We start from the raw sequence: 57,671 nt of genomic DNA, 5'->3' as shown, positions 1-57,671 counted from the left end.
CTTACAAGCAGAGCTTTTCAGAGCAGTACGCTTAGTAGTCGATACCGGTATTCACCATAAACGTTGGACACGTGAAGAAGCTATTGACTATATGCTTAAGAATACCGGCATGGCAGAGTCAGATGTTACCTCTGAAATAGAGCGTTATATTGTGATGCCAGGCCAAGCAACCGCCTATAAAGTCGGTATGATGAAAATCTTAGAAATTCGTGAAAACGCCAAACAAACGCTAGGTGATAAGTTCGATTTGGCTGAGTTTCATGATGTGGTGCTTAAAAATGGTGCCGTACCTCTGGATATTTTGGCGCGGATTGTTGATGACTATGTGAAAAGCAAACAATAATTTATAAAAAACGTCACACAAAAAGAGCAGCTTAAGCTGCTCTTTTTATACAAGTGTACTTTCTTTAACGATTCGATTGCGCATTAAAATAATCAGTTGTGCCATGCGCTTCTATTGCTTCGGTTAATGCCACCAGCGCCACATTGTAAACACTGTCCCTTAGTGAAATGCCTTTCTCAGTATAAATCTGCCATGCATTTTCAAAGGCCTTTTCAAGCTTTTGGTGCAGTTTTTCTTCTACTTTATCAAGTGTCCATTGTTCACCTTGGCGGTTTTGCAGCCATTCAAAATAACTCACAATAACACCACCTGAGTTAGCCAAAATATCGGGCACAATTGTGACATTATTGGCTTGAAGTAAGCTGTCAGCATCACTCTCAACAGGGCCATTTGCTATTTCAACAATGTATTTTGCCTTAACCTCGTTTGCATTATTTTGTGTTATCACCCCATCCAGTGCCGCTGGGATCAAAATATCCACATCCATTGTGATCAGCTCTTCATTACTAATGTGTTTAAATTCAAGCGTCTCACGCACGGATTGATTACAGTAAACCGCTGTTAACTTTTTACTGCGCTGTTTTTCTTGATAAATACTATCAACATCAAGCCCTTCAGCGCGGTAGATGCCGCCTTGCGAATCACTAATGGCAACAATATTAAATCCCGCTTGCTGAAGTAATTTTGCACAGTGATAACCACCATTACCAAAACCTTGAATCGCAACGGTCAGTTCGCTTGGTTTTAACCCTAATTTTTTCACTAGCATTTGCGTACAAATAAAGGCGCCGCGGCCAGTTGCGCTTTCACGCCCTAAACTACCACCTAAAGAGATAGGCTTACCTGTGATCACCGCAGGCGCTTTACTGCGCGTGATTTTTTCATATTCATCCATCATCCAGCCCATAATGCGGGCATTGGTATATACATCAGGTGCCGGAATATCGGTATCTGGGCCAATAAAATCAGCCATTGCACGCACATAAGCACGAGACAAACGCTCTAGTTCCATTGGTGAAAGCGTTTTTGGATTTACCGTTACACCCCCTTTACCACCGCCAAGCGGTAAACCCACAACAGCGCACTTTAATGTCATCCAAAATGCCAATGCTTCTACTTCATCTTGATTAACCGCTTGATGAAAACGAATACCCCCTTTGCATGGGCCCAAAATATCATTATAGCGACAGCGATAACCTTTAAAATAGGCCAACCTGCCATTATCTAATCGGACAGGTAAATTACACGCAAGGGTTGCATGAGGGTGACTTAATGCTTCAATCACTTGGCTTGATGTATTGGCTTGCTCGCCAATGCGATGCAAACGCTCTATCGCGCTTGCCAGTACCGAATTACTCATACCGACTCCTTAGTATTTTCTTATAATTAAAGGTAATTTTTTTAGAAATTCAAATTCTTACTAACCATAACCAATACTCACCTCCATGGGGTTTGGTTTAAATAAATTGAATTTGTTATTAAGAGATTTAAGCATTCTTGTTTAAACGCATGCGCCAGCGAGAGTCACTTTGTTACAGTGCAAGCCTTAATAGCGAAAGTTAGAAAAGAAATGTCTATTAATGCGGGGTTCTAATATGTTTAATGAATAGCGCTTTGCCCTTTTAATCACAATGCAAAACTAAAAGGGCATTTTTAAAATGGTGAAAATTAGTTACTTTCAGGTGTTACTTGCTCTTTTCGTGATTTAGTCACGACCCTTTCAACACTTTTGCCAGTCACCGCCCAAAGAAATAAACCTGACCAAGCAATCAGTGAAAAACCCGCTGGTACACATGCAACGGTAATCACTTTTGCATGTTTACGGTTTAAGAAGAATGCAAGAATGGCAGGTAAAAACCAAAGCACCAACGTCACTAAGGCTACACCTAAAACAAATACAGGGTTTGCATTGGCAAAAAATTCTTCAAAAAAAGTAAGCGTTTCCATAAGTTAAATTCCGAGTAAGTAAGCAATAGGGCTAGACTAATCGAACGCACGGTATGAAAGAGCGCTAAGTGTTAAGCGGTTAAACCAAGTGATTTACGGTAAAAAACTCAGTGTAGTAATGGGTTACTACCCTTTTTGAACGGCTTTCAGTTACTATTTAATGCAAAGGTTAAGCAGGTTACACGCAGCATAGAGGCAAGGTTTTTAACACTACCATGACGCTCAACAACCTCTTGATACAAGGTGGCAATAAATTCTGGCAAAGTAACATTTTCGGCTTCACAAATTTGTTCCAAGATTTGCCACATTTTATTTTCTAACGAAATGCTCGTAACGACCCCATGTAAACGTATCGACCGCTTTGTGCTGTCGTAAGATGTTTGCGGTTCTTGAGCATATAATTCACACATAAGGTTTTCCAATACATGGCTAAAATGATTCACAGCATGATCCGCGTAGTAGACGAATCAAAGTCACTGCAATTTTATCAAACTATTCTCAACTTAACAGAAAAACGCCGTATCACTTTTGATAGTTTTTGCTTAATTTATCTTGGTAATGATGAATCTGATTTTGAACTTGAATTAACCGTTAACTTTGACACTAAAACGCCCTACACACATGGCAATGGCTATGGTCACCTTGCAGTAAGCGCAGAGAATATTGAAGCAATCCATCAAACAGCCTCTGAACTTGGCTATCAACCCAAAGAAGTAAAATCGTTCTACAATGGCGATGCGCTGGTTGCCAAGTTCTTTTTTATAAACGACCCAGATGGCTATGCCATTGAAGTGATTGAGCGCTCAGATACCTTTAAGTAAAGCCACTAATGTGACTTTATTTCACTTTCGTCCGCTAATTGTTCTTCTTTAGAAAGAACAAGGTAACCGCGCGTTACGGGAATAGCAATTTGCGAAATTAACGCTGTGCCCCACAATAAGTTGCCTACTAAAGCAGGTACATATGGCACAATAAAAAATGTACCAATAGCCAAAGCTATACCAAACAGCCTAATGTTTGGCGTTGCAAAGCGATGGGCTATTCGCGTTTCAATGGTGCACTGTATCCATAATAAACTCGCTAAATATAAAGCAAGCCCGGCACAACCAACTGCGGCATATTTCAATGGGTAGGGCTGCCAAAACCCTACTTTAACTTCGCCAGCCAACGCCACACCCACCATCACGGCGGCTAACATTAAAAATAAATGGGCTATCCACCAGCTTACGAGTGTCCACTTTTTGGTATTTTTCGGCTTACCATTCCCTACAAAGTCAAAGTAAATCCAACATAAAACAAATACAGCAAACCCACCAAAAATAAAATTGGCGAATATCTCAGGGTTTACTTTATATACCCCTTTTTCTGAAAGGGTGATAACTAATTTAAAAAAGCCTTCACCCACCACAATCAAGAGTAATAGCGCAAAACGTTCAGCCATATGCCCTAAGCGCGGCACAAAACGGCTGCATTCGAGTATCCCTACCTTTGGCAGCATGTAAAGTAACTGAATACTAATAATACCCAAAGCAAATAACCCAAAGTTAAACGGCTTTGGTAAAAACGCACTAATCGCAAATACTATCGCCAATAAAAAGAAATTGCGGCTCACTTTGCTGGCAAGCACCGTTTCTTCAACACCTAAACGATTGGTTCGATAAAATAAATAGCCCGTTATAAAACGGTTAACTGCGTAGGCAAGTGCAAAATAGAGCCAACCTTTATCTAAGATATGAGGAATAGAGGCCGCCATCACCATTGCGGTGACAATTTGGCTCGACATAAGCAAGCGATGTTTAACATCAGTGCTTACGTAAAGTGAATTAAATACACTCGAATCGGCCCAAGCAAACCACACAGCAATAAATATCCCTGCAAAAACAGTAAAACCCGCAAGGTTAAGGTGATCACTTAAGAAATTACCAAGCAAGAATATAATTACAACATGAATAAGATCATAAAAAAGCTCTATCCAATGAACATGATCGTGTGCGTTTTCAACGTCCATATGATGTTGTGGTGCTCGCCACATCGGGTGTCGTTCTAAGGGCATAGTCTGACCTTGCAATTAATTATGTGAGTAACAGTTTCTTTAGCATAATGTAATTAAAAACGCTGATAAACGCTTAATTAAACGCGCTTTAATGTGTTTGTTGTATTCAATAATATCTTTTAAACAGATTTATCAACTTCATTTTTGATTAAATAAACAGCAAAAAATTAATTTTCACCATCAACAGGTGTTTATTAATAACTATTTGAATGACAATTTACTTAAATACATTTTATTAAAACAATAAAATGCAAAAGGCACAGATGCTCTGATATATATCTGCTATTCAAGCTAAGTTACTAACAATATTATATTTTCAAAACACCCTTCCCATTAAATTTCTTAAGTTTAACTCACTAAAAACCAAACAACGGTATATTGCCTAATTGATTACATTTTAAACTTAACGATAATTATTATCATTTGCTATTTCAATTTTAATTATCTTTCTATAAAATGCCCGCACTTTTTCAGGGATATTTAGGTTTAGTATGAAGTTAAATCACATTACCAAAGCAATTACACTGTCACTTTTATCACTTTCAGCAACCGCTGTAGCCGATGAAAAAAAACTAGAAGTTATTGAAGTGAAAGGCACTTACTTTAACGATTACAAAGTAGATGATGCCTCTGGCGCAATGCGCGGTAATACATCACTACTTGAAACGGCGCAGTCTGTTACCGTTATTCCAGAAACCATTATTGATGAACAACTTGCTACAACATTAGGTGAAGTATTAATTAATGACGCCAGCCTCTCACCTGGCTCAAAACAGCGTAACCGTGAAGTTTTTAACGCCCGAGGCTTTGCTCTTAGCTCATCAAATGGCTATTTACGCGATGGTCACCAACATTGGTCACACTACCAGCAACCTATCGAAACGCTATCACGTGTAGAAGTAATTAAAGGCCCATCAAGTGTGCTTTATGGCCAATCTGCACCGGGTGGTTTAGTTAATATGGTAACTAAAAAACCAACCTCATCGTCGCTTTTGGATATCAGTGCAGACGCAGACCAAAATGGCTCTACACGTTTTATGTTAGATGCTGGCGGTAACTTAATTGAAGACCTAAATTACCGCGGTGTATTAGTAAAACAAGATGTGGTATTTGACCGTGAATACGCCAATGGCGAAAACCGAGAGCGCGACCGCTTTTTAGGTTACCTTGCGGTTGATTACGCAATTACTGACGACTTGATTGTGAATGTGTACTACGACCAAACAGATGACAAAACTGGCCTTGATACAGGCGCTTGGTTAAACAGCAACGGTGATGTAATTGGTGATAAAGACTATATCTATGACTTTTCATGGGCATTTACTGATATTCGCGTAAACAACCTAGGTACCAAAATCGATTATCACCTAAACAATGACTGGCAAATGACGTTTGGTTACAACGAGCAAACCTTTGAGCGTCAACGTTTTGAGTCTGCGCCGCGTAAGCCATCGGATTATGTAGCTGGTGATAGTTATCAGTCGCGCCCATACGACCGCTTTGATGATTGGCAATTTAAAACCATGTATTTCGATGTAAAAGGTGAATTTAATACGGGTAGCATTCGTCATAACTTACTTGTTGGCGCAAATAGCCTAGATTATTACTATGGTCAGCTACGCGTTAAAGCTGCAAGTGTTGATTACACACCTGGCAGCCAAGAACCAACGCGCCCAGATATTTCATATAAAACGGACGACACCCTTTACACCAGCGAGTACGACTTTTACGGTATTTATCTACAAGACTTAATTACCTTTAACGATACATGGCAAGTATCGCTTGGTGGCCGTTTTGACAAACAAAACAAAGAAGGTGCTGACAGCGAATCATTTGTGCCAAAATTTGGTGTGCTTTTCCACCCTATTTCAGATGCAACAGTTTACCTAAGCTATGCCGAAGGGTTTGAGCCACATTCAAGCGAAACATTAAATGACGAAACCGATAAAAACCACGGCATGAAGCTAGATGCAGTGACATCGGAGCAATTAGAGCTTGGTTTAAAATGGCAAGTGTCTGAGCGCTTAATGATTGATACTGCCGTGTTTGATATTGAAAAAAGCGGCGTATTAGTGCGTGAAACGCTGATTGACGACCCTAATTTTGAAACCATCACAACCCAAGCTGGCCTGCAGCGCCATAAAGGCTTTGAAGCATCAGCACAAGGTGCTGTTACAGATACGCTTTTCGTAATGGCATCAACCATGTACCTAGATGCACAGTACGAGCGTGACAGTAACTACGAAGGCAAAACACCTGTGGATGCACCTAAATGGTCAGCATCACTTTGGTCGCGTTACGAAATGACCGAAAAGTTAGCCCTTAATGCGGGTTTAATTTACCAAGGTGAGCGTTTTGCTGACGCCGACAATACGATTACTAAAGATGCGTACTACCGCCTTGATCTAGGTGCAACTTTCAGCACACAAATTGGTGGACAAGACACCGACTTCCGCTTCAATATAGAAAATGCATTAGATGAAGATTATCTTGCTGGCGGCGGTGTAAACAATGTCACCATTGGTGATGCACGTACTGCCCGTTTTGAAGTTCGCGTGTCACTTTAATACAAAATAAGACGCATTAACCGTCAATTAATGCATTAAATAAAGCGAGCAACCTCAAGGTTGGCTCGCTTTTATCGTTACAATGAGCAATAAACTATGAGTATAAGAAAAGCGTTTTTTTGGCTACACCTGATCTTTGGCTGTATAGCTGCCCTATTTATCTTTTTAATGTCGGCAACGGGTGCACTATTAACTTATGAGCGTCAAATTATTCACTTCGCTGAAAAAAGCGACTACCCACAAGCAAATCACCACACAAATACACTGTCGTTAACAGCACTAAGCGAGATTGCCAAGACCTTGGCCCATGAAAAACCGCTGACAATTTCCCTGAGAAAAGAAGAAAACGCCTTTGTACAAGTAAAAGAAGGCCGCAAAACCCTTGCCTACTTAAACCCTTATACAGGTGAAAAAATAGACGAGCCTGGGCTTGCCACCAAAACCTTTATGCGCAAGTTACGCGCCTTTCACCGCTGGCTCACACTCGATGGCAACTTTAGTGAAACTGGCCGTTGGGTAAACGGCATCGCCAATCTTATGTTTTTTGTATTAGTGCTTTCGGGCCTTTATTTATGGTTGCCAAAACGCTTTAACAAACGCGCATTTAAACAAAAGCTTACGTTTGGCAAGTCTTACCCAAACATTAATGCCCGCGACTACCAATGGCATAATGTGTACGGTATTTACCTTGCGCCAGTACTGGCGGTAGTGATTGCAACAGCGTTCTTTTTCTCATTTAAATGGCCGGGTAATACCTTAAAAGAGGTGATTTCAAATGAAGCAAAAGTAGAGAAGCTTACAGCAATGCCTTTAAACCAAGGCACAGCTCAATCGCTTGATGTGTTATTTAAAAACGCCATAGGCCACACACCAGATTGGCAGCAGGCACAATTTAGCTTACCAAAAACGCCAATGGATAAACTGGCATTTAGCCTTGATACTGGCACAGGTGGCGAGCCACAAAAACGCTTAACGGTAACGGTAGATACACAAACAGGCGCTGTATTACAAATACTCACCTTTGATGATTTATCAACCTATCGCAAAGCCCGTAGTTACATTCGCTTTTTACACACGGGCGAAGCATACGGTATCTTCGGCCAAACCATCGCAGGCCTTGCCTCTCTACTTGCGTGCTTACTCGTTTATACAGGCGTCATGCTTTCATGGCGTCGCTGGCAAAACTACCGTTTACGAAAAGCAAAATTAGCATTAGAAGCGGCTTAATATCATCAAACTAATAAAGGCTAACGCGTGTTAGCCTTTATTTATTATTCACTTATTAAATCCTTTCACAAAACAAATAAACATGCGGTTTCATTTTAATGTTCAACGATCAATAGGACTTCTTGTATTACCAAAACGCGTACCCACAACATGCGTGTAAATTTCTGTGGTTTTTAAGTCAGTATGACCAAGTAATTCTTGTACAGTTCTAATATCAGTGCCTTGCAGTAACAGCTCAGTGGCAAACGAATGCCTGAATGTATGCGCCTTCACACGTTTGGGAATTGCTGCTAACTGTACGGCCTCTCTAAGTTTTTTCCTAAAAGCGGAACCATGAATATGATGGCGACAAATATAACCATCATATGGATGAACACATCGTGTAGTGGAAGGGAATAAATATTGCCAAGAAAAGTCTTTAATCGCATTACCATATTTACGCATTAACCCAGGTGGTAATGACGTTAATCCATAACCTTGACTTAAATCCAACTGGTGTAACGTTTTTACTTTGTCGATTTGACAGGATATTGCATTGTTTAATGATTTTGGTAACAACGAATACCTGTCTTTGCGCCCTTTCCCTCTAAATACAAAAACCATATTATTTTCAAGATCTAGATCTTTTATTCTTAGGCTCAACGCTTCATTAATTCTAAGCCCACTACCGTATAAAATAGAAGCAATTAACCAATGAACACCCTTCATTTTGTCAATAATACAGGTCGCCTCTTGATGCGTAAGTACGGTAGGCATCACTTGCTCTTTTTTTGTAAATGAATAATTGAGCCCACGTATTTCTTTTTTTACAACATAACGATATAAGAATATCAGCGCACATAGCGCTTGATTTTGCGATGCAGGGCTTACCTGACGATTTAAGGCTAAATGATTTAAAAATCGTTCTATCTCATGATTTCCCATTTCATTTGGATGCCTCTTGTCATTAAATAAAATAAACGATCTTATCCAAAAGAGATAAACCTTTTCAGTTTTAATACTATAACGCCTTGTTCTTAGCTCAACCCTTACAGATTCAATAAATGGAGAATATCCCATAGCGCACCACACATATAACTGTACATATATACAGTTGTATGTGGTATTTCAGTTTTTATCAATCAAACGGCTCGTTATGTAAAATTTTTCTTGGCTCGATTATCTAAATTAAAATTGTAATTTACTGATATTATTAACTAAATGTTTTGAAGTGAAAATATATAACGCGCCAATAGATACTCGATTAAGTAATGGCTCGTTTTTACTACAGTACTTTTACATTGCTCGCATCAAAAACTATTGGTAACCTACGGAAATCATTAAATAAAAAACTTATTAGTCGGGATTTTTCTGGATGTGGATAACTTCCTTAAATCGAAATGCGCACTAATAAGCTGTTATGTTGCAAAAGGAGTATTGAGTAAATGGCTGCGTTCGCGTTTCTATATCTAATTTTAATCATTTACTCAGTAGTACTCAGGCTAAGCGTTCGAACTCAAATTAAAGAAAGCGGCAGGGTCGGTTTGCTATATAAAATTCAAACTGCCACCGTAATCGTAATCTCGTTCGCGGCAGGTACAACTCTAAATTATCTATTTGCTCAAACAGTTGTCGAGTGGTCAATTCAATATGTACCAACATTAGTTTGTGTTGCTATTTTGGTTGTATGGCAAAAGGTTAAAGTGCACAATGCAACATAACAAGCTAATAAATAAGGACAAAAAACAGTTGGCTGTTTTCGTTCCTCAACATTTTAGCCAACAATTTTTTGCCCATTATTAGGGCTACATGGACTCCCCTTTGTCAAGCAATAGACGTCTTCGACAACAAGAAGATCTGACAGCAGCTCTACATTCGGCGTTTATTAGCTTTGCTACGCTATCGCCCTGATGATTTGCGCTTGAGCAATGACCTCATTCGTTAGACAGTATTTCCTACTTCCCGACTAAACAGGTTTTATCGCTCTCGGTCTGACCGTGTTATCGTCAATTGCTATTGCTGAGACTCGGTGGGGTTAACCGTTTTGGTGAACCGCGCTTAGCTAATTAAATCACACATAATCAACCTGATATTCTTTGCCTGATTGCAGTAGCGCCCAGAATAAACGGGCATTTTTTGCAGCCAATGCTACAACCGCGCGTTTAAAGCCCCGTCTTTCAATCAAGCCTTGCACCCATAAACTGGTTTTGTCTGTTTTCGATTTACAGTTGGCAATCACAGCACGAGCACCATGGATGAGTGACGTTCGTATGTGCTTTTCACCGCGTTTACTAATTCGGCCTAAGTGAACATTACCACCCGTTGTGTATTGTCGGGGCACTAAGCCAACCCATGCTGCGAATTGACGGCTAGAACTAAAGTGCTTTGCATCATTAACAGTCGCAACAACAGCGGTTGCAGTGACTTCACCAATGCCTGGAATGCTCATTAGCAATTTAGCAGCAGGCATTTGTTTGGATAGTGCATAGAGTTTTCGGTCGTATTTTAATATTTCTTGATTAAGCCCTTGTATGCTGAGCCAAACATCGGTTAATAGTTGACGAGCAAGTTGGGGTAAACCATTTTCAGCGTCCTCTAAAATACTGGAAATGGTATTTTGTGCTGGATAGCGGCCTTGGGGCATCACGATACCAAACTCAGCAAGTAAACCGCGTAAGCGATTTATACTGGCGGTGCGGTCTTTTATTAAGCCTTGGCGAATACGATGCAAACACAACACCGCTTGTTGCTCTTCATTTTTGATGGAAACAAAACGTGTTTTTGGACGAGCAACAGCTTCACAAATGGCTTCAGCATCATTGGCGTCATTCTTCTCACTTTGGCGATAAGGAATAACAAACTTAGATGCCATAATGCGTACAGTATGACCGAGTTTGGTAAACTCTCTTGCCCAATAATGTGCACTTTAGCATGCTTCCATGCCAATTAAGCAAGGTGGTAATTTAGTAATTTCAGCTAAGAGATTGTTTCGTTTAATAGTTTTACGCAATTTGCACTTGCCATGCTCATCAACCCCATGGATACTAAAAACATATTTGGCTAAATCGATGCCAACAACTTTAATTAAAGACATATGGACTCTCCTCGTTTTGGTTTAACTACCACTATGGCACATTGTGGCTAAGTGGTTGGGGAGTCCATATCATTCGTTATGTGCTTTAAAAGGATTCAGCATTGAATTTACATCATTACACAACCTTAGAAACTCTCGCTTTAATATTAGAGTCAAAAAAAATCCGCTTTAACAGGCTAACTAATGTGGATGATGTCCAAGAGTCAGAAAACTTTGGTCGCTATGATTTATCTCCATTTATATACATTTCCTGTTGGACATTAAGTCCAGAGGAAAGTATTCCGCTTTGGAAGATGTATACCTCAAACATGAAAGGTGTTCGTATTACATTTGATGGGGATCCTTTTCATTACAGAAAACCTGAAGTGTCAGACTTACCAGAGTTAAATATCGAATTAGATGAAAACCTTTTGTCCCCTTTGACATTTAAACAAATGATGTCGCCTTCCTATTTCATACTCCCAAGTTTTTTGAGTAAAGATCAATTTGGTAAAAAGGTAGAATATGTTGATGATGTAACCGGAATTTACGAAAATTCAGTTGCAATCCAAGTAGAGCCTGATGGAAAAGCTCACATGACTATGCCAGGGGCAGGTAACGTTGCTATACATAAAAACAAAATTTGGAAGTTTCAAGAAGAGTTCCGATATTCTTTGATAGCTTTCCCACCTCCAACGGGAGGTTATAGCAATGAAAATATCCCTGAAATATCAAATGTCGCAATAAATTCTATCTATCATGGTAAAAAAACAGAAGTTGATTATATTGATTTAGATATGTGCCCCGAGAAATTGGAAAATATGACAATTACACTTGGACCACTTGCGACATATGCAGATGAAATAATTCTAAAAGCTCTAGTTTCAAAGTATTGTCCTAATGCAAATATTAAGAACAGCAACCTTCAAGGTAAAATAAGGTAACAGCACATAACAAAGCCATGAAGAACGGAACCGTAATAGTTGGCTCTGTTTCGCTCCGCTTCACATTGTAGCCAACAATTATTTGTCCGCTTATGGCGGCGTTATAAATCATAAGGAAGAAATGAGTAATTTCGATAAAATCTCTACTTATCATGGAACCTCAGACCAATATGCCGAAGAGTTGGTCGATGGGAAGGTAGATACCTCTCTGGGGGGAGGAGAATTAGGTCAAGGGTTCTACTTGGGTACTGCTTTACATGTTGCAAAAGCATGGGCAAAACAAATGCACAACAGTGAATCGGTTGTTGAGTTTCAATTCGATGATGATGAGTTCTGGAATTTTGACATAGAGAGTCTGACGGAATTACAGGCCATCGAATATCGCTCAATTATAAGAGCCAAAGGGCTAACTAGAACCTATAAATTTTCGAAAGATCTCGTATGGGGACCTATTGTTGGTGGACCAAAGGTCTATTCTGACCAGCACAAATGGGAATCTGGTGACGGTGAAAAATTCCTAAATGGAAACAAGGTATTGAGGCGAAAAAGATGAATAGTCCTGTTTATTACCTTAGTTTCTATAATGAAGGTGGAGGCTTTTTATTTCCTGATGAGTTGCCTTCAAATTATTACTCTCCTGGACTTTTTCTCATTGAATCTAGCCACGATGGCACATACCCATATGCGTTCTCATTTGACGCTATGGATAATGGAAAACGCGTATCTCTTAAGCTTGTAAGGGCGGATGAAGGAAATCCTAAATCTACATTGTATGTTGTTCGCACTGAACATTACGGCTCATTTTGGTTCAATCTAGAAGTAGTTAACCCTGCATTACCATATTTAGGTAGCAGGCCACAGCTAAAACAAATTAGCGGATTTAGTATGGCGGTTACTACAGATTCTTCCAAATTAGAAAGAGCTTGCCATAATTTTGATTTTTATTTCATTGGAAGCACCTTGCTAGAAAATGATTTATAACAAGTCAATTAACTACGCACCTTCGGTGCCGGACGCGCAAAAAGCGCGCGCCGGTTATTGAGGCGTTAGGGTTACAAGGAAAGTAAGTGCAAAAATTCCGATTCATTTGTTTAATATTTGTTTTTGGCTGTGTCGGTTGCAGTGAAAAGCCAGTTGATATCGTTACTTGTACTGGTGCCGTTTCCGAAGGAAGTGTTTGGGTGTCAATTTCAAACAATAACCAAGTAACAATTGGTAGCTCACAGTTTTCTGAGAGTTTACTTCGCTCAAAACATCAATTGGTTAAGCAGTCTTGTGAATCTGTTATGGTTATAATTCAGGCTGATAAATCAGCCAAAAACAAAGTAGTTTATGACACAATACAGCAAGTAAAATCATTCGGTTATCAAGTGTCGCAGTAACCCTAACAAGCGCATTAATAAATGGATGCATTGAGCAAGCTTCAAGAAAAAAATAAAACCCACTCTAAGCATCAGCGTAATACTAGCTGGAACACTGTTTGGATCTTTTGTCTATTGAGCCCTTTGCTATTTAGCTATGGCTACGAATTTTATTTTTCAGTTATACAAAATACTGAATTTGAGTCTATTCATGCAGCTATAGTTTTAGTCGGCTCGCTAGGTTTTGGTTTACCTTTAGCAGCTATGGGCGATCTAATGCTTTTTAGGCGCGTCATAAAATTGCTTTTGCTAATTGCTGCAGAATCATGGTTCATTTGGTTTTGGGTTGTTTCTGAATTATCTTGGCTAGCGTTTTTGCCACTCATTCCTGCTTTTGTCATGTTGCAAATTCAGTTGCCCAAAATAAAGGCTGGTAAGTAAATGGTATATAACAAGCTGTTTAAGCGCGGGACTGCTAACGTTTGGCTCTGGCGAGAGAGGTAAAATTGAAGCGTAGTGTTCAGTTTAAAATATATTTGGGTTTGTTAGTGTTATGCATCGTAGGCTACCAATTCCAACATACAAGCATTGATAATTTCTTTGTTAACCCGTTTTACATCGGTAGCATGATGCTTGGTATTCTATTAGTAATTAAAGCTTTTGGTTATCACTGCCAAAAATGTCTTCGCAATCAAGTGATACAAGGTTTTTACAAATATCGTTTACCATCTTCAAATTGTTATAACTGTGGTCACGATATTGATAAAAATAGCACCTAACAAGGCCGTTAAACCCATGAAAAAAACAAATACAGGAGAATCTAATGCCACATTGCGTAATTGAGCATTCAGATGATATTGATGGCAATATGTTAATTGAAGCTGTTCAAAAAGGGGCGTTAGCGTCTGAATTATTTGAACCGACGGGCAGCGATATTAAAGTAAGAGCAACAGCATTTTCACAGTACAAAACTGGCGTTGTTGACCTTAAATTTGTGCATGTCACACTTAAAATTTTATCCGGTCGCACAAGCGAACAAAAAGCAATGCTATCTAATACTGTTTTAGGTAAATTGAGCGGTCTTTCACTTACAAACTGCTCAATCTCAGTAGAAGTGCAAGATATTCACCGCGCCAGCTATGCAAAAGTGATTGTCTAACCTTACCCCTTTAAAGCGAAACTGCTGATGCTTTGCCGATAAAACTTAGCACTATCAGTTTCGCTGATGTTAAAAATTGCCACTTATCTCTTTGTATCCGCCTTTCGGTTTAACTGTCCCCTATTCTGCCGCTTTTTCTTTTCCCTTTTATAAGGCGTAACCAATAAAACAACTAAAAATGTAAGCAAACATTAATATTAACAATGAGTTAAATATTAAGTTACAACCCTAGCCTAGGCTTAAATTGATGGAAGAATAACAATCAATGAGGAGTCAATTATGGCCAAACAAAACGCTCATACGCAAAAAACAGAAGTAGATATGAACCCTATGCTGGATATTGTGTTTATCCTGCTTATCTTTTTTATTGTAACCACCAGCTTTAATCGGCCAACTGCGCTTGATTTAAACCGAGCTACAGAAAACAAACCAGCACTTACGCAAACAATTACACCGCAATTTCATATCACCAAAGATAATCGTGTACTGCTAAATAATAAGCAAATTGACTCACAATCTATTGCCATAAATTTGGCTCGCCTTGATGCCAATGGCGAGATTACAGCGATTTCAGTTACTGCAGATAAAGAAAGCACACATAACACCTTAGTGCATTTGTTAAATGAAATTAAAGGGTATAGCTCTGCACCTGTTACGCTAGGTAATGCTGGCTAATTTAAAAGGCTAACCGCGAGGTTAGCCTTTTTATTTCATCTAGCGTTTTTATAAGTGCAATAGCGGGCTTATTGTTTTAGTTAAGCATCCTTTTGTACTGCTAAAGTGTCATTTTAGTCATGCATGATTTAAGTCTAGACTGAGTTAAGCTTTTTATACTCTGCCATTTAATGGAGACTAACAATGTTTAATGCACTCGTTCTAAATCAACAAGATAAGCAAACAATTGCAACCGTTCAGCAAATTGATGAAACGCAACTGCCCGAAGGTGATGTGTTAATCAATGTTGATTACTCCTCACTTAACTATAAAGACGGTTTGGCAATTACCGGTAAAGGTAAAATCATCCGAAACTTCCCAATGGTGCCGGGCATTGACTTGGCAGGCACTGTTATAAGCTCGCAAGATTCGCGATATAAAGCGGGAGATAATGTAGTGCTTACTGGTTGGGGTGTGGGCGAAAACCATTGGGGTGGCATGGCCGAACGCGCGCGTTTAAAAGCCGATTGGCTTGTTCCGTTACCAATCGGCTTAAACAGCAAACAAGCGATGATGGTAGGCACCGCCGGTTTAACCTCTATGCTCTGTGTTCAAGCACTATTAGATGCTGGCTTAACACCAGATTCAGGCGAAATTTTAGTCACAGGCGCAAGTGGTGGCGTGGGCTCGGTTGCCGTATCGCTGCTTGCCACGTTGGGCTTTAAAGTTGCTGCCGTAACAGGTCGCATTGAACAAAATGGCCCTCTGTTAGAAGCGCTTGGCGCAACTCGCATTATCGAGCGAAGCGAATTTGAAGAACCTGCTCGCCCACTTGAAAAACAACTGTGGGCTGGTGCAATCGATACTGTAGGCAGTAAAGTGCTTGCCAAAGTGCTAGCACAAATGGACTACAATGGCGCAGTAGCAGCTTGCGGACTTGCCGGTGGATTTGACTTACCAACCACAGTAATGCCATTTATTTTGCGCAATGTCCGCTTACAAGGCATTGATTCGGTAATGTGCCCAACCGAAAAGCGCATAAATGCATGGCTAAAACTGGTTGAGTTATTACCAAATAGCTTCTTTGAACAAGCATGCACCGAAATTACATTAGATGACGCAATTAAGTATGCCGAAGACATTACCAACGGCCAAGTTACAGGCCGTGTGGTAATAAAGCTTTAGTACAAAACAAAAAGGCTAACCCTGCTTACCCATAGGTTAGCCTTATTTCTTATAAAACCTTTGTTAGCTTGGAATAAACACTTTAACCACTAAACCCGATTGACCATCACCACGGTTATGTAAACTCAGTTGCCCGTGATGCGCTTCAGCAATTTCGCGGCATAACGCTAGCCCTAAGCCACTACCACTTGCTTTGGTGGAATAAAATGGCACTAACGCATTGGCCATCACGGTTTCACTCATTCCGCGCCCTGCATCACTCACACTGATTAATGTTCCGGCTTGCTTAACGGCTTGCGTACCTGACTGTTTCGTTTCAATTTGTATCGTTATATCGGATAACTGAGAGCCAGATTCATGTGCATTTTTAAGTAAATTAATCAGCAACTGCGACAGTTGAATTTTATCTGCATAACAGGGAGTTTTTGGTAAGTGCCCTTCAAGCTCAAATGGCCATTCTTGCTCAACACTTTCAAGTAACGTTTGCCATGCTAACTTTTCTAATTTAGGTTGAGGTAACTTGGCAAATTTACCATAGCCTTGCACAAACTCGTTTAAGTGACTGATGCGTTCTTGCATTGTCGAAAATACCCTTCCAAGCCTTGGCTCTTCTAAGTTTTGAGACAATAACTGGCCGCTGTGTAGCAACGACGACATAGGGCCAAGTGAATTGTTTAATTCATGGCTAATAATGCGTATTACTTTTTTCCAAACCGCCACTTCTTGTCGGCTTAACTCGCGGGTTAATTGCTTAAAAATGTATAAGTGATGCTGGTGATTGTTAAGCAAGAACTGGCCGGTAGAGAGGTGCCACGTTTGTACTTCATCTGAGTCGTGTTTTAAATGAAATAAACCATCACGACCCGATTCCATTGCTTGTTTAATTTGCTCATGTGCCGTTTGGTAAAGGGCGTCACGTGTTAGCCCTTCTAGTCTTAAGTCACTGGCAAATAAACGGTTTGCACTTAAATTGCTAAACACAACATGATCTGTACTATCAATTAACACCAATGCCTGCGGTGACGATTGCAGTACTTTATCAAGCATTAATTCCCGTTGATAGATCCACTGTTTTTCTTGCCTAAGTTGCTCCGCTGTTTGGTTATATATTTGGCACAAATGACCTAGTTCATCCTGTGCGCTATAGGCAAGTAAGCTTGAAAATTCACCGTCTTTAAAATTAAGTAAACCTGTCTCTAACGCTTGTATACCTGAGTTAACCGATTGCGTTAATAGCCCACTTACCACCCAGCCAACTGGCAGGGCAATGATTAACGCCACTATGGTTTGCGTGCTTGTTGCATTTAGCAATAACAAAACGGGTATTAATACCAATGCAATACTCATTACAACAGCCAATTGTAATTTAGTGCGGGTAGTAAGCTTTGATAGGTGTTTTTTCATAGTGGCTAATAATCTATATCGAATTTTTGCAGGCGGCGATAAAGTGCTTGGCGAGACAAGCCAAAATGGCGCGCAACTTTGGCAATTACGCCCTGATATTCACGCATTGCATCTTCAATCTCAGCTTTATTGGGTTCTTTATTCTCTTTTACCTGCGCTTTAGCTTGGCTTTCTAATAAGCCAAAATCGTTAAACACTAACTGGCCATTAGGGTTTAATACCGCAGCACGTTTACAAGCGTTTTCTAGTTCGCGCACATTACCAGGCCATGAATAATCAAGTAGTGCTTGCTCTGTTGCAATGCCAATTTCACGGGCCGGTAAAAAGTGTTTAATCAGCGGCAAAATATCATCTTTACGTTCACAAAGTGGCGGTAAGCGCAGTTCAATAACATTAAGGCGATAATACAAATCTTCGCGAAAGCGCCCCGCTTTAATATCAGACAGTAAATCTGCATTGGTTGCTGAAATAACCCGTACTTGCACTTTTTGCGTTGCAACTGAGCCCAAGCGTTCAAATTCGCCACTTTGCAACACACGCAGCAGTTTCATTTGCCCTGATGGGGGTAAGTTACCAATTTCATCTAAAAATAAGGTGCCGCCGTCTGCCGCTTCAAACCGCCCTATTCGTTGTTTGTTTGCCCCCGTGTACGCACCTGCTTCTGCGCCAAATAATTCCGCTTCAATCAAGTCGCTTGGCAGCGCCCCTGCGTTAACTTTTACAAATGGCTGTGCGGCTAAATTGGAGTTCAGTTGAATAATCTCTGCAATGCGCTCTTTACCACTGCCATTTGGCCCAGTAATTAATACCGACACATCGGATTTAGCCAGTTGTAACGCCATGTCCACCACACGCTCCATTGCGGTGCTGGCAAAAATAAGGCCTGCCAGATTGGCATCTTGATGATGTGATTCGCGCTCATCTTGCTGGCGTGTAAAGGTGGCGTTGTCTTGTTTGGCTTTACCAAGTTCAATGAGGTTGGCAACACTGGTTAAAAGCTTGGTATCATCCCACGGTTTAGCAATGTAATCTGCTGCGCCTGCTTTGACTAATTCAATGGCGGTTTCAAGCTCTGTCCATGCGGTAATTAAAATAATGGGTAAATGCGGATTTAGCGCCCTTAGTGCATAAAACAAAGTCCGCCCTTCCTCACCTGAGGTGGTGTCGGCAGTAAAGTTCATATCTTGAATTGCCAAACTAATACGTTGATATCGTACAATTTGCTCGGCTTCAAAAGGCGTTGACGCGGTGACCACATCGTAACCATGGATCTCTAAAATAAGTGACAATGCTTCAAGTACAGCGGGGTTATCATCAATGACGAGAATTTTATCCATTTGTTTTTCTTTTTATTATTCATGCTACACCAACGTTTGCCAGTGTAGCATGAACTTTTAAGTAAGCGTTAAATCGTTCGGGTTGCAATACTTGGTGCAATATTCGCAGCGCGCTTTGCAGGCCCAATTACAGCAAGCAAACTCATTGCAAACACAGCTACCGCGGTTACTGCTACATACCAATAAGATAGCGCTGGTACAGAATAGTGTGCCATTAACTGCTGCCCTAAAAAGACTGCGCCACACACACCTAGAACTAACCCAGCAATGCAGATCAGGCTGTTTTCAACCACAAAGTATTTAATAATGGCTGACTTACGGGCACCCAATGCACGACGAGTACCGATTTGTTTCGTGCGCTTATTAATATTAAACAGCGTTAAACCAAAGATACCAAGCGCGGTAACCAGTACCAGTACGCTAATTAAAATTACTAACATGCGCATCATGAGTAAATCTTCTGCAACATAGTTCGCTTTTTTCTTATCAAGGCCAGTTAAATCTTGAATAACACGTTTGGCGTAGTTTTGATGCATTACCGTTTCAATTTGTTTCATCACATTTGCACGTTGTCCAGGCTCGGTACGCACTAAAAATTGCTGTAACTTACTTGGATCTAGCAATGGCAAAATCACCGATTTATCTTTGCGTTCTGCCATTTTTAACCATGGCCCTTTCATCATTCCAATAATGCCAACGACCTTAAGTGGTTGATCGCCCATATACAGGGTTTTACCAAGGCCATCACCATTTGGGAAAAACTCGTCCATAAGTGCTTTGGTTGCTAATGCGACATTCGGGTGTTTGCTAAAATCGCGATTTATCACCACTTCTTCTTGAGTGAAGTTACGCCCAGCAATCAGTTCAACACCGAGTGCATTTAAGCCGTGCTCATCGGTTTCAAAATAACTGGCGTTATCTGTTTTTGCTTTTTCAGGTGCTGGCTTCAAACGAAATGTGGTTGATGATCCCCCACCTGATAAAGGCACAGCATTAATATGCACCGCATCTACCACACCGGGCATTTGACGAAGTGTTTGCTCATCAAGTTCAACCTGTTGAATTAAATCAACATCGGTGCCAAACATCATCACATTAAATTTAAAGATATTGTCTTCTTCGTAACCGGTTGGTTGATTTAAATAGTTTATGCGATCGTTAATAATAAATGCCGCATTACTAACAATTGCTGTGGTAATTGCAATTTGAATTAATAGCAGTACCGCACCTACTTTTGAGCGAAGCAGTGCATTGAAAATTGGTTTAATTTCTAACATGGTGCACTCCTTATTGGGTTTTTAAGTAGGTAGACGGTGTGGTTCTACACACCAGCCATGCTGGGTAAATACCCGCGATAATACAGGCTGAAATGGCAATAATGGGTGCCGTCATTAGCATGCTGATGTCCATATTAGCTAGGCTTTCGTAGTAGCTATAACTTTGGCGAATACCCAGTAAGCCAAGTTGTGCCACTAAAATACCCAGCACACCACCAAACAAACCTAACATGCCCACTTCAACAATGTGTTGATAGAATACTTGCCGCTTGCTTGCACCAAGTGCACGGCGCACACCTACTTCAGGCGCTCGGCGTAAAAACTTAGCCAGTAACAAACCTAAAATATTGGCAAGGCACACGGCTAAAAACATAAAGCTTAGCGCTACCATAATTTTATTGTCTTCGTTAACCACTTCCATGTAGGCAATCCATTGGTTAACGTCTCTTAATTTGTACTCAGGCTCTTTGCGATTAAAACGGCCATGGCTTTGTTGCTCTGTAATGTAATTAGTTAGATAGTCACCAAATGCCTGTTTTTCTGCTGCGCTATCAAGCTGTATCCAAAACTGTAACCATACTTTTTCAGAATTTAATTTATCACTGAAGGTTTTAACCGTCTCATGCTTCCAGCCGTTGGTATTACCCCACGTATTGATTTCGTGCGCTTTTATTAACGAAAACGGAATAAAGATTTTTTCAGGGTCGTTAAACGGGCCATTGTTTAAATCATAATATTTAACATGTACCTGCCAATCTTGAATAACCCCAACAACTCGCATACTTAAGTCATCAAGATAAAGTGTTTCACCGACACTGTTTTCGGTGCCAAATAGCTTTTTGCTCATACTTTCTGAAATAACCGCTACTGGCGCTGCATTTTGTTCTTGCTCAAGGCTCCAAGCGGCGCCATGCAAAAACGATAAATTAAACATCTCAAAGGCGTCACGCGATGTAACACGTGCAGTTTCTAAAAAAGGCTTAATTTTGTCAGAATTTAAATGTACCGAAAAACCAGTTTTCATCAGCGCAGCGCGCTTGTATGGTAAATCGGCATTAAGTAGGTGCTCAGTATCTCGATAAGTCAGTTGATATGGCACGTTGTCAGATGAAAACCATGTTTCAACCTCATCCATAATTTGTAATTGCACTGCAAACAGCTTATTACTTTTATTTGGGATGGGGTCCATCGACATCATGTGATACACCGACAAACTGGTCATGGTAACGCCAATACCAATGGCGATTGCCATTACCATCAGCACACTTACCAGTGGCGTGCGCTTAAAGCTACGCCAACTTAAATCAATATAATGGCTAAACATGGTTACGCTCCCACTGCCACATTTGGGTTACCTTGATACAAGGTAAAATCAGCCAATTGACCATCAACTACTTGAATATTGCGCGGTGCACGACGAGCCAGCTCTGCATCGTGCGTTACCATCACAATGGTGGCGCCATCACGGTTAATTTGCTCAAGTAGCTCCATCACTTGACGCGCCATTAAACTGTCTAAATTACCGGTAGGTTCATCGGCAAGTAAAAAGCGGGGTTCGCCAGCAAGCGCCCGTGCAATAGCGACACGCTGCTGCTGCCCCCCAGAGAGTTGTTGCGGTAAGTGCTTAGCACGGCTTGCAAGGCCTACTTGCTCTAAGCATTGTTCAATGCGGCGCTTACGCTCAGCCGCTTTAATGCCACGATAGCGCAGTGGCACTTCAACATTTTCATATAAATTAAGGTCTGGAATTAAGTTAAAGCCCTGAAAAATAAAACCAATTTTTTGGTTACGTAAGTCGGCGCGTTGGTTGTCGTTAAGTTTGCCGACATCAATGCCATCCAGTAAGTACTCGCCACTTGAAAACGGCTCTAACATACCTGCTATATTTAAAAAGGTGGTTTTACCTGAGCCTGACGGCCCTGTAACCGCAATAAACTCGCCTTCTTCTACGTTTAAATTAAAGTCTCTAAGCGCATGCGTTTGTACCATTTCTGTTTGATACACCTTGCTAATATTATTCATTTTTAACATGTTGTTTCCCTTTTTATCCTGTTGATTTGATGCACCGCTTAGCGCAGTAAAATTGCATCTGCATTTTTAAATGTGTCGTAATTTGAAATGATGATTTGATCACCGGTTTTTAGGCCTGCCAGAATTTCTACGTTGTTAATGCTGGTTACACCGGTATTAATCTCAATGCGCTCTGCAATATCACCGTTAACTTTGTAAGCAACATAGCCACCTGCGTTAAGAAAACCACCGCGCTTTACCATCAACACGTCATCACGGTTTTCAAGTAAAATACGCCCGGATAAACGCTGATTTTGGCGAATATTGCTAATATCATTTTTGGTAAAACGAACACGTGTGGTGACTTCACGGTTGTTCACTTCTGGTGAAATCGCAGACAGCGTGCCTTTAATTTGCTCTAAACCAATTTTAAGTTCTACTTCCATGCCTATGCCTAAGTCATTGGCATAACTTTCAGGTACTTGCAGCTCAGCTTCAAAGGCAGACAAATCAACCAAGGTAAGTAATGCTTGGTTCTTATTGACCAGCGCTTTTGGCTGCACCAGTAAGTTACCCACAATCCCTGATACACTGGCTTTTACACTGAGGTTAGTTACCTGACGCATCAATTCATCCACAACCAATTGTTGGCGTACAACCTGACTTTTGGCAGATTGCAGCTCAAACGCTAAGGTGTCTTTTGCAAGAGCCACTTCTTGCTCGGCATGTTTAAAAGTGAGTTTTGCCTTGGCAAGGTCGTCTACTGCTTTTTCTAAATCAATTTGGCTAATTAAGCGTTTTTCAATCGAGATTTTAGCGCGGCGATTTTCTCTTTCAGCTGCGTTAAGTTCAACTTGCGCTAAATCTAAGGTTTTTGTAAGTGCCAGCGCTTGGCGACGGGCATCGAGTTCGCTTCTTGCAAGCTCGCCTTTTAACCTAGCTAGCTCAGATTCTTGCTGTTTCAGATTGTTATTAAGCTCTGGGCTTTCAACTTCAGCAATTACTTGGCCTTTTTCCACAGTATCACCGGCTTTAACCTTTAACGTAACAAAGCCTTGCTCAGGGCTATAAGCTTTTGGTGCATTGGCCGCAACAATTTTACCTGTAGCGGAAATATCACGTACTAAGTCGCCTTTCACTACCGTAGCCAATTTTAACTGTGCTTTATTTACTGAAATAGTTGCACTTTCTGAGTTGATCATCGCAAAACCTGTCCATGTCACAACTGCAAGTACCGCTGTTAAAAGCAAAACAGGTTTTACAAAATTCGATTTTTGCTTAATAACCTGATCTTGTCCGCTGGTATCTCTGATCATCTTAATTCCTTACATACTAAAATTGTGTTCAAAAACACGGATCAATAATGAAGCCGCTAACATCAGCATCGGCACTATAAAAAAACTGGACACTAAAACCATTGTCTTCTTCCTTAATCGTGAATTACCAAGAATAAATACCAGTTGTGTGCCAATTTTAAAAAAGCAATAATTTCAGTTGTTTAGATATTTTTCAGGAAGTAAATGTCTGTCCGCGGACAGTAAAAGTGTCCGCAGCGGACACTTTTATTTATAAGAAACTGTGATAGGAGATGTAAAAAGGTCGATATGTTTTTTGCAAGTGCAAGCATGGCATTAAAATAATTGCCAAAGTAAAGTTAATTCATATAAATAATCAAGAATTCACAGTTTAAAATGTGCTTTTGCGCAAGTTGTTTTGTGGGGTTATACACATCTGCAGGGCGTGGTCCTAAATGTGTTTGTTTTTCTTCCTTTGCCAACTTAAAAGTTTGGCGTAAATTTTTAAAATCGACTGTAAGATGATTATCAGCAAAAAACCATTGGCCGCTAAGTGTGTCGATTTTATCGCCGCCATCGCCAATTAGTTCGTATTCTAAAACCGCTTGACCATCTTTATTAAGCGCGAGTGTACCGTCAGCAACATCGCAATACTGTGTGCGTAAATAAGGTGGCAGGTCAACTTGTCTCTCGGTACCTGGTTTACGTAAGTACAGCCCTAAATGGGCTTTTGAATAATAATGGTTGCCTTCACTAAAGCGAAATTCTTGTGATGTTTTATGTCCGTTAGCAACGAGCCAATTATCAAGGCGAGCAATTATCTCTGGTTGATTATAAGTAGGGTTTAAGGCCAACGTCGCATTCGGGAAATTCGCGGGGATCACAATCTCACTTAACACCACATCTATTTTTTGATTTTCCAAATGTTCACTCAGACTGGTTTTAAGCGTAGCGACTTCACTTTTTGAATACCCTTTTGTTACTAAATGCAGTTGTGTATTTACGCATGCGGTTAATAACAAAAAAGATAAAAGTACAAGTTGTTTCATATACATCCTTTTAATTACAAATGTAATTCCCAGAGTTAGGATTACACACGTAATCCTTTTATTCAAGCCTTTTCTCTAGCTTCTAGTCTTGCCCAGCTATCTAAACCATTTGCAGGTATTCAATGAAATTATTTATGTTGCGCTTTAACATACGCGTTGGGTGCGACGCCAAAATAATGTTTAAACGCAGTATTGAATGCCGACACCGATTCAAAGCCGAGTTCATGTGCAATATCTTGCTGACGATACCCTGCTTCTAATAACTCTACCGCTTTAAATGCTTTAAGCTTTTGTTTCCACTGCGAAAAGCCCATATTCATTTGCTTATTGAACAAACGACTGAGCGTACGGCTTGATGCACCCACCTTTTCACCCCACTCTTCTATGGTCAGTTTGTTTCCAGGATTGGCTAAAAGCTCACTAATAATTGGCATTAAGCGAACATCTTCACTTAGCGGCATCACAAAGTTAGTTTCTTTGGCAAGTTCAATACGGTCAATAAACACATCAATAAAACGCTGAGTTTTATCATCTAATTGATAATCATCTTGCCACGTGCAGATCTCTAAAATAAGCGCACGGAGCACACTGTCTACTTCAATTGATTTGGCAACATTGCCTAACCGCTCGGTATATTTCGCATCAATATAGACACTGCGAAACTTGCCGCCATAGCGACAAAAACTTTCATGCTCAAGCCCGGGTGGCAACCAAAGCGCCTGTTGCGGCGGAATAATAAATTTTCCTTCGGGGGTAAAAAGAGTGAGTACACCATTACTGGTATACGCTAGCTGCCCCCAAGTATGCTGATGGGTTTTTACATGCTCCCACGGCGGCATATTGGTCGCTCTTGGCAACACTGGTCTGCCAAGGGTTTTCTTTTTAAAGCGAGAAGGGGTTGAGCGCCATTGGTTCATTAACGAGCATTATAATCTTGTCTGATTTTATAAATAGAATGTCATATATTCGATAACATGACAAAGTATTACTGTTTTACACTTTTAGCGTTCTTATTCAAAACCGACAGGAGCGTCACTTTGCTTAACGCTATTAAATCTTATAAAGCCAGCCCTTTTAGCTTTTTAGCTATTGCGGGTGCAGTAATGGCATTTACCTTTTCAGCGTGGAATGCGTTGTTAAATAACTTTGCAATAGAAGCAGCTAATTTTAACGGCGCTAACATAGGTATGTTGCAGTCACTTCGGGAGATACCAGGGTTTCTTGCCTTTACTGCAGTGTTTGTCTTACTGGTGTTAAAAGAGCAAACCTTTGCACTTATCTCCCTCGCACTTTTAGTAATTGGTGTAGCACTTACTGGGCTATTTCCCACCGTTTATGGTTTGTACGCAACCACAGTGCTGATGTCGATTGGATTCCATTATTATGAAACAATTAATCAATCACTTAGCTTACAGTGGTTTTGTAAAGACGAAGCGCCTGAAAAGCTCGGAAAACTAATGTCTATCAAATCAATTGCGTCACTGTGTGCGTTTGCCATTATTTGGTTCTTGTTTACCTTTATGGCAACTTCATATCAGTTTGTTTATTTGTTTGTTGGCAGCATTGGCTTACTTGCTACTCTTTGGTTGTGGTTATCTCACCCAGAGTTTCAACAACATACTTCGCAGCATAAAAAACTGATTTTAAGAAAAGAGTATACCCTCTTTTATTTACTCACTTTTTTCTCAGGTGCAAGACGTCAAATTTTTATGGTGTTTGCTGGTTTTTTAATGGTAGAAAAATTTGGCTATGGCGTTGCTGAAATCTCTGCACTTTATATGCTCAACCACTTACTGAATATATTTATTGCACCAAAAATTGGCAAAATGATCGGTAAGATTGGCGAGCAGCGCGCCTTATCAATCGAATATATTGGCCTAATCTTTGTGTTTATTGGTTATGCTATTGTTGAAAGTGCAACCGGCGCTGCTGTGTTATATGTGATTGACCATATCTTTTTTGCTATGGCAATTGCGATAAAAACCTACTTCCAAAAAATCGCTCGCCCTGAAGACATTGCCGCAACCGCTGGCGTAAGTTTCACCATCAACCATATTGCTGCGGTAATTATTCCAGCAAGTTTTGGCTTAGTGTGGCTTTACGATAATTCATTAGTATTTTATTTTGGTGCTGTGCTTGCGTTTTGTTCACTGGTATTAAGTCAGTTTATTAACCCACATTTGGCAAAACAGCGTTTAGCAAATAACCCCGCTTAACTGAAAGGGCTATTTAGTAGCCCTACTCATGCTTCTATGCTAGTTCAGCCTTTATTGCAATAAACGCATCAACAACCTAGTCGGAAGCGTTCAAATTATAATCAACACAAACTTTAGTATTAGAAATAGTAGCTAATGTATCAATTTGTAAACAGCAGGGTTATTTGTCCTTTTAAACTGGTCTGAACACTATTATATTGCGCAAAAATTAATCACCCTGGATTTTATTATGACAACGTTAAAATCGATTATTCTTGCGGTAATTTGCTTAAGTGCAAATGGTGTTTTAGCAAAAACCACACTAACTAAACAAAATAACAGCCAGGGTTGGGCTTATGTAAATTATGTAGTGGATGCATCAGGTAATATCACCAACATTGATATTTTAGATCAGTCTGAATTTAGCGATGTTTCAAAAAACCTAAGCAAACAAATCGAAAAACAATTACGTAAACAGCCTGCATCTCATGTAAGTAATACCGTGTTTATTGCTGCAAATAAATCATCAAACTTACATACGAGTAAATCGTTTTATCAAAGCTATGCGCAAATTGAACAAAGCATAACAACAAGTTCTGTAGCGCAGCTTAAAACAGCAATTGCTAACCAGTTAAAATCGCTAGTAAAAACCGATGCAGAGCAAGCCTTATATTATTGGCTTAAAAGCCGTGTTTTCTACAAACACAGCGAATGGGCAGATTACGATATGGCAATGATGGGCGTCTTTAATACAGCACAAAACTTACCAGCAGAGCTGTCAGTTGCCGCGTTAAAAAGTGCTATTCACTGGTTTAATCGTGATCAGAACTACCAAATGGCAAGTTTCGCATTAAATAAATTAGAAACTGTATTAAAAAGTACCGCAGTTAATACCGATGAGTTACATGAGCAATACGTTAGCGATATTCAACACGGTATTGTGTCGAATAAAACACAAGCTACTCAAAAACAAATCGCTAATGATGCGCCGTTTTTTAGAAAGGTGTTTTTATCTGAAGGTGAAATTACAGTAAACCAAGGCAAAGTGTCAAACGCACAGCTACGTTGCGATGATAAAGTAGAAGACTTGAGCACCGCTAATAACACTATCGCCTTTTCAACCAAAGGTTTAAAAAACTGCCATGTACTTGTTAAAACCAATAGCGCCGCTAATGTAACCTTAGTGCAAACAGGTAATATCAACTTAATTTAAGTTATAAATGCGCGCCAAGCTATTTGGCGCGTACATTAAATTTAAGCTAGTGATTAATGGCTATGAGTCGCGTTCAATCAGCGCTACTGGCACTTGTTTTAAACTTTCCGACTTATCGCCTTTTAAAATTTCGCACACCGCTTTGGCTATATTGTCCGCGTCAATTTTTACTGTACTTAGTGGCACACTCATTAGTTTTGAGTCGTCCAAATCATCAAAACCAATGACGCCAATATCACGCCCCGGTTTAATATTTTGCTCGGCTAAATATTCCATCACGCCATAAGCCACAATATCGTTAAAACACATAACCGATTCAATTGAAGGTACTTTTTCTAAGCACATCGACATCGCCAATCGTCCGCCTTGGCGGTTAGTCGCACTATTAAATACCCAAGAGCTTACATCTGAGTGTTCATTAATAGCGTTGTTAAAACCTAATAATCGTTGATGATAATCCGAAATCGCATCATCACCTCCAATAAACGCAATTTGTTTATGGCCGCGTTTTATTAGTGCTTTGGTGGCGGTGTAAACCCCCTTTTCATTGTCAGGAAGTACGCAGGGTATGGTGCTGCCGCTTACTTGACGCATAATGCTCACCACTTGGGTTTGCATAGTTTGCAGCTCTTCAAGCCACTGTGCTTCAGTATTCGGCGCAGGACAGATAATAAAGGCTTTAACGCGATATTCTTTTAACTTGGCAACAATTTGCGTTTGGGTTTCGACATCTTCACTGGTGTTAACTAGCGTTGCCATTAGCCCCAGCTGACGCACATGTTTTTCAAGCGCCACCGCCAATTTCGCCGAATAGGGGTTGGTTAAATCGTTTATAACAATGGCCACTAAGTCCGATGATTTACTGCGCATGGCAGCCGCATCTCGGTTATACACATAACCGGTTTCTTCAATCGCCTTTAGCACTTTGTCTTTTGCTTTCGCACTTGCTTTTTCACTGCCGCGTAAAACTAACGATACAGTTGATTTAGACACCCCAGCAACGCGGGCAACATCATGAACTGTAACGGATTTTTTATCCTGTTGAGGGGACGCTTTTAGTGATTTATTTAATGAGGAGGTGTGATTTACCACTCAGCTTACCAGCTATAAATTTCATTATTATGGCTTGTATTCTAACAAACTGATCAGTATATTCAAATTAAAATTGGAACGTTCCATTTTTGTTTTATTTCGGCATGAGGCACACAATGAAAACAATAAGCCAGCACTGGCAACGTACAAAAAATACCGCTTTTTCTCTGTTTGCAAGCGGCGCAATGATGCTGACAATCCCTGTTGTATCGGCAAATACCCAATATGTAGACCCCTTTATTGGCACTGGTGGTGACGGTCATACATTTCCAGGAGCCGTTGTACCCTTTGGCATGGTGCAGTTAAGTCCTGATACCGATTCGGTGTTTCGCGGTATCGACCCTCAACCCGAAATTTATAAACGCTGTGCGGGTTATCACTATGATGACACCACCATTGTTGGCTTCTCTCACACTCATTTTAGTGGCACAGGGCATTCTGATTTAGGTGATTTACTGATGATGCCTATTACAGGAGAGGTCAAATTAGACGCGGGCACAGCCAAAAACCCCGATGCAGGATACCGCTCGCGCTTTAGCCATCAAAACGAAAGTGCCAAACCTGGCTATTACCAAGTATTGCTTGAAGACTACAAGATTAATGCCGAGCTAACCGCCACCACACGTGTTGGCATGCATAAATACACCTTTAAAGAGCATGATAAAGGCAGCGTGCTGCTCGATTTAACCCATGGCATATATAACTTTAAAAACAAAGTAATTTGGAGTGATGTGCGCGTTATCAACGACCGCACTATCTTGGCTTACCGTGCAACCAATGGTTGGGCGAACAATCGTCAAATGTACTTTGCTATCGAGTTTTCAAAGCCCTTTAAAGACATTGAACTGATTAATCTCGATAACAGCCGTTATCGCTGTAATGGTTGTTTAAGTGAAGGAAGCGGTAAAAAGCCATCAACCATTGTTAATTACAAAATTCCTGAAGCCGCAGGTAAAGCCCTTAAAGTCGTTGCTGATTTTGATAATTTAAAAGGCAACCCGCTATTGGTTAAGGTGGGTATTTCTGCGGTGAGCAAATCCAATGCCCTAGAAAATTTAAACAGTGAAATTCCCCATTGGAATTTCGATAAAGTGGTAAAGCAAGCAGACGATGTTTGGCATAAATCCCTCGATAAATTTGAAATTGAAGGCTCACTTTCACAAAAACGTCAGTTTTTCACCTCGGTTTATCATGCGTTGCAAGCACCAAGTGTGTATCAAGACGTCAACGGCCAGTACCGTGGTGTTGATGGTGAAATTCACCAAGCAAAAGATCACACCCATTACACCTTGTTTTCGCTTTGGGATACCTACCGCGCACTTCATCCGCTACTAACGTATGTCGAGCCAGACAAAGTATCTGACATGATTGCCTCAATGCTTGATCATTACCAGCAAAGTTATGACAAAATGCTGCCTATTTGGTCATTCCACGGCCACGAAACTTGGACCATGATTGGCTATCATGCGGTGTCGGTTATTGCCGACGCTTACCTAAAAGGGATTCGTGATTTTGATGTTTCCCTTGCTAAAGAAGCGATATTAGCAACCGCAAACCACCCGCATTACGATGCCATTCCTGAATACAAACACTATGGCTATGTGCCACTTGATGTGTTACCCGAATCAACCTCGATCACCCTTGAATACGCTTACGACGATTATGCCATTGGCCAGTTCTTAACAGCACTTGGCGATAATGAACTTGCAGCTGAGTACTATGAGCGTGCAACGTATTATCAAAATGTCTTTGATCCAAGCGTTAAATTTATGCGCGGGCGCATGAAAGATGGTTCTTGGAACCCAGATTTCGACCCGCAAGAAGCGAAATACATGGGCGCATTTACCGAAGGCAACAGCTACCAATACAGCTTTTATGTGCCACAAGATGTGCACGGTTTAATTAACTTAAAAGGTGGCGACAAAGCCTTTATTGCACGCCTTGATGAGCTTTTTGAAACTGAGCTTGCCTATGAAAAGATTAAAGAACATGAAGACATTGCGGGTTTAATTGGCCAATACGCTCATGGTAATGAGCCAAGCCATCATATTGCTTATTTATATAATTACGCAGGTAAGCCATGGCGAACACAAGCGCGCATCCGCCAAATTATGGATACCCTATCATCAGACAAACCTGACGGCCTTGCAGGAAATGACGACGTTGGGCAAATGTCGGCATGGTATATCTTTTCGGCGATGGGTTTTTACCCTGTTGCTCCGGGTGATTTAAGTTATGCACTCGGTGCACCACAACTGCCAAAAATCACCTTAAAACTTGCCAATAAAAAGCAATTTACTGTGCTTGCAAAGCACCTATCAGCAGATAACAAATTTGTAAGCCAAGTATCACTTAATGGCAAACCATTAAATCGCAGTTACATTACGCACGACGATATTATCTCAGGTGGCACCCTTGAATTCACCATGTCTGCAAAACCAAACAAAACCTTTGGTAATGCGTTATCGTCGCGTCCACCGTCACTGAGTAATCCGAAAAATCCAAATACATTGCATTAAAATTTTAATAAGAAACAACTATGAAACAGATTCTCTCTTGTTCATTGATGCTATTAACCCCGCTGCTGGCGCTAAGCGCCTGTGGCACGCATCACGCTGATCCCAGCAAAAGTGAAAACAGCGCCACAACACAAACCGATTATGTGCAAAACCCAGCGCAATTTGTGAACCCGTTTATTGGTACCAAAGGCCCATTTAACCATCGCCAAGCCGCAAATGTGGTACCTGGCGCGGTTAAGCCGTTTGGTATGTTTAACTTTGGCCCTGAGCACGCGTATACCAAAAAACTGATGGCTGAAAGTGAAGGCATTAGTAAACGTATCAACGAAGACAATGTGCGCATTCCCGTTTCGCCCGGTGGCTATAACTGGCAAGCAAAACGCTTAAAAGGTTTTTCATTTACCCGTTTATCGGGCACAGGCTGTTTAGGTGCATCAGGTGATGTGCCAGTGCTGCCTTTTAATCAAGCGATTAAACACTCCCCTGCCAGCGATAAAATTAATGCCTACTATGGCGCTAATTTTAGCCACGACGATGAAACGGCTATTCCTGGTTATTACCAAGTTGGGCTAGATTCAGGAATAGATGTGCGTTTAGCGGCCACCGACCGCACCGGTATTGCTGAATTTACTTTTGCGTCAAAAGAGCAGGCAAAACTGATATTTAGAACGGCTTACTCGCAACTAGGTAGTGGCGATGCGTTTACCAAAGTAGATGCCGCCAAAGGCGAAGTGTCGGGTTATGTCACAAGTGGTAACTTCTGTGGTTACCTTGGCGAATACAATCGCCGCGATTACTACACACTGCATTTTGTTGCCAAAATTGATGCGCCAATTACCGGCAGTGGCGCGTATGTCGACGACACAGTTTCGCCAAATGCAACTTCAAGTAAAGGCGGTATGGGTTATGGCGATACGGGCGTGCCAGAATGGGGGAAAGGCTCTGGCCTTTGGGTTGATTTAGACGTAAACGCTAACCAGCCTGTCACCATGCGTGTAGGCATATCTTACGTAAGTCTTGAAAATGCCCGTGAAAACCTAGCAAAAGAGCAAGCAAGCCAAAGCTTTGCACAAGTAAAAGACAGCGCCTATGCCGCATGGAATGATGCCCTTGGCCGCGTAAAAGTAAAATCAAACGATAGCGATTTGTTAACCACCTTTTATACGGCGCTTTTTCACAGCCAATTCCACCCTAATATCTTTAGTGATGTAAACGGTGAGTACCGCGGTTTTGACCAACAAGTGCATACTGTTAGCGCTAACCAAACGGCGCAATATGCCAATTTTTCTGGCTGGGATGTCTATCGCTCGCAGTTGCAGTTAATTAGCTTAACCCACCCAAATGTGGCAAGTGATATTGCCCAATCGCTGTTTAATCAAGCCAATCAGTTTAACGGCATTTGGGATAGATGGACGCACAACAATGGCCCAACAGGAGTAATGAGCGGTGACCCATCAACCATTGCAATTGCCAACTTTAAAGCCTTTGGCGCCGATAAATTTGATGTCGCAGGTGCTTATCAATCGCTTTACAAAGCAGCTACAGTGCCAACCGAATATGATTTATCAAATGTCGGCTGCCCGGTATTTTGCCGTGGCCAAAAACCATCGCTCGATGAATGGCTAAACCTTAATTACTTATCAGATCAATCTAATTCGTGGGAAGGTGCCAGCGAAACACTAGAGCAAGTATCTGCTGATTTTGCACTTTCGCAGCTGGCAGCGCGCCTTGGCAAAACTAAACACAGTCAAACGCTACTTGAACGCTCAAGCTACTGGAAAAACCTTTATAACCCGAAAGCCACAGAACAACTTGGTTATATTCAAGGGCGCAATCAAGACGGCAGCTGGAAAGACAAATTCGACCCATTTAGCGGCCACCTGTTTGTTGAAGGCAGCCCAGCGCAGTATTTATGGATGCTGCCTTTTGACGGCCAAGGCCTAAACGAATTACTGGGCGGCGATGAGGTAATGGCATCACGCTTAGATAATCACTTCCGAAAGCCTGATGGTAGCTGGGTGCTGTATCGCGATTCAGCCGAATATGCTGATGTTTCAAACCAGCCATCAATTGCTACTCCATGGATGTATTTATATACCGGTAAAGCCTATAAAACGCAGCAAACTGTGCGCGAAACCATGAAACAACTTTGGCATAACACAGTATCTGGTATTCCAGGGCAAGACGATTTAGGGCAAATGTCGTCATGGTATGTGTTCTCAGCACTTGGCATGTATCCGTTTTATCCCGGTCGCGCCGATATGGTGCTTTCAAGCCCAGCGTTTGAAAAAGCAAAAATTGGCAATATTAGCATTAGCGCACCAAACGCAAGCGCAGAGCACATTTACATTGATACGCTAAAAGTAAACGGCCAACCATCAATGCAAAGCTGGATTAACGAAAACCATGTAAACGCACCACAGCACCTTGAATTTACCCTTAGCACTACGCCAAATAAAGCATTTGGCCAAGCTAAAGTCCATCGTCCGCCGTCGTTTTCCACATCATCAACAGTGGCAACTAAGCTTGTTGGAGATAAACCCTAATGGCCAAGCAAATTAATCAAACCATGGCGTTTTACGCCATGACCAGCTTGTTTTTTATCTGGGGTTTTATTACCGCACTTAACGATATTTTAATCCCGTTTTTAAAAGCTGAGTTTTCGCTTAGTTATACTCAAGCGATGTTAGTGCAGTTTTGCTTCTTTGGTGCTTACTTTTTAGTGTCACCGCTTGCTGGGCGCGTGGTTGCAAAGTTTGGCTATCGCAATGGTGTATTTATTGGCTTATCAACCCTTGCCCTTGGCTGTCTGCTGTTTATTCCGGCAGCCAGCATTAAAGAATATGCGCTATTTTTAGCGGCATTGTTTGTACTTGCAGGCGGTATTACTGTGCTGCAAGTATCGGCAAACCCTTATGTGAACTGTTTGGGTGAGGAAAAACATGCTGCAAGTCGATTAAATCTGGCACAAGCAATTAACTCCCTTGGTCATACTGCAGGGCCATTGTTTGGTACTTACTTTATTTTGTCGGCAACATCACAAAATGCAGGGGCCGAACAAGTACAACTGCCGTATTTTTTAATCGCCCTTGCAGCGATAACTATAGCCTGCTCCTTTAAGTTTATTGAATTACCAAAACTTGATTTTGAAGAGCAAACTTCTGCTCAAGCTAAAGAGTCTATTTGGCAGCATAAGCACCTTGTTTTAGGCGCACTTGGCATCTTTTTGTATGTAGGTGCTGAAGTGTCGATTGGCGGCTTTTTAGTAAACTATTTTCAATCACCTGAAATCGGTGGCTTAACCACCGCACAGGCAGGTCACATGGTGGCCTACTATTGGGGTGGCGCGATGATTGGCCGCTTTATTGGCTCAGCGTTAATGCGTCAATTCTCGCCAAGTTATGTACTCGCTTTCAATGCCATTATGGCGGTTGTGCTGTTAATTGTTACGGTATTTAGCAGCGGCAAAATCGCGATGTGGAGCGTACTGGCTGTTGGCTTTTTTAACTCAATTATGTTCCCAACCATCTTTAGTTTAGCTATTCGCGGTTTAGGGCAACTTACTGCAAAAGGTTCGGGGTTACTGTGCCAAGCTATTGTAGGTGGTGCGGTGTTCCCGTTAATCCAAGCGGTTGTTGCCGATGCATTTTCAGTGCAGCTTAGCTTTTTAGTGCCCGTATTTGCGTATCTGTATATTGTGTTTTTCGCCATTAGCCAGCACCGCGTTCGCGCTCAAAAGGAGTTACCAGCATGAGCAAGGTGATCTGTTACGGTGAAGCCTTGATTGATTTTCTACAAATTAATCAACAATCACAAGATGGCATTAGTTTATCGGATTACCGCCAGTTTCCAGGCGGTGCACCGGCAAACGCAGCAGTTGCCCTTGCCAATCTCGGTGGTAAGGCGCATTTTGTTGGGCAAGTAGGTGATGATCAATTTGGCCATTTTTTAATAAACAGCCTTCGTCATTATGGTGTAAATACCTACTGTACGCTTATTCATGAAAGCGCACCTACACCACTTGCGTTTGTGCATTTAGATGATCACGGTGAACGCAGCTTTACCTTTATGCGAAAAGACAGCGCTGATTTAAAACTGCGCCCAGATGAAATCAAATCACAGTGGTTTACAGACGCTTCGCTAGTTCATTTTTGCAGTAATACGCTCACCGAAAAAGGCGCTGTAGACACCACAAAAACAGTACTAGAACACGCAAGCGCAAACAACTTAACCATCTGTTTTGATGTCAATTTACGCACTAATTTATGGCCAAATTCAGCCCTTAATATCGCGCTTATTAATGAATTTGTTGAAAAAGCAGATGTCGTTAAATTTGCCCGCGAAGAGTTCGAACTGCTTTGCCAAAATGCGCCTGAAGATTTTATAAACCGCTGCTTTAACGGCAATTGTGAGCTGCTACTTATCACAAATGGTGGTGATGACATTGAATACATAACCAAACATTACCGAGGCAGTATTAGCCCAGCTAAAACAAAGGTGGTTGATACCACCGCAGGTGGAGACGGTTTTATCGGTGCAATTTTGTATTTATTAAGTGAGCGCATCACCCTAGACGCTCTTATTAACGATGAAAACGCGCTAAAAAGCGCCATTGCATTTGCCAGTTGTGCCGGTGCGCTTGCCGTAAGTCGTCAAGGCGCATTCCCAGCACTGCCCTCGTTAAACGAGGTAGACACCCTTTTTAACCAGCAATTTAGCGCCCTCACCGGCGCATTTTTTTAGAGAACGCACGTGAACTTTTATAACGCTGATTTTTTAACACATCACAGCCAGTCGATTGTTAACTTTTATACCGAGCGCGCTGTCGATAGCGACCTTGGCGGCTATTACCAAAACTATTTAGACGATGGCACCTTGTTTAATAAAGGGTTTCGTCAATTAGTAAGCAGTACACGCATGGTAATCAACTTTTGCCGCGCCGCTAAGCATTTTAAAAACAACGAGTATTTAAACTTTGCTAAGCATGGCCTTGATTACATTGAAAATCATCATTGGATTGCAAAAACCAAGCAATACGCGTGGACGCTTGAAGATAACCAACCACTCGATATGACCCAGCAAGCCTATGGTTATGCCTTTGTGTTACTTTGCTACGCCCATTGTTACAAAGCAGGTGTGATTTCATCTGATAGAAAGATAAATGAAATCTTTGAACTGCTCGAATCGCGTTTTTGGCAAGCCAATGAAGGCATTTACGCCGATACAATTTACGCCAATGGTGAACTATGCGAATACCGTGGCCAAAATGCCAATATGCATATTTGCGAAGCGCTTATTAGTGCCTACAGTGCAACCAATGAACGCCGCTATTTAAAACGTGCAGAGCACCTTGCTGAGCGTTTTTGTTTTGAATTGTCAGCCCATAGCAATGGCTTAGTGTACGAGCACTTTACCCCTGAACTTTTGCCTGATTTCGATTACAACAAAGACGACGCTAAAAACCTCTATCGCCCGTGGGGGTTTCAACCAGGTCACCAAACTGAATGGGCCAAATTATTACTGCAGATTAACTATTTTGAAGAAAAACCACAGTTTGTTGAAAAGGCGCAGCATTTATTTGATGTTGCCTTTGCTAACGCATGGGATAACACCCATGGCGGCTTAGTGTATGGCTTTGATACGCATTACGCCACCTGCGATAGCGATAAATACTTTTGGGTGCAAGCCGAAAGCTTTGCAGCTGCTGCATTACTTTTTGATGCAACACAAAACAATGCTTACTTAACCCATTACAACGCCCTTTGGCAGTATTGCTGGCAGTATTTTGTCGACCATGATCATGGTGCATGGTATCGCGTATTAAAAGAAAACAATCAAAAGTACAGTGCTAAAAAAAGCGAAGCGGGAGCAAAGTGCGACTACCACACGCTCGGCGCGTGTTTTGATGTATTGGAATTTACCACAAAGCCGTTTCCAACCAATTAACACATTCCCCCAATGTGCCTACTTAAAGCCACGTTAAATACGTGGCTTTTTTTTGGCTTAACAGTAAAACCTTTTACTTTAGTCTTAGTGTAATAAGGCGTGATACACCCTTTTAATTGACTGCCCTACTATTAGCTTCAAGGTTAGATTGTTATTAGGTTGTTCACTTTGCAATACGCTATGCATTTAAAATCATTGGTAAAACAAAATATTTCTGGTCAATGGCAGTTTTTTGTCAGCTCGCTGTTTGAAACCCTTGAATCGTCTTATCCTGCCAGTGAGCGCATTTCGTTTTTAACTAAAATGGGCAAACATGCTAGTCGCTCACTTGAAGTGCACCCGAATTTAACCTTAGTTGAGCTAAATGAGCTAATAAATCAGTTTTGGTTTGAGCGTCGCTGGGGCCATTGCAATATTTTTGAAAAAGACAATGGCTTAGTCATAGAGCATTACATTTCGCCGCTTTGCGCTATTTTAAAACCCGAACACCAAGAATACGGTGATGCGTTTTTAACAGGGCTGTACTCTGAGTGGCTTAAAAACGCCAGCGCACCGTACCAAGGCATCATTAAGAAAGTAAGCGCTGACAACATTGACGATATTGCAGTACGTTTAAGTTATCACGTACTTTAGGGAAGATTATGAACACTCAATATACTGCTTTTAACAATGTTATTCATGTGACGTTTGCAAAAAAGCAAACGCAGTATCAAGACATGCCAAAACAAGATGAAACACTCGCAGAGATGTTTAAACGACATAAGGTTGTGGTGCCTTCTGATCTGATTTTTAAATACAAATAAAGTAAATAAAGTCAGATAGTTGCCGATAATAAAAAACGTTTTAAAAACGTAACTAATACTCTCCCCAAAAATAAAAATAGGAATTCACATAATGTATGATAATCCTACGGTAATTATCACCGTTAAGTTAAATGAGATTTTTACAGCTATTAAAGATAAAGTAGTTTATTGCAAAGATAACTTTGCATTAGTTGGTGATAGCTTTATTAGCTATGCCGTTGCTGATCAGTCTGATCCAGATAATTTAATTGATATTCCAACTCAGCCCGAGGGTTCATTTGAACCTCCAACAATTACCATTAAAGCAGGCACAACGGTAGATTTTGTTGTTAACCCTACTGAAAATGACGGTCAACCAGTTTATTTTGAATGGTTTCATGATCCAGCGCTTAAAGCATTACGTTTAGGCGTTGCTGCCAATGCTACTCGTTATCAAGCACTGCCACATGCACAAATTCCGGTAGATGTAACAATGACCATTGTTACACAATTTGAAGTAATTGACGGCAAATCAGAAGAGTTTACGATTGGTTGGGATCCGATTATTGTAGTGGACGATGTTAATCCGCAATAATTGACCTGAGTTCTGGTTCATTCCAGTTTTTCCAAAGAGGAGATGTTATTGCCTCCTCTTTTGGGTAACCTTTTGCTATCGCCAACTTTAATTTTTTAAGGGCGCTTTTAGTATCATTCAGCGCATCATAAGCCTGCGCGGCAAGATAAAACTCGGTTGCATTGTCTCGGTGAGATAATGAATCTAGTATTTGTAACGCATCCGCGCTTTCACCGATGCGTGCTTTATAATAAGCCCAAGCAAGTTTAGCACGGCTGTTTTGTTTATTAATTGAAAATACTTTTTCCGCTAAATCAGCCGCTTGTTTGTAGGTAGAGTTTGTATCTGGGTGTTTAGTTAACCAATACGAATCCGCCAAATTGCCCCAACTGAAGTAATTTTTTTTATCTAATGCAATTGACATTTTATAGGCCGCAATTGCCTCTGAATATTGACCCAATATAAAGTGAAATCCGCCAATATTAGAATAACCTGTTGCGGTTGGGTTTAAAGTATTGCCCTCTTTTGCATAGCTTAATGCCGATTGCAAATCGCCTTTACCATAGAAACTTGCCGAAAGACCAATATAGGCGCTGCTATTTTTTGGCGTTAAGGAAACTAATCGCTGATAGGTTGCAATCGCCTTATCGTATTGCGCAGTTCGGTAGTATAAGCGCCCTAACTGATTAAGTCCTTTCCAATGATTAGGCACGATTTTAAGTGCTGCCTTATAACTTTGCTCAGCTAATGCATTTTCTTTTAGTTGTTGATAGGCTCTAGCCAATTCAAAATGAAGGTACTCATCATTTGGATTGTCTATCACTAATGCTTTAAGTAAATTACTTGCTTTTACTGCATTACCACGCCTAAGCGCAAGTTTATGCTCTAGATAACTTACCTCGGGGTGAAGCGGTTCAATTTCTGCAAGTTGGCTTACAGTGTTTTCATACTGTAATAACCATTGTTCATCTTTTGTTTTGTGAAATTTATTCAAATACGCATAAGCTAGGTTCACATAGGCATCAACATAAAGTTCATCTAAGTCAATGGCTTGGTTAAACTGTTCGATGGCATTATCTATATAATTTTTTTGATCAGAGCGAAAGGTATAACCAATTGCAGCAATATAATGTTTATAGGCGCCATCAAACTCGGTGCCTTTATTTGCCATCTTACTTTTTGGCCAATTTAGCATGGTAATGGCTTTGTCAAACACCGCTTGGTTTGAGGCAAATAAATCTTTTACATTTACCTTAAATTGCTGCTGCTTTAGTGCAACACCTGATGCGCCGTCTATCAGCTCTAAATTGATCAAGCGCTGTGAACCTAAATGCTGAATACTACCCGTTAATACTAAATCGGCACCATAAAGAGTATAAACATCGCTAACGGTTAAATTTTTCAGTTTGGCTACTTCGGCGCTTGGAATAACCCAGCTATTGGTTTTTTCTCTACCCACTTTGCCAAGTTCAGTACTTAACGTTACCGCCAAGCCCTGGCTAAACAGCTGTACTTGTGGGTCGTCATTTATGTTTTGTAGTGGCAATACCGCAATACGTTTATTCTCGCTAATGCGCTTTTCGAGTATCTGCTGATTGCTAGGCGGGAATAAAATAGGCTGTAAAAGTACTGCCATCACACCTAGAAGCACCCCTGATAGACTGACTTTTTGCCATGGTGCGCGTCGCTGCCACCAGTTGGGTTTTTGCACTAAGGCGTCATTTAAATCAGTAAATGCATCGATTAAATCTGAAAGTGGCGGTCTTTTTGAAGGCTCAACCACCAGCAAGTTTTGAATAAGGGTGATTATCGCTTCGGGTAATTGTGTGTGTTTATCAGCTAGATTTTTGGCTTCACCTGTTGTGATTTGCGCTTTTATAACGTCAAGTGATTTTCCATCAAAGGCTTTTTCACCTGAGAATAACTCAAATAACACGGCGCCAAGGGCAAACAAATCGCTTTGCTTGCTGGCGTTTTGCCCTAAATACAGTTCAGGGGCTAAATAAGCAGGCGAGCCGATTGTTGCTGCCTGTGATTCACCACCGAGTACATGAGATAAACCAAAATCGAGTACTTTAAGCTGGTTATGTATATCAAACATAATGTTATCAGGCTTGATATCACAGTGTAAAATAGCGTTTTTATGGGCGTATTCAATGGCATTACAGAGCTGCAATGCAATACTGGCTTTTTCTTTTAATGGTATCTCTGTGGCGATTTTCGCTTTTAGGTTATCGCCGTCAACCCACTCCATCACGATGGCAAGTTGTTCATCACTTTGAATAATTTCATGGATGGTAACAATATTGGGGTGGCTTAATTTACTGGCAAGTTTGGCTTCTTGCACTAAGTCGCTTTGCTGGTCATTGTTTGGTACAAGTTTAAGGGCAACAGTTCGCTCTAGTAGCGGATCTTTGGCTTTTAAAATGGTGGCAAAGCCACCTGATACGGTGCTCAATACATCAAAATCACTGAGGTTACGCTGAGTAACAATAGCTGCTTCTTTTACTTCATCACAGCCTAGTGTAATAACTTGTGTTATTTCTAAATCGGCATCAGTGTTAGAGTCGTTACAGTGGGTGCATATTGCGCTCAATGGATCTAACAAATTGCCACAGTGATGGCATAATTTACTCATAGTAAGAAGCTTTTGTTATTGTTCATTGTAATTAAGCAGAATTACATCACATAATAACGGCAAAAGATTTCAATACAAGCGTTGATATGAGGGAAACATGGGTACATTTACGAATTTGGTTACAGAGCAAACAATTCAGCTACGCGACCATCATATTGTGGGCCGTCACCCTGAAACCGCACACACCTTAATTAAGGAAAATGCGGTATCGCGCAGCCATTGTTTAATTGAGTGGCAGCAAGGCAATTGGTACTTACAAGATATCAGTGCAAACGGTACTTTTGTTAATGGTAAACGCGTTGCAAAAAACATCAAACACGAATTAAAACTAAATGATGTTGTACAGTTTGGTGATAGCGAAAGCGTTAAATGGCAAGTTTCAAGTTTAGCGCAGCCATGCCCATTTTTAAAAAGCACCCATGAAAGTGTGAGTGACTTTGCCCTAAATCACCACGTAAACATGCTTAATTGCGACGACCAAGAACAGATGATAAGCCAAACGCTCTCTGGTCAGTGGTTACTTGAGCAAGAAGGCAATATCAAAGCGCTTCAAAATGGCGACTTAGTGCGTTATCAAGGTAATCAGTACATTTTAATTGCCCCAAGTGATATTGATGCCACGCAAGAATGTGAGCAAACAGCAGAACATACCATTGATGTTAAATTTACGGTAAGTCAAAACGAAGAACATGTCGGTGTTTTACTCAATGTTGATGGTCAAGCCATTGACCTTGAAGACAGAACCCATCATTACCTTGTGTTACTGCTTGCTCGTAAATACCTTGAAGATAAACAAAACAATGTACCTGAAGCTGAAGCGGGTTGGCTTGATAAAAGCCTGTTAATGCGCCAAACACGTATGGAAGAAACCCATATCAATACGCAGTTTTATCGTTTTAGAAAACAACTGCATTCGGCTGCGAAAAAGTACAATTTAGATGTAGATATTATTGCCAGACGCCGCGGTGAAATTCGTTTGCAATGCGCTACAATTAATATTTTACAAAGCAAAGCAGCTTAATCGCGCTGTTACTAACGAATACAATAATAACAATAACGAGTCCCCACCCCTGACTTTTAATACACGCAACCTATGCCTCTAGGTTGCGTTTTTTATTGTAAACCCCAAGTGTTTTAAAAAAGTGCAGCAAATACTTTTTGAATACGTGGCAGCCACATCATCATAGTTGCAGCACCTACCCCAATTAATGTGATGGTTGCACCAAACACGGTCATTATTGCAACACCCCACTTCACCGACAGGTTATTTGTACGTTTAGCCCAAAACACCAGTTCAGCAATTAACATGGGTAATAAATAACAAGCGAAAGACAAAGCGATATCCGCAGGGCCATCAAGATTACGCGAATTACCAAGCGGCCCCTGATTTACTACAAACCAGCCCATTAAATACAATCGAAACGTCCATACGCCATTAACCAATAAAAAGCTGTGTACGGCAAATCGCTGGTGCAAATTAAATTGCTTTTTACATGCGGTGCGCCATGCAAAATAGATAAAAGTAGGAATTAAAATACCATTTAGTGTAATACCCATTGAACCTATGTTACTAAAGCGCATGCCTGCCACCCAAGTAAGGTATAATCCGGTGACAGCGCCGCTAATACCCAAGATAAAAAAGATGCGACCATTAATCCGGTGCAAAAGCGGGTATTTATTTCTAATAGATGGCACCAATTGTGACATGCCACAAAATGCCAGAATAATCGCAGGTACTACATGGGAAAAAAACACCATGCCATCAAATACGCGTTTGTCTTGCACCCCTTGCCCAGGTAACAAATTGTGAGTTACTTCACTGTTGCCCACTAAGGTTGGCAACACATATAAAATAAGAATGTAACTGGCAAATAACCACTGGCCAACAAGTGCAGCCCAAAACCAGGTTTTAACACTTTTATCTAAAATTGTATGAGGTGATAAACCGTTTTTAACACCATCCGCTAATAAACTTTGCATTTCTGCCCCTTTCTATTAAATGACTGATTCACATAGAAAATTGACATATCAAAATTTAAATTTCGCGCCGAATTTGAAATTCGGCACACAAAAAATGACAAAGTTACTTACAAAAGGAAATTTGATCCTTAAATGTACGCTAGTTACACTAGGTACTGTTGTTTTATAAGTTGCATTCCCTGTTATGGCCCTTTCTAATTTTTACATTTTAGCGCTGTGTGTTTGCCTTGGTTGTTTAATTGCGCAGCTGTTTGTTAAGCAGAAAAAGTTGCCGCATATTCTGTTTGCTATTTTCTGTGGCTCAATTGCCATGACGCTGACGCAAAAAGTAACAGGCGATGCCATTGGTGCTTACAAGTATTTAATTGGATTAGGCACAGTCGCAACCTGTAATTGTTATTGGTTATTGTCGCGCAGCTTATTTCGCCAACAAAACGTGATAGAACGTCATCATTTAGCGCTCGCATTGGCTATTTCTTTGCTTATTTTTATCAATCAGGGATATTTGTTTGCAAGTTCTAGCCATATTATTGCAAGCAGCAGTGACTCGGTGTTTCGTCATGTATTGTCGGAAATCACCGTATTATTATCGTCTTGTGTGTTGGTGTTATCGTTTTGGGAAGGTTGTAGAGGCTTTAAAACCGCCACTAAACAAGACAAAGCACAGCGTATTTTGTTTTTATCAACCTTTGGCCTTGCTGTTGGCATTAGTAAACTAACCAGTTTTACCCTTGCGGATAACGCAGATGCAAAAGAATGGGTGTTAGCTGCAATTATTTTAATGGTGGTTATAAATACACAGCTATTACTTGCATGGCGCTCGCACCCTAAAAAACAATCGGCTCCGCAAGATGCCATTGACAATAAAAACGAACTACCGCAAAGCGTGAGTGATACAGACACTGCCCTTGCACGTGAGATTACATCGCTTATTAACGAAGGTTCGCTTTACTTACAAGCCAATTTAAAAGTAGCGGATATTGCACGCAGCCTTGATGTGCCAGAATATAGAGTAAGCCGTGCGTTAAAAGCACACATTACCGACAAAAACTTTAATCAGTACATTAATAGTTTACGCATCGAGCATGCAAAGCACTTATTGGCAAATCCTAAACACCAAAACTGGTCAGTACTGGTAATAAGCCTAGAAAGCGGCTTTGCCTCCATTGGCCCCTTTACGCGTGCATTTAAGGCAGAAACCGGGCAAACACCTAATCAATTTCGTCAAATGCACTTAACCGATGATTTGGTAAAGGCAAGTTAGTTAAGCAAAAACTAAAAAAGGGCATTGCCCTTTTTTAATTCGTGATACTGTTTGAAAATATTGGCCGCTCTTTTACGAGTAAACCGCGCACAATCAGTACACTGAGTAAAAATATTTGCCAATCGGGTGTATTTAGCGAAAAGGTATAACGCATTAGCGCTAATAAACCAAAATAGCCTATGGCTGAATATTGTAACCAAAGCCAAACAAACGGCGTATGCTGCTCATTTGATGCTAACCGATCACCTACCTTAAGCCCTGCTAAAGTGAATAAATACACCACAGCACCAACCACAATAAAAGATGTCCATACAAAAATGCTCTGCCACTCAACTACTTGTGCTGACTTTGCAGGCCCCGACCAAAGCGCATCCCAACTTACAGCAATAATCAGTGACCATGAAATAGTCGCAAGTAATGGGTTACTATCATCGCTAGAAAACAGCTCGTCATATAAATACACCGCAATAAAGCCAAGTGCCACAATACCCAATAATGGCGTTAGCCAAGGCAGCCATTTAATGCCATAAAAACTTAAAAGGTAGCCACACATTGGCAGTAAGGTGTGCGAGCCCACAACCCCACTTACCCATTTGAATCGGGTTTTAGCACAGGTTAATTTGTTGCTATAAAGTGCGGTAACTAGGGCGACATCCATACCTATCGCCGCCCCCATCATTAAACAGGCAAGCAGATACTCAGCGGCGAACTGCATTGTCTTCACCTGTTAGCCACGAAAGGCGAATATCCCATTTATGGTGATGCTCTGGTGGTAATGGGCTTTGCTCACCATCTACTTGCTCAAGTACATTGGTCGCTTTGCTGATATTGGCATCTCGGCCAAATAAAAAGCTCTGCTCTTGCACAATAGTTTTGTAGGCTTTATTGAGTTTTAGCGCGCGCTCTTTTGATGGCATAATCAGTTCATAAATGCTATCGAGCTTACTGACTTTATCACGCTTTATGTTACCGTCACTGTCAAACCAGCGCAGCAGCATTTCTTGGTTTTGTCTAAACTCATCACCGCCGCCAACGCGTTGCAAATAGGTTAAAAACTCCCCATCAGATTCGCCTAATGTGGGCACATCTTTTTGCGCTTTTAAGTCAATGTAGCGCCAGCCAAGTTTACCCTCGACTTTGCGCGGAAATGAAAAGGTTTGGTCAATAGTCGTGCCAACGGTTTTATGACAACCGTTACAAAACATCAGCTCTTGGTAGTGCTGCGGGCGAAGTTGGCCTTGCTGGTCTTCAATGTAACCATTAATAGTCCAGCTAAAGCCGTTATCAATACCGCGCTCACCGACTGAAATGGTCTTAGGTAATTGTTCAAATTCTTTTTCTTTTGCTTCAAGCGTATACGCACCGCGCAGTCTATTGGCTGATTTAAAGCCGTGCTTTTTCATATAACGCACTTCTTTCATGCGCGGGGCATTATAAATTTCGCCTTTTTCATCAACCCCTAAATAACGCACCGTGTGTAAAAATTCAGTGCCTTTTGGGTAAAGCATGGCATGCAGAGGTGTTTTATTTGCATCCCCAACATAAAAAGCTTGTTTTGTGATTTCAGTCACCGTTGACAAGGTGCCGTCATTATTAAGATCGTGCTTAATAATGCGCTCATTTATTTCTGGTGTTGAAATCATGGTTAAATCTTTGATGGTCATTTCAACCAAACTTAAGTTGGCAAAATACACGTCTAAATTAAACTCGCCGTTTATTTCACGAAATGCTTTAGGTAAGCGGATCATCGCATCACCTGTAGAGCCATTGGTTGGCCAAAAGGTACTTGGAAATGGCTTGTAGTTAAATGCAACCCAGTGACTGTTATCTTTTGCCACACCTAATTCGTTAAATGCGTTTGCTGGTGTGGCTAAATTTTCAATCACCATGGCGCTTGCTTGCGTTGCAGCTTGATGTGCTTTGGCAAACTCAGAGTAATTATCTTGATTCACATAGGCCATAATCGCTTCATCACTTATGCCTTTAATCAGCGCTGAGCGGTCAAGAAATAAGTTTTTCCAACTGTTATTCATGCCTTCATTCGAAAACTGATAATCGCCCTGTAAGTCACCATCATTCATAATGTTAGGACGTTTTTCGCTGTGCTTATAAGTTTGGTGACAGGCATAGCATGGGTTATTTTTGCCTTCGGTTTTAGTGTAGCACTGTGGTGGGATCACCGCTTCAGGATTATAAATTTCATCGTGTTTAATATAATCAAGCGCGCTTGGCTGCTTTGCAAAAACAGAAAAACTCGCAAACGTTATAAACGTAGCAAGTACAAGGCTAAGGTATTTCATACTCATTCTTCCAACTAAATGAGAAGTGTTTATACCAATGCTGTTAAAAGTGAATTGGTAGTTCACACTTCTCGTAAAACAATTGCTTATTTTTTCACTGGCTCATATAGCCAAAGCGTATTGTTTTCTTGGAAACCGTCTTCACCAATGATGATACGGCCGTCGTCCATAACGATTACGTTGTCAGGTTGTGAAAGTTGGTCAACATCACAGCGTGCGGCACCTGATAGGCTGCTACGGTAAGTTGAGCCCATAACAAGTGGTTCAATGCGGCTAATGTTATAACCCGCTTCAAGTTTTGCGCGGTAAACACCACCACAATCTTTAACACGGCTCGAAAGCTGAATATCACCTTCGTTATCAATTAGTGTGTTGTCTAAATCTGCAATCGCAAGATAAACATAAGCTTCGCGTACATCTTCACCATCAATGGTGTTTACACCTTCAATGGCTTCTTGTGCGCGTTTAGTATTAATTGAAATACCTTCAAGCTTACGCCACTCTGCCGTTGCACCTTTTAAGCGCGCAGCCTGACGTGACTCTAAAAACACAGCGCGGTTATCCATTGGCTCACCTGCTGTTACCTTGCCGCCGCCATTAGCTACGGTTGGGTAAGTTGCATCGCCATTTGCCCATGCTTCAACGTCAGCCATTGTCATATAGCTTGTTTCACCTTCAACAAATTGGTCTGTGCCAATGCCATCAAAGTCTGCAATCCATGCTTCAATCATGGCATTGTCACCATGACCTAATTCAACCCACGATACATCAAAGCCCGTGGTTGCAGGGTCGTTTTGACCAACGTCTTGTGTAAGTTTTGCGCCATAAAGCGTACCTGAACTTAAATCTTCTGGCGTATCGGCAACAAATTTAAATAGCACGCCACCTGTGTCATCTTGTGATAGGTAAACTGTTTTACCATCCGGCATTACCGTTGCATTTTCATGCTCATAACGGCCAAGCGCATAATGCTTAACCACTGTTGGCTCGTTTGTAGTTGGGTTTTGTACTTCAGCAATATAACCATAGCGGTACGGGTTTGGCGCATCTGGTGCAGTCAGTTGCCACATGTAACCAATCATATCGGTTGTAACTAATGCAGGATTGTTCCAATTAGGATTGGTTGTAGATGATACTGTTGAGTCAACAATCCACTCTTCTGATGTCAGTGGTGTATTCCAAGGAGTTACTGAGCCAAAACAGTTAGCAGCAGTGCCGTGTACACCATCAAAATCAAGCATCATGGCATCAGTTACTTTCCAACTGCCGTGAGTGTCTTTTTCAATTGCCATGCGGCTCATACCACCTGGGTACATTTCCCAGTTAGTGAATAAATAACCTTTACCCGCACCGGTTTGAATAAAACCGTTAAAATCTGGCATATCGTTTTCAAGAATAAGCTCATCACCTACCATTGAATAAATATGGCCAAGTCCTTTTGGTAATTTACCGTCGTAAGTATCACCAGTTTGACCAAGCACTTGGTACTGGCCGTAAGCACTCATTACTGTTTGACGCTCAGCATCGCTTACCGGCACTGGTGAATCAACTAATGTTGCAGGTAAATTATTAAAGTTAACGCCTGCAAGTACACCAACCGTACCTGTGTGGAAAGTTTTACCAGCTGAATTTGCAATGGTGTTACTGTCTGCTGGGTGCTGTGCATTAAAGAATAAATCACCTTCTTCTGATAAAAAGATACCCGTCACTTCTGCGCCCGTTGGCACAGTTGCTAGACGCGTAAGCTTACCCGCTGAACCATCAACACCATTTGTACCATCTACGCCATTTTGACCATCAGCGCCTGCTTGACCTGTTGCACCCGTTGGACCTTGTGCACCATCATCGCCGTCTGAACAGGCACTCAGCGCAAGTAAAACCGATAGCGCAAGTGCGCTCATTTTTATTTTTTTATGTTCCATGTTGTTTTCCATAAGTGACGGTAAATTAAAATCGCTCACTATGGTGTCGTGTAATTATGAAATTCACGTTACTGATTAATTAACAAAAAAAGTCGATTTAATGACGTATTCGATTGAGCACAAACGGCGTTTTTTAATCTGGGAACAGAAATTAACTATAAAAACGTGACGTTAAAATAACGCTAACTTGAATTAAGTTTGAAGTTGAGATAACAAAAGCGCCAAACTAGGTTGGCGCTTCTTAAGGTTAATTAACTTGAAATCAGGCTAATTAAAGGTAATCGACCACTGGTTAAGTGTGCCTGTATCTTTGCGATAGTTATCGGCTACACGCAGTTGCCATTGCCCTTGTGCAACTGATGATGAATTAACCGTGTACTGTGCTTTCACATCATTTGCTGAGTCTGAGCCATTTTTGCTTTTAAGTGTATGTTGGCTGCCATCAGGCGCAACTAACACTAAGCTAATATCACCGCGATAGGTATGGCTAATATCAACGTCTATTGTCACTGAATTAGCAGTGCCTGAGCGCGCTACATTTATTGTTGATGTTACCGATGCATTATCAGGAATGGCCGTTGATGCCGTATTAGTAAATACAGATTGCTCTGGTTCGGTTGGTGTTGTGCTACCACCTTCGAATGTTTGGTCTGCGTTCACTTGGTTTGATGTAGCTTGAACCAAAGCCCAGCTGAAGTCGCTGTATGCTTTACCTGTGCCTTTAAGTTGCAGCGACATACCCACAGCAGTGGTTGTGCCTTCAGCAACACCAATATCAGTTGATGTTAATCCGTTAGCTGGGCCATCGGTTGCCGTTAGCGTACCTTCATAACTTAAAAATTGCACTACTTCATTTTTCGCATTTACAAGTGCAATGCCATCAGCCGCGCCATTTTGTAATCCAGAAATGGCAAAGAACTTAGTGCCAAAACCTGCTTGTTGATTAGCAAGTACGCCAGAAAGGTTCACGGTTTTGTAGGCTGTACCGCCATTGCCATTGTATGCAACTAGTGAGTAGCCGCTAAGATCAATGCCTTCTGCACCTGCAATTTCAACACCTTCATTTACGTCGGTGCCGTCGTTGTCATAATGAAGTTCATTGATCCAAGGCGAACTATTGCTTGGCGTTGTAGGCGTGCCGCCATCGGTGCCACCGCCTGTACAATCGCTTTCAAATACACAAGCAACAAACTCTGGGTGATCAATAAATGGGTTACGGTTGCCTTGGTATTGGAAAATCGCATCATTACGGCGCATTTCAAAATCATCTACCGGATCGGCTTTATGCCATTCAAGTAAGGTTGATTTTAAACCCATATAGGCGATTGCTTCATTACCACCCGTTTTTGACCCTTCAATTAAGTTACGGTCATCAGTCAAAATAAGGTCTGGTTCTAATACACCTGTGACAGAGTGACTGCCACCTTCGTAGCGAACGGCTAAATACATTAGCGCACGAGCAACATCACCACGACGCGCAGGCCATGTTTGCCAGCTACCAGTAGCACCCGAACCCAGCGTTAAATTAATATCATCTGAGCCGCCACCACGGTTATTGTTTAATTCGGTCGCCTTTACAATACACGCTGCATCACTACACGCTGCATAAGGTTTGTTACTGCGGCTTGAGTTATAACTGCTATCTGCAATAAATAAGTGGTGTAAATCTGTGTACGGATAGTTGTTACTGCCATCGGTTGGAAAACCGTATGACTTTGGCCAACTGTGCTCGCGGTTATAAAAGTTATTACCGCCGCCCGCTTTTGTGTAACTGGCATTTTTGTAAACATCAATCACATTGCCCGCGTTATCTGGGTCTTGATCGGCAACTTCCAATACATCCCACGTATCAGTACTGGTGGAAGTATAAGGAATTTTTGTATGCCCTTTAATGATGTGATGTAAGCTTTGTTTTAGATTATCAGCTGTAGAGCTATCTGCAGTTGAATAATAGTTTTCTGGCGCTGCAGCCAGTGTTTGTGTTGCGTAACATGCAATAAAGATTGATGTTACTAATTTTAAGCGTGAGAGATTCATGGTTATCCATTTGTTTTTTATAGAAAATTCAAATCAATACCATCCTTTGTAAACTGCTTCCTGTGCAATATTTGAAATTATTGCCGCGCTACTCTAAAGTAATTTCTTTACATTTTCCTTACATTTAGAATTTTTACTCTATTAAAATACTGTATTAAGGCGCTGTAGACCTTGGTTTATAAGGGTTTTGCAGTTTCGATAACAAATGTAAACAAGAGGTAAATTTAGTTGTTTATTATTTCTGCAATTTGTGTCATTAATTGGTCATGGAAAAGCAGTAAACCAAACATTAGAAATGACTATGTGAGTTAATTTATGATTGAGAATAAACGTTATTTAATTGAGTTTGCTGTACAAGAAGGCGACAGCGTTGCGCGCTATGTGGCCGGTGATAACTTGTCGCTGGAAAGCGTCACCAAATGGGCTAAAAAGCTTGAGCAAGATGAAGATTGTATTTCATCTTTTACTATCACCGAAGAGTCCACCCCTACCTAGCTTTTCAGCACGACTTATTGAAAGCCCAATGATGTTGGCTAAACTTAGAGTATGCCGCTATCTCGTCGTACTTTTATCCACTCTACAACCGCACTTTTAGCAAGTACGTTAGTTCCTTCATCGTTTTTATCTTATGCCCTAAGTACTGAGCAACAAAAAGCGCAGGATATAACTGCAAAGCAAAATGCTGATTATATCCTAACCTTTGCATCTCCCTATAAAACCGAAGAATCCGAGTATATTCCCCACATGCATCAGGTGTTTAAACACAACATCGAAACCATGTCAGCGGGCAAAATTTATGTTGATATAAAAGATGGTGGGCAAATTGGCAGCGGCACCGATTTAATGGCCGCAGTCACTAGAGGGCGCGTTGATGCCGCACTTATTTCAGTATCTAACTTATCTCGCGCCCTACCAGTGTTAGATGTGCTCAACATACCTTTTTGGGCAAACAGCAATCAGGCTTTTTTAAATTTAATTAGTTCCACCTATTGGCAACAGCAAGTTGTAAATAAAATTAAGGCGCAAAGCGTTGTAGAGATTTTATTTCACTACATTACGGGTGGGCGCACACTAAGCACCACAAAACACACCAATAAAGTAATTAAAACGCCCAATGATTTAAGGGGATTAGTACTGCGTGTACCTGCAAGCAAGGTACTTAAACAATTTTACAGTATGACCGATGCCCATGTGATTGAGGTTAATTGGGGCAAAGTCGCCAGTATGGCACGTTCTGGGCATATTCAGGTAATAGATCCTGGGGTAATAGGGCTTTATGCTGGGCCTGATAACTTACGCGAAACCATATCAACTATTAGCCATTTCAACACTGTGCCCGATGCGTGGGTGAATGTCGTAAACCAAAAATGGCTATCGCAATTACCTTTAGCACTTCGCTTAATTGTAAGAGAAGCCGGGCATCAAACCTTTTTAAACCAAATAAGTCAATTAGCAAGCATTGAAGATAACTGTAAAGCGGCATTTAAAAATGCTGGGTGCACTTTATTTACACCAGACCAAACAACACTTGCACAATGGCAAGACCAATTTGGTCAACATCGCCATGAGTGGCGAGACGTGAAAAAAGAGTTGATGGGTTCGGTGAAAGCGTTTGATTATTTAGTCGAAGCCAGTAACAGCCCAAGTCCATATCAATTAAGTTAAAAAATACTAGCTAACATGCTTTATTTGTTGCGCTAATAGCTTTTCAAATTCCTCTACTGGCAAAGGTTTAGAGTAATAATAGCCTTGATACATAAAGCAGCCTTCGCTGTTTAATATGGCAAGCTGTTCTTTATCTTCAACACCCTCAGCGATGGTTCTCATATTTAAGTTTGTTGCCAGTTGGATAATGGTTTTCACTACCATGTGTGCTTTTTCACAGGTGGCGCAGTTATCAACAAAACTCTTATCAATTTTAAGTATATCGATGGGTAACTGGCTTAATTGGCTTAACGATGAATAAGCAGTACCAAAATCATCCAGCGATAACGTAAAGCCAGCTTGTTTAAGGCGCTTCAGTACTTCTATATTGTCTTGCATATTATCCATTAAAGCACTTTCAGTTTGCTCAATTTCAATATAACTTGTGCTACACCCTGTCTTTTTAAGGGTAACAAGCGTTTGTTCAATAAACTCCTCTTGTGCTAGTTGAATCGCAGATACATTCACCGCAACATTAGCAAAATCAGCATGCTGGCACCATTTAACCGCCATTTTACTGGCTTCTTCAATTACCCAATTTCCAATGTTAATAATTTGCCCTGTTTGCTCAGCAATAGGAATAAACTCCGCAGGGCTTATAAAGCCAAGCACAGGATGCTGCCAGCGAATAAGTGCCTCCGCTGACATAATCACACCACTTTTAGAACACACTTTTGGTTGATAGTGCAAAGTTAATTGTTGATTTTGAATGGCATTTTTAAGGTCAGATTCAAGCGTAAAGCGTCTAAAGGCATTACTGCTTAAGGTATGCTCGTAGAAATAAAACGTGTTTTTACCTAACGATTTTGACTTATACATCGCCAAATCAGTAAACGAGCATAAGGTTTCTGAGTCATTGGCATCTAATGGTAAAATGGCAATACCAATGCTGGCGGTAAGTGAATATTTTTTCTCTTTAAAAACGTAACGCGATTTACTTTGCGCAATAATTTGTTTTGCCAGTGACGTTGCATAGGGCTTTACATCTTCTTTAGGAAAACAAATAAAGGCAAACTCGTCACCGCCCGTTCTAAATACACCAAAATCATCACTTTCAAGCGTAGCGTAACGTTTCGCTACTAGTTTTAACGCCGAGTCACCCACTACATGACCATAGCGGTCATTCACTTGTTTAAAACCGTCTAAATCAACAATAAGCAGTGCAAATTGCTTTTTTTCGCGCTTACACGTCGCAACACAACGCTCTAATGTTTCTAAAAAGCACTTACGATTAGCAAGGCCAGTTAAATAATCGGTATAACTTTCTTTGCGAAACGTTTCCATTTGCTTGCGTGATTTTTGCTGGAAATACGTCATTATGCTGGCAAAGCTTGTAATAATCACAAGCTCAGCACCGTCTTCGATAATATCGGCTAAAAGTGCGTCATCGTATGAAGGAATGTAAGCACTTAATAGCAACACAGACGCTAAAATTGGGTAGAATGAGCCCGGAAATGCCAAAATATATAGTAAAGGAATAAACAGGTAAATTTCTTCTATCACTTCAATATCAAGGGGAAAGTTACAGCCTACAAACAAGACACAAAATAATGAGAATACCGCAGAGGATTTTTTGAAGAGTTGATTTTTTACAAGGTAAGAAGCAGCAGAAAAAAGCGCAAAAAAGCCATAGCCAACCTTGGCCAGCATGGGCTGTTCAAACCCCATTAACACATAATTTGTGATAAACCACAGCGTAAAAAACACCACAGCTAAAATGGGTGAAAGCGATTTTATTCTTTTAAACTTCAATCCTGATCTCACACTAAAACAATACCTAAGTACTAATAAAAAAGTAAAACCTATACTTTTTCGCTATTTTATTGGAAATGAATTCAAAAATACACACGTGTTTTGATCAATAATTAATAAGATGCCATCTACTGCCTAAAATGCAAACACTTCATATGATTTCTGCTACTAAAATCTTAACCTAGTAAATTGAAATAAATCATTCATAAACAGCAACAAACACTATTGCAATTAATAATTAATATCATTACGATCCGCATCAAATCTCAATTTGATATGGAAGTAAAATGTTTAAAACGCCCCTTAGTTTAACCGCCCTCTTTGTTTCTACTGCAGTTTTTGCTGACAGCCCAACCTCAGAGCAACAATTAAAAGACATGGAACGCATCATAGTCACTGGCAGCCGCGTAGAAGAACGCATTGATGAAGTGACCGCATCGGTTGTGATTGTCGACCAACAAGCACTACTTCGAAATATGGAAGTCACCAACGAGTTGCAAAGCATTTTAGCCATTCAAGTGCCGGGTATGGGGCCAAACACAGGCACAAATAGTAGCTCTGGCCAAAACTTACGTGGTCGTAGCGCCTTAGTACTAATTGATGGCTTGCCACAATCAACGCCCCTGCGTAATGGTCGTTTAGCTATTCGCTCGTTAGATCCAAGTGTGATTGAGCGCGTAGAGGTTATTAAAGGTGCAACTTCTATTTATGGTAACGGCGCCGCTGGCGGTATTATCAACTACATCACCAAAAATGCTGACAGCAAAGACGGCTTTAACGGCAAACTCAACTTAGCAACTAATTTTTCAGCCACTGATTTTGACGACAGCCTTGGCAAACGAGCAGACGTTACGCTTGATGGTCGCAGCGACAAATTTAGCTTTGTTGCCAATGTAGCCTATGAGGATAACGGCATTATTAAAGACTCCGATGGCGATGCACTTGGTTTGCTGTATGGTATGTCGGGCTTTGAATCTAAAAACGCCTTTACCAAATTAGCCTACGATTTAACTGATCAAAGTGCCCTGTCACTTACTTATAACTACTTTGAAGGCCAACAAGAAACCGATTACATCAGCATTGATAACAATGTTAATCTGGGTGAAAAGAGTTATGCCATTAAAAACACAACGGGCGAAAAAGCACCGGGCGACCCGCAAGGCCCACGTGGAAACCACAACCTAAAACTGCAATATGAACATGCCGATATCTTTACCGATACCCTATTCACGGGTGATATTTATTGGCAAAAGCTTGAGAACGTTTTCTTCTACAGCACTAAATTCCGCGATCCTGCCCTTGGCCTTGCCGGTGGTCAATCAATGATCGAATCAGAAAAAACAGGTATTCGCGCCAACTTTAATACCACTTTTGATTTTGACAACACCGCTGCAAGTTTTACCTATGGTGTTGATTTATTGAATGATGTAACAGCACAAACCATGGTTGACGGGCGCGACTGGACACCTGAAATGGATATGGACAACGCAGCTGTTTACTTGCAATCAAAATTTGTGATTAATGATGATTGGGTGGTTAAAGCAGGTCTTCGCCATGAAGAAATTGATGTATCAGTGCAAGATTTCCAAACATTAATGGTTTGTCGTAAAGCCTGTAGCGATGTGATTGATGTTGAAGGTGGCAATATTGAATATAGCGCCACAACTTACAATGTGGGCCTTCGCTACAACGCCATAGACGCATTTATGCCATTTATTAGTTATTCAGAAGGCTTTGACGTAACCGACTTAGGCCGCACATTGCGTACAGCCGACGCGCCAAGCGTTAAAAAGATTGATACCGATGCGTCGATTATTAAAAACTACGAAATTGGTTTTGACGGCTATTACGGTATTTTCAACTACCAATTTGCAACCTTTATTAGCCAATCGGATATTGGTACAAGCCTAGTTGAAGATCCAGCAACCGGTAAATACGAAAGCGTACGCTCACCTCAAGAAATTTACGGTTTTGAAGCCGCACTGGAAGCGCAAGCAACAGACAACATTAAACTCGGCGTTAACTACAGCTGGTTAGAAGGTAAAAACACCGACACCGACGAATACCTGAACGGCAGCACCATTAACCCACCAAAGCTTGCAGGTTATGCTGATGTTAGCTTAAGTGATGATTGGCGTATGTCTGTTACCTTTATGCACGTAGGCAGCCGTGACCGCTTTGAAAAAGTAGGTGATGTTTACACCGGCACCAACGGCCCAGTCAGCAGCTATCAGGTGGTTAACTTAAGCTCGTCATATCAAATCAACCAAGCGTTAAAGGTGTATGGCGGTATTGAAAACTTACTTAACCAAGATTACTACCCTGCTCGCTCACAAACATACACTGGCGCTGGCTACAATGTAAAAGGCAAAGGCGCAACAGTAAACCTAGGTATTAACTACTTATTTTAAAATGTAAAAAGGCGCTTTAAAGCTGTCTCTTGATCACAAGTCAGACTCAAGAGACTTAGCTAAATCGTAGCCTTCAAGGATGGCTTGCAGTTTAAGCCACCCTTGCATTAGCACTTTAACTGAAGCGTGTCCCGTGCGTTTCGTATCTTTCCAACCACCAAGCTTAGCAAGTTCCTCATAAGCCCATTTCATATTGGGAGCGGTGTCTGGTAACGTCGTTTTTACTCTCTTTAGCCATAAAAGCTTCCAAGCTTTACCCGATAATACCTGCTCACAACTTGGATTGTTAGGCAGATTACGTGCGAATTTTAGTTGCAATATACGTGTAGCGATAAAACCATGAATAGTGACTAACCTTTCCATGTTTTCTTGGCTTTGTAGACGTAAGCTTTCTATGTCAGTGCCATCACTTTTCCACACTTTATGATATTCCTCGACTAACCATCGATGTTCGTAGTAGCTAATTATTTCTAACGCC

Annotated in this window: 51 protein-coding genes and 1 pseudogene (1 of these 52 running past the window's edge); 29 read left to right on the top strand and 23 right to left on the bottom strand. The window is 41.0% G+C overall.

The genetic code is table 11. The features are described 5' to 3' along the window. A protein-coding gene (locus AAEU29_RS17035; RefSeq protein WP_421974427.1) for a DUF885 domain-containing protein crosses the window boundary here: on the top strand, positions 1-343 show its 3' portion. The gene continues 1,493 nt to the left of window position 1, outside the view; only the last 343 of its 1,836 coding nucleotides appear in the window; its start codon lies beyond the left edge, outside the window; its stop codon occupies positions 341-343. 64 nt (positions 344-407) lie between these two features. On the opposite strand, the gene AAEU29_RS17030 is transcribed toward AAEU29_RS17035, so the two are convergent. The 3 genes from AAEU29_RS17030 to AAEU29_RS17020 all read right to left on the bottom strand — a co-directional run bounded on the left by AAEU29_RS17030 (position 408) and on the right by AAEU29_RS17020 (position 2,700). Next, positions 408-1,703 carry a Glu/Leu/Phe/Val family dehydrogenase gene (locus tag AAEU29_RS17030; protein ID WP_421974426.1) on the bottom strand — a complete coding sequence of 432 codons (1,296 nt, stop codon included), beginning with the start codon at positions 1,701-1,703 and terminating at the stop codon, positions 408-410. Between the two features lie 308 nt (positions 1,704-2,011). Then, positions 2,012-2,290 carry a superinfection immunity protein gene (locus AAEU29_RS17025; protein WP_274761420.1) on the bottom strand — a complete coding sequence of 93 codons (279 nt, stop codon included), beginning with the start codon at positions 2,288-2,290 and terminating at the stop codon, positions 2,012-2,014. Positions 2,291-2,436: 146 nt separating this feature from the next. Beyond that, positions 2,437-2,700: a ribbon-helix-helix domain-containing protein gene (locus AAEU29_RS17020; protein WP_421974425.1), complete on the bottom strand. Its 264-nt coding sequence runs from the start codon at positions 2,698-2,700 to the stop codon at positions 2,437-2,439. Between the two features lie 15 nt (positions 2,701-2,715). On the opposite strand from AAEU29_RS17020, the gene AAEU29_RS17015 reads away from it, so the two are divergent. Further along, positions 2,716-3,111: a VOC family protein gene (locus AAEU29_RS17015; RefSeq protein WP_421974424.1), complete on the top strand. Its 396-nt coding sequence runs from the start codon at positions 2,716-2,718 to the stop codon at positions 3,109-3,111. A 5-nt stretch (positions 3,112-3,116) separates the two neighbouring features. On the opposite strand, the gene AAEU29_RS17010 is transcribed toward AAEU29_RS17015, so the two are convergent. Beyond that, on the bottom strand, positions 3,117-4,343 hold the full coding sequence (locus AAEU29_RS17010) for a low temperature requirement protein A (protein ID WP_421974423.1): 1,227 nt from the start codon (positions 4,341-4,343) through the stop codon (positions 3,117-3,119). A 491-nt stretch (positions 4,344-4,834) separates the two neighbouring features. Here AAEU29_RS17010 and AAEU29_RS17005 point away from each other — a divergent pair, with 491 nt between their 5' ends. Beyond that, positions 4,835-6,910: a TonB-dependent receptor gene (locus AAEU29_RS17005; protein ID WP_421974422.1), complete on the top strand. Its 2,076-nt coding sequence runs from the start codon at positions 4,835-4,837 to the stop codon at positions 6,908-6,910. 96 nt (positions 6,911-7,006) lie between these two features. After that, positions 7,007-8,137, top strand: coding sequence for a PepSY-associated TM helix domain-containing protein (locus tag AAEU29_RS17000; protein WP_421974421.1), 1,131 nt, complete (start codon positions 7,007-7,009; stop codon positions 8,135-8,137). Between the two features lie 102 nt (positions 8,138-8,239). Here the strand turns inward: AAEU29_RS17000 and AAEU29_RS16995 are convergent, their stop codons facing one another. Continuing rightward, entirely contained in the window at positions 8,240-9,196 is a 957-nt protein-coding gene (locus tag AAEU29_RS16995; RefSeq protein WP_421974420.1) for an integron integrase, read from the bottom strand. 365 nt (positions 9,197-9,561) lie between these two features. Here AAEU29_RS16995 and AAEU29_RS16990 point away from each other — a divergent pair, with 365 nt between their 5' ends. Further along, complete coding sequence (locus AAEU29_RS16990; RefSeq protein ID WP_421974419.1) at positions 9,562-9,837, top strand: hypothetical protein; 276 nt, start codon at positions 9,562-9,564, stop codon at positions 9,835-9,837. 350 nt (positions 9,838-10,187) lie between these two features. Here AAEU29_RS16990 and AAEU29_RS16985 read toward each other — a convergent pair. Then, a pseudogene (locus AAEU29_RS16985) lies at positions 10,188-11,210 on the bottom strand (IS110 family RNA-guided transposase). A 101-nt stretch (positions 11,211-11,311) separates the two neighbouring features. Between AAEU29_RS16985 and AAEU29_RS16980 the strand changes: the two are divergent. The 9 genes from AAEU29_RS16980 to acuI all read left to right on the top strand — a co-directional run bounded on the left by AAEU29_RS16980 (position 11,312) and on the right by acuI (position 16,492). Next, the gene (locus tag AAEU29_RS16980; RefSeq protein ID WP_421974418.1) at positions 11,312-12,133 is read left to right on the top strand and encodes a DUF2971 domain-containing protein; all 822 of its coding nucleotides are present in this window, start codon (positions 11,312-11,314) and stop codon (positions 12,131-12,133) included. A gap of 121 nt (positions 12,134-12,254) precedes the next feature. Then, positions 12,255-12,686 (top strand): hypothetical protein, encoded by a 432-nt coding sequence (locus AAEU29_RS16975; RefSeq protein WP_421974417.1) that lies wholly within the window; start codon positions 12,255-12,257, stop codon positions 12,684-12,686. After that, positions 12,683-13,114 (top strand): hypothetical protein, encoded by a 432-nt coding sequence (locus AAEU29_RS16970; RefSeq protein ID WP_421974416.1) that lies wholly within the window; start codon positions 12,683-12,685, stop codon positions 13,112-13,114. The genes AAEU29_RS16975 and AAEU29_RS16970 overlap by 4 nt, the downstream gene beginning before the upstream one ends. Before the next feature lie 86 nt (positions 13,115-13,200). Then, entirely contained in the window at positions 13,201-13,515 is a 315-nt protein-coding gene (locus AAEU29_RS16965; protein ID WP_421974415.1) for a hypothetical protein, read from the top strand. A gap of 21 nt (positions 13,516-13,536) precedes the next feature. Beyond that, positions 13,537-13,935, top strand: coding sequence for a hypothetical protein (locus tag AAEU29_RS16960; protein ID WP_421974414.1), 399 nt, complete (start codon positions 13,537-13,539; stop codon positions 13,933-13,935). Between the two features lie 107 nt (positions 13,936-14,042). Beyond that, positions 14,043-14,273, top strand: a complete 231-nt coding sequence (locus tag AAEU29_RS16955; protein WP_421974413.1) for a hypothetical protein — start codon at positions 14,043-14,045, stop codon at positions 14,271-14,273. Positions 14,274-14,317: 44 nt separating this feature from the next. Beyond that, entirely contained in the window at positions 14,318-14,653 is a 336-nt protein-coding gene (locus AAEU29_RS16950; protein WP_421974412.1) for a 5-carboxymethyl-2-hydroxymuconate Delta-isomerase, read from the top strand. Positions 14,654-14,932: 279 nt separating this feature from the next. Beyond that, entirely contained in the window at positions 14,933-15,328 is a 396-nt protein-coding gene (locus AAEU29_RS16945) for an ExbD/TolR family protein (protein ID WP_421974411.1), read from the top strand. Positions 15,329-15,511: 183 nt separating this feature from the next. Next, the gene (acuI, locus tag AAEU29_RS16940; protein WP_421974410.1) at positions 15,512-16,492 is read left to right on the top strand and encodes an acrylyl-CoA reductase (NADPH); all 981 of its coding nucleotides are present in this window, start codon (positions 15,512-15,514) and stop codon (positions 16,490-16,492) included. A 63-nt stretch (positions 16,493-16,555) separates the two neighbouring features. On the opposite strand, the gene AAEU29_RS16935 is transcribed toward acuI, so the two are convergent. The 8 genes from AAEU29_RS16935 to AAEU29_RS16900 all read right to left on the bottom strand — a co-directional run bounded on the left by AAEU29_RS16935 (position 16,556) and on the right by AAEU29_RS16900 (position 25,781). Continuing rightward, positions 16,556-17,896, bottom strand: coding sequence for a sensor histidine kinase (locus AAEU29_RS16935; protein WP_421974409.1), 1,341 nt, complete (start codon positions 17,894-17,896; stop codon positions 16,556-16,558). Positions 17,897-17,901: 5 nt separating this feature from the next. Further along, positions 17,902-19,233 carry a sigma-54-dependent transcriptional regulator gene (locus AAEU29_RS16930; RefSeq protein WP_421974408.1) on the bottom strand — a complete coding sequence of 444 codons (1,332 nt, stop codon included), beginning with the start codon at positions 19,231-19,233 and terminating at the stop codon, positions 17,902-17,904. A 68-nt stretch (positions 19,234-19,301) separates the two neighbouring features. Then, positions 19,302-20,510, bottom strand: coding sequence for an ABC transporter permease (locus AAEU29_RS16925; protein ID WP_421974407.1), 1,209 nt, complete (start codon positions 20,508-20,510; stop codon positions 19,302-19,304). A 10-nt stretch (positions 20,511-20,520) separates the two neighbouring features. Further along, a complete protein-coding gene (locus tag AAEU29_RS16920; protein WP_421974406.1) occupies positions 20,521-21,834 on the bottom strand; it encodes an ABC transporter permease in 1,314 nt (437 codons plus the stop codon). Between the two features lie 2 nt (positions 21,835-21,836). Then, entirely contained in the window at positions 21,837-22,541 is a 705-nt protein-coding gene (locus AAEU29_RS16915) for an ABC transporter ATP-binding protein (RefSeq protein WP_421974405.1), read from the bottom strand. 38 nt (positions 22,542-22,579) lie between these two features. Then, the gene (locus AAEU29_RS16910; protein ID WP_421974404.1) at positions 22,580-23,836 is read right to left on the bottom strand and encodes an efflux RND transporter periplasmic adaptor subunit; all 1,257 of its coding nucleotides are present in this window, start codon (positions 23,834-23,836) and stop codon (positions 22,580-22,582) included. A 338-nt stretch (positions 23,837-24,174) separates the two neighbouring features. Further along, positions 24,175-24,864 (bottom strand): hypothetical protein, encoded by a 690-nt coding sequence (locus AAEU29_RS16905; protein WP_421974403.1) that lies wholly within the window; start codon positions 24,862-24,864, stop codon positions 24,175-24,177. Positions 24,865-24,992: 128 nt separating this feature from the next. Then, entirely contained in the window at positions 24,993-25,781 is a 789-nt protein-coding gene (locus tag AAEU29_RS16900; RefSeq protein ID WP_421974402.1) for an AraC family transcriptional regulator, read from the bottom strand. A 120-nt stretch (positions 25,782-25,901) separates the two neighbouring features. Between AAEU29_RS16900 and AAEU29_RS16895 the strand changes: the two genes are divergently transcribed. Next, a complete protein-coding gene (locus tag AAEU29_RS16895) occupies positions 25,902-27,080 on the top strand; it encodes an MFS transporter (RefSeq protein ID WP_421974401.1) in 1,179 nt (392 codons plus the stop codon). Positions 27,081-27,309: 229 nt separating this feature from the next. Further along, positions 27,310-28,272, top strand: coding sequence for a hypothetical protein (locus AAEU29_RS16890; protein ID WP_421974400.1), 963 nt, complete (start codon positions 27,310-27,312; stop codon positions 28,270-28,272). A 60-nt stretch (positions 28,273-28,332) separates the two neighbouring features. Here the strand turns inward: AAEU29_RS16890 and AAEU29_RS16885 are convergent, their stop codons facing one another. Further along, positions 28,333-29,364: a LacI family DNA-binding transcriptional regulator gene (locus tag AAEU29_RS16885; protein ID WP_421974399.1), complete on the bottom strand. Its 1,032-nt coding sequence runs from the start codon at positions 29,362-29,364 to the stop codon at positions 28,333-28,335. Between the two features lie 185 nt (positions 29,365-29,549). On the opposite strand from AAEU29_RS16885, the gene AAEU29_RS16880 reads away from it, so the two are divergent. The 8 genes from AAEU29_RS16880 (at position 29,550) to AAEU29_RS16845 (ending at position 39,206) form a co-directional block, all read left to right on the top strand. Beyond that, complete coding sequence (locus AAEU29_RS16880; RefSeq protein WP_421974616.1) at positions 29,550-31,883, top strand: GH92 family glycosyl hydrolase; 2,334 nt, start codon at positions 29,550-29,552, stop codon at positions 31,881-31,883. A 20-nt stretch (positions 31,884-31,903) separates the two neighbouring features. Beyond that, positions 31,904-34,429 (top strand): GH92 family glycosyl hydrolase, encoded by a 2,526-nt coding sequence (locus AAEU29_RS16875; RefSeq protein WP_421974398.1) that lies wholly within the window; start codon positions 31,904-31,906, stop codon positions 34,427-34,429. Next, a complete protein-coding gene (locus AAEU29_RS16870) occupies positions 34,429-35,637 on the top strand; it encodes a sugar MFS transporter (protein WP_421974397.1) in 1,209 nt (402 codons plus the stop codon). Before AAEU29_RS16875 ends, AAEU29_RS16870 begins: the two co-directional genes overlap by 1 nt. Then, positions 35,634-36,626 carry a carbohydrate kinase family protein gene (locus AAEU29_RS16865; protein WP_421974396.1) on the top strand — a complete coding sequence of 331 codons (993 nt, stop codon included), beginning with the start codon at positions 35,634-35,636 and terminating at the stop codon, positions 36,624-36,626. The genes AAEU29_RS16870 and AAEU29_RS16865 overlap by 4 nt, the downstream gene beginning before the upstream one ends. 9 nt (positions 36,627-36,635) lie before the next feature. Next, on the top strand, positions 36,636-37,829 hold the full coding sequence (locus AAEU29_RS16860) for an AGE family epimerase/isomerase (protein ID WP_421974395.1): 1,194 nt from the start codon (positions 36,636-36,638) through the stop codon (positions 37,827-37,829). A gap of 180 nt (positions 37,830-38,009) precedes the next feature. Then, positions 38,010-38,462 (top strand): cellulose biosynthesis protein BcsD, encoded by a 453-nt coding sequence (bcsD, locus tag AAEU29_RS16855; RefSeq protein ID WP_421974394.1) that lies wholly within the window; start codon positions 38,010-38,012, stop codon positions 38,460-38,462. A gap of 8 nt (positions 38,463-38,470) precedes the next feature. Next, positions 38,471-38,632, top strand: coding sequence for a hypothetical protein (locus AAEU29_RS16850; protein ID WP_421974393.1), 162 nt, complete (start codon positions 38,471-38,473; stop codon positions 38,630-38,632). 91 nt (positions 38,633-38,723) lie between these two features. Continuing rightward, a complete protein-coding gene (locus AAEU29_RS16845; protein WP_421974392.1) occupies positions 38,724-39,206 on the top strand; it encodes a hypothetical protein in 483 nt (160 codons plus the stop codon). Here the strand turns inward: AAEU29_RS16845 and AAEU29_RS16840 are convergent. Then, on the bottom strand, positions 39,193-41,823 hold the full coding sequence (locus AAEU29_RS16840; RefSeq protein ID WP_421974391.1) for a protein kinase domain-containing protein: 2,631 nt from the start codon (positions 41,821-41,823) through the stop codon (positions 39,193-39,195). The genes AAEU29_RS16845 and AAEU29_RS16840 overlap by 14 nt on opposite strands. 97 nt (positions 41,824-41,920) lie before the next feature. Here AAEU29_RS16840 and AAEU29_RS16835 point away from each other — a divergent pair, with 97 nt between their 5' ends. Further along, a complete protein-coding gene (locus AAEU29_RS16835) occupies positions 41,921-42,844 on the top strand; it encodes an FHA domain-containing protein (protein ID WP_421974390.1) in 924 nt (307 codons plus the stop codon). A 113-nt stretch (positions 42,845-42,957) separates the two neighbouring features. Here AAEU29_RS16835 and AAEU29_RS16830 read toward each other — a convergent pair whose 3' ends face one another. Continuing rightward, positions 42,958-43,803 (bottom strand): DUF2306 domain-containing protein, encoded by an 846-nt coding sequence (locus tag AAEU29_RS16830; protein ID WP_421974389.1) that lies wholly within the window; start codon positions 43,801-43,803, stop codon positions 42,958-42,960. Between the two features lie 184 nt (positions 43,804-43,987). On the opposite strand from AAEU29_RS16830, the gene AAEU29_RS16825 reads away from it, so the two are divergent. Further along, positions 43,988-45,067: a helix-turn-helix domain-containing protein gene (locus AAEU29_RS16825; RefSeq protein WP_421974388.1), complete on the top strand. Its 1,080-nt coding sequence runs from the start codon at positions 43,988-43,990 to the stop codon at positions 45,065-45,067. Positions 45,068-45,101: 34 nt separating this feature from the next. On the opposite strand, the gene AAEU29_RS16820 is transcribed toward AAEU29_RS16825, so the two are convergent. From AAEU29_RS16820 to AAEU29_RS16805, 4 genes are all read right to left on the bottom strand, one after another. After that, positions 45,102-45,782 (bottom strand): hypothetical protein, encoded by a 681-nt coding sequence (locus AAEU29_RS16820; protein ID WP_421974387.1) that lies wholly within the window; start codon positions 45,780-45,782, stop codon positions 45,102-45,104. Beyond that, the gene (locus tag AAEU29_RS16815; protein ID WP_421974386.1) at positions 45,766-47,367 is read right to left on the bottom strand and encodes an Aq_1262 family (lipo)protein; all 1,602 of its coding nucleotides are present in this window, start codon (positions 47,365-47,367) and stop codon (positions 45,766-45,768) included. Before AAEU29_RS16815 ends, AAEU29_RS16820 begins: the two co-directional genes overlap by 17 nt. A gap of 86 nt (positions 47,368-47,453) precedes the next feature. Next, complete coding sequence (locus AAEU29_RS16810) at positions 47,454-49,289, bottom strand: alkaline phosphatase PhoX (RefSeq protein WP_421974385.1); 1,836 nt, start codon at positions 49,287-49,289, stop codon at positions 47,454-47,456. Positions 49,290-49,556: 267 nt separating this feature from the next. Further along, the gene (locus AAEU29_RS16805) at positions 49,557-51,326 is read right to left on the bottom strand and encodes an endonuclease (RefSeq protein ID WP_421974384.1); all 1,770 of its coding nucleotides are present in this window, start codon (positions 51,324-51,326) and stop codon (positions 49,557-49,559) included. 315 nt (positions 51,327-51,641) lie between these two features. Here AAEU29_RS16805 and AAEU29_RS16800 point away from each other — a divergent pair, with 315 nt between their 5' ends. After that, positions 51,642-51,821, top strand: coding sequence for a hypothetical protein (locus AAEU29_RS16800; protein WP_421974383.1), 180 nt, complete (start codon positions 51,642-51,644; stop codon positions 51,819-51,821). A gap of 51 nt (positions 51,822-51,872) precedes the next feature. Beyond that, positions 51,873-52,991: a TRAP transporter substrate-binding protein gene (locus tag AAEU29_RS16795; RefSeq protein WP_421974382.1), complete on the top strand. Its 1,119-nt coding sequence runs from the start codon at positions 51,873-51,875 to the stop codon at positions 52,989-52,991. A 6-nt stretch (positions 52,992-52,997) separates the two neighbouring features. Here AAEU29_RS16795 and AAEU29_RS16790 read toward each other — a convergent pair whose 3' ends face one another. After that, on the bottom strand, positions 52,998-54,782 hold the full coding sequence (locus tag AAEU29_RS16790) for a putative bifunctional diguanylate cyclase/phosphodiesterase (protein WP_421974381.1): 1,785 nt from the start codon (positions 54,780-54,782) through the stop codon (positions 52,998-53,000). Positions 54,783-55,069: 287 nt separating this feature from the next. Here AAEU29_RS16790 and AAEU29_RS16785 point away from each other — a divergent pair, with 287 nt between their 5' ends. Continuing rightward, on the top strand, positions 55,070-57,193 hold the full coding sequence (locus AAEU29_RS16785; RefSeq protein WP_421974380.1) for a TonB-dependent receptor: 2,124 nt from the start codon (positions 55,070-55,072) through the stop codon (positions 57,191-57,193). Between the two features lie 33 nt (positions 57,194-57,226). Here the strand turns inward: AAEU29_RS16785 and AAEU29_RS16780 are convergent. Further along, positions 57,227-57,671, bottom strand: a 445-nt coding sequence (locus AAEU29_RS16780; protein ID WP_421974379.1) for an IS4 family transposase, incomplete at its 5' end; no start/stop codon positions are given.

It is taken from the genome of Pseudoalteromonas aquimarina (genome assembly GCF_049257255.1).
Taxonomy (GTDB): domain Bacteria; phylum Pseudomonadota; class Gammaproteobacteria; order Enterobacterales; family Alteromonadaceae; genus Pseudoalteromonas.
This window is presented reverse-complemented; position numbering and strand designations above follow the sequence as displayed.

Excerpts from the sequence above, each read along its gene's own strand:
- AAEU29_RS17030 (WP_421974426.1), bottom strand. The coding sequence starts at position 1,703 with ATGAGTAATTCGGTACTGGCAAGCGCGATAGAGCGTTTGCATCGCATT.
- AAEU29_RS17025 (WP_274761420.1), bottom strand. The coding sequence starts at position 2,290 with ATGGAAACGCTTACTTTTTTTGAAGAATTTTTTGCCAATGCAAACCCT.
- AAEU29_RS17020 (WP_421974425.1), bottom strand. The coding sequence starts at position 2,700 with ATGTGTGAATTATATGCTCAAGAACCGCAAACATCTTACGACAGCACA.
- AAEU29_RS17015 (WP_421974424.1), top strand. The coding sequence starts at position 2,716 with ATGGCTAAAATGATTCACAGCATGATCCGCGTAGTAGACGAATCAAAG.
- AAEU29_RS17010 (WP_421974423.1), bottom strand. The coding sequence starts at position 4,343 with ATGCCCTTAGAACGACACCCGATGTGGCGAGCACCACAACATCATATG.
- AAEU29_RS17005 (WP_421974422.1), top strand. The coding sequence starts at position 4,835 with ATGAAGTTAAATCACATTACCAAAGCAATTACACTGTCACTTTTATCA.
- AAEU29_RS17000 (WP_421974421.1), top strand. The coding sequence starts at position 7,007 with ATGAGTATAAGAAAAGCGTTTTTTTGGCTACACCTGATCTTTGGCTGT.
- AAEU29_RS16995 (WP_421974420.1), bottom strand. The coding sequence starts at position 9,196 with ATGGGATATTCTCCATTTATTGAATCTGTAAGGGTTGAGCTAAGAACA.
- AAEU29_RS16990 (WP_421974419.1), top strand. The coding sequence starts at position 9,562 with ATGGCTGCGTTCGCGTTTCTATATCTAATTTTAATCATTTACTCAGTA.
- AAEU29_RS16975 (WP_421974417.1), top strand. The coding sequence starts at position 12,255 with ATGAGTAATTTCGATAAAATCTCTACTTATCATGGAACCTCAGACCAA.
- AAEU29_RS16970 (WP_421974416.1), top strand. The coding sequence starts at position 12,683 with ATGAATAGTCCTGTTTATTACCTTAGTTTCTATAATGAAGGTGGAGGC.
- AAEU29_RS16960 (WP_421974414.1), top strand. The coding sequence starts at position 13,537 with ATGGATGCATTGAGCAAGCTTCAAGAAAAAAATAAAACCCACTCTAAG.
- AAEU29_RS16950 (WP_421974412.1), top strand. The coding sequence starts at position 14,318 with ATGCCACATTGCGTAATTGAGCATTCAGATGATATTGATGGCAATATG.
- AAEU29_RS16945 (WP_421974411.1), top strand. The coding sequence starts at position 14,933 with ATGGCCAAACAAAACGCTCATACGCAAAAAACAGAAGTAGATATGAAC.
- acuI (WP_421974410.1), top strand. The coding sequence starts at position 15,512 with ATGTTTAATGCACTCGTTCTAAATCAACAAGATAAGCAAACAATTGCA.
- AAEU29_RS16935 (WP_421974409.1), bottom strand. The coding sequence starts at position 17,896 with ATGAAAAAACACCTATCAAAGCTTACTACCCGCACTAAATTACAATTG.
- AAEU29_RS16930 (WP_421974408.1), bottom strand. The coding sequence starts at position 19,233 with ATGGATAAAATTCTCGTCATTGATGATAACCCCGCTGTACTTGAAGCA.
- AAEU29_RS16925 (WP_421974407.1), bottom strand. The coding sequence starts at position 20,510 with ATGTTAGAAATTAAACCAATTTTCAATGCACTGCTTCGCTCAAAAGTA.
- AAEU29_RS16920 (WP_421974406.1), bottom strand. The coding sequence starts at position 21,834 with ATGTTTAGCCATTATATTGATTTAAGTTGGCGTAGCTTTAAGCGCACG.
- AAEU29_RS16915 (WP_421974405.1), bottom strand. The coding sequence starts at position 22,541 with ATGTTAAAAATGAATAATATTAGCAAGGTGTATCAAACAGAAATGGTA.
- AAEU29_RS16910 (WP_421974404.1), bottom strand. The coding sequence starts at position 23,836 with ATGATCAGAGATACCAGCGGACAAGATCAGGTTATTAAGCAAAAATCG.
- AAEU29_RS16905 (WP_421974403.1), bottom strand. The coding sequence starts at position 24,864 with ATGAAACAACTTGTACTTTTATCTTTTTTGTTATTAACCGCATGCGTA.
- AAEU29_RS16900 (WP_421974402.1), bottom strand. The coding sequence starts at position 25,781 with ATGAACCAATGGCGCTCAACCCCTTCTCGCTTTAAAAAGAAAACCCTT.
- AAEU29_RS16890 (WP_421974400.1), top strand. The coding sequence starts at position 27,310 with ATGACAACGTTAAAATCGATTATTCTTGCGGTAATTTGCTTAAGTGCA.
- AAEU29_RS16880 (WP_421974616.1), top strand. The coding sequence starts at position 29,550 with ATGATGCTGACAATCCCTGTTGTATCGGCAAATACCCAATATGTAGAC.
- AAEU29_RS16875 (WP_421974398.1), top strand. The coding sequence starts at position 31,904 with ATGAAACAGATTCTCTCTTGTTCATTGATGCTATTAACCCCGCTGCTG.
- AAEU29_RS16870 (WP_421974397.1), top strand. The coding sequence starts at position 34,429 with ATGGCCAAGCAAATTAATCAAACCATGGCGTTTTACGCCATGACCAGC.
- AAEU29_RS16865 (WP_421974396.1), top strand. The coding sequence starts at position 35,634 with ATGAGCAAGGTGATCTGTTACGGTGAAGCCTTGATTGATTTTCTACAA.
- bcsD (WP_421974394.1), top strand. The coding sequence starts at position 38,010 with ATGCATTTAAAATCATTGGTAAAACAAAATATTTCTGGTCAATGGCAG.
- AAEU29_RS16850 (WP_421974393.1), top strand. The coding sequence starts at position 38,471 with ATGAACACTCAATATACTGCTTTTAACAATGTTATTCATGTGACGTTT.
- AAEU29_RS16845 (WP_421974392.1), top strand. The coding sequence starts at position 38,724 with ATGTATGATAATCCTACGGTAATTATCACCGTTAAGTTAAATGAGATT.
- AAEU29_RS16840 (WP_421974391.1), bottom strand. The coding sequence starts at position 41,823 with ATGAGTAAATTATGCCATCACTGTGGCAATTTGTTAGATCCATTGAGC.
- AAEU29_RS16835 (WP_421974390.1), top strand. The coding sequence starts at position 41,921 with ATGGGTACATTTACGAATTTGGTTACAGAGCAAACAATTCAGCTACGC.
- AAEU29_RS16830 (WP_421974389.1), bottom strand. The coding sequence starts at position 43,803 with ATGCAAAGTTTATTAGCGGATGGTGTTAAAAACGGTTTATCACCTCAT.
- AAEU29_RS16825 (WP_421974388.1), top strand. The coding sequence starts at position 43,988 with ATGGCCCTTTCTAATTTTTACATTTTAGCGCTGTGTGTTTGCCTTGGT.
- AAEU29_RS16820 (WP_421974387.1), bottom strand. The coding sequence starts at position 45,782 with ATGCAGTTCGCCGCTGAGTATCTGCTTGCCTGTTTAATGATGGGGGCG.
- AAEU29_RS16815 (WP_421974386.1), bottom strand. The coding sequence starts at position 47,367 with ATGAAATACCTTAGCCTTGTACTTGCTACGTTTATAACGTTTGCGAGT.
- AAEU29_RS16810 (WP_421974385.1), bottom strand. The coding sequence starts at position 49,289 with ATGGAACATAAAAAAATAAAAATGAGCGCACTTGCGCTATCGGTTTTA.
- AAEU29_RS16805 (WP_421974384.1), bottom strand. The coding sequence starts at position 51,326 with ATGAATCTCTCACGCTTAAAATTAGTAACATCAATCTTTATTGCATGT.
- AAEU29_RS16800 (WP_421974383.1), top strand. The coding sequence starts at position 51,642 with ATGATTGAGAATAAACGTTATTTAATTGAGTTTGCTGTACAAGAAGGC.
- AAEU29_RS16795 (WP_421974382.1), top strand. The coding sequence starts at position 51,873 with ATGCCGCTATCTCGTCGTACTTTTATCCACTCTACAACCGCACTTTTA.
- AAEU29_RS16785 (WP_421974380.1), top strand. The coding sequence starts at position 55,070 with ATGTTTAAAACGCCCCTTAGTTTAACCGCCCTCTTTGTTTCTACTGCA.